56 protein-coding genes (2 of these 56 cut by a window edge) are annotated in these 56,995 nt (G+C 62.4%); 12 read left to right on the top strand and 44 right to left on the bottom strand.

What is annotated here, in order from left to right; translation table 11 throughout:
• Together cobT and cobS are read left to right on the top strand one after the other, a co-directional pair.
• Positions 1–400, top strand: the 3' portion of a protein-coding gene (cobT, locus tag J2D73_RS01270) for a nicotinate-nucleotide--dimethylbenzimidazole phosphoribosyltransferase (RefSeq protein ID WP_207878596.1). The gene continues 635 nt to the left of window position 1, outside the view; the window shows 400 of its 1,035 coding nt (coding positions 636–1,035); its start codon lies beyond the left edge, outside the window; its stop codon occupies positions 398–400.
• Entirely contained in the window at positions 397–1,146 is a 750-nt protein-coding gene (cobS, locus tag J2D73_RS01265; protein WP_207878594.1) for an adenosylcobinamide-GDP ribazoletransferase, read from the top strand. The genes cobT and cobS overlap by 4 nt, the downstream gene beginning before the upstream one ends.
• A 156-nt stretch (positions 1,147–1,302) precedes the next feature.
• Here cobS and J2D73_RS01260 read toward each other — a convergent pair whose 3' ends face one another.
• The 6 genes from J2D73_RS01260 to J2D73_RS01235 form a co-directional block, all read right to left on the bottom strand.
• Positions 1,303–2,493 carry a serine hydrolase gene (locus J2D73_RS01260; protein ID WP_207878592.1) on the bottom strand — a complete coding sequence of 397 codons (1,191 nt, stop codon included), beginning with the start codon at positions 2,491–2,493 and terminating at the stop codon, positions 1,303–1,305.
• 250 nt (positions 2,494–2,743) lie between these two features.
• A complete protein-coding gene (locus tag J2D73_RS01255) occupies positions 2,744–3,193 on the bottom strand; it encodes a RidA family protein (protein WP_051291880.1) in 450 nt (149 codons plus the stop codon).
• Between the two features lie 151 nt (positions 3,194–3,344).
• Complete coding sequence (locus J2D73_RS01250) at positions 3,345–3,956, bottom strand: HAD family hydrolase (RefSeq protein ID WP_207878590.1); 612 nt, start codon at positions 3,954–3,956, stop codon at positions 3,345–3,347.
• Positions 3,953–4,423, bottom strand: a complete 471-nt coding sequence (locus tag J2D73_RS01245) for a hypothetical protein (protein WP_086643450.1) — start codon at positions 4,421–4,423, stop codon at positions 3,953–3,955. The genes J2D73_RS01250 and J2D73_RS01245 overlap by 4 nt, the downstream gene beginning before the upstream one ends.
• A gap of 18 nt (positions 4,424–4,441) precedes the next feature.
• The gene (locus J2D73_RS01240; protein ID WP_207878588.1) at positions 4,442–5,581 is read right to left on the bottom strand and encodes a DegT/DnrJ/EryC1/StrS family aminotransferase; all 1,140 of its coding nucleotides are present in this window, start codon (positions 5,579–5,581) and stop codon (positions 4,442–4,444) included.
• Positions 5,578–7,590, bottom strand: a complete 2,013-nt coding sequence (locus tag J2D73_RS01235) for a polysaccharide biosynthesis protein (RefSeq protein WP_207878586.1) — start codon at positions 7,588–7,590, stop codon at positions 5,578–5,580. Before J2D73_RS01235 ends, J2D73_RS01240 begins: the two co-directional genes overlap by 4 nt.
• Before the next feature lie 185 nt (positions 7,591–7,775).
• Here J2D73_RS01235 and J2D73_RS01230 point away from each other — a divergent pair, with 185 nt between their 5' ends.
• Complete coding sequence (locus J2D73_RS01230; RefSeq protein WP_207878584.1) at positions 7,776–8,858, top strand: glycosyltransferase family 4 protein; 1,083 nt, start codon at positions 7,776–7,778, stop codon at positions 8,856–8,858.
• Positions 8,859–8,909: 51 nt separating this feature from the next.
• On the opposite strand, the gene J2D73_RS01225 is transcribed toward J2D73_RS01230, so the two are convergent.
• The 3 genes from J2D73_RS01225 to J2D73_RS01215 form a co-directional block, all read right to left on the bottom strand.
• Positions 8,910–9,356, bottom strand: coding sequence for a hypothetical protein (locus J2D73_RS01225; RefSeq protein WP_086643454.1), 447 nt, complete (start codon positions 9,354–9,356; stop codon positions 8,910–8,912).
• A 753-nt stretch (positions 9,357–10,109) separates the two neighbouring features.
• Positions 10,110–10,532, bottom strand: coding sequence for a MarR family transcriptional regulator (locus tag J2D73_RS01220; protein ID WP_086643455.1), 423 nt, complete (start codon positions 10,530–10,532; stop codon positions 10,110–10,112).
• A gap of 150 nt (positions 10,533–10,682) precedes the next feature.
• Positions 10,683–12,095, bottom strand: coding sequence for a leucyl aminopeptidase family protein (locus J2D73_RS01215; protein WP_207878582.1), 1,413 nt, complete (start codon positions 12,093–12,095; stop codon positions 10,683–10,685).
• Positions 12,096–12,249: 154 nt separating this feature from the next.
• Between J2D73_RS01215 and J2D73_RS01210 the strand changes: the two genes are divergently transcribed.
• Both J2D73_RS01210 and fdxA read left to right on the top strand, forming a co-directional pair.
• Entirely contained in the window at positions 12,250–14,901 is a 2,652-nt protein-coding gene (locus tag J2D73_RS01210; RefSeq protein WP_243429517.1) for a helicase-related protein, read from the top strand.
• 212 nt (positions 14,902–15,113) lie between these two features.
• Positions 15,114–15,446 (top strand): ferredoxin FdxA, encoded by a 333-nt coding sequence (gene fdxA / locus J2D73_RS01205; protein WP_026396821.1) that lies wholly within the window; start codon positions 15,114–15,116, stop codon positions 15,444–15,446.
• A 525-nt stretch (positions 15,447–15,971) separates the two neighbouring features.
• Here fdxA and cyoD read toward each other — a convergent pair.
• The 5 genes from cyoD to J2D73_RS01180 all read right to left on the bottom strand — a co-directional run bounded on the left by cyoD (position 15,972) and on the right by J2D73_RS01180 (position 21,092).
• Positions 15,972–16,304, bottom strand: coding sequence for a cytochrome o ubiquinol oxidase subunit IV (cyoD, locus tag J2D73_RS01200; protein ID WP_026396822.1), 333 nt, complete (start codon positions 16,302–16,304; stop codon positions 15,972–15,974).
• A complete protein-coding gene (gene cyoC / locus J2D73_RS01195) occupies positions 16,304–16,909 on the bottom strand; it encodes a cytochrome o ubiquinol oxidase subunit III (RefSeq protein WP_207878580.1) in 606 nt (201 codons plus the stop codon). The genes cyoD and cyoC overlap by 1 nt, the downstream gene beginning before the upstream one ends.
• Entirely contained in the window at positions 16,909–18,900 is a 1,992-nt protein-coding gene (gene cyoB, locus J2D73_RS01190) for a cytochrome o ubiquinol oxidase subunit I (protein ID WP_207878578.1), read from the bottom strand. Before cyoB ends, cyoC begins: the two co-directional genes overlap by 1 nt.
• 5 nt (positions 18,901–18,905) lie before the next feature.
• On the bottom strand, positions 18,906–19,829 hold the full coding sequence (cyoA, locus tag J2D73_RS01185; protein ID WP_026396825.1) for a ubiquinol oxidase subunit II: 924 nt from the start codon (positions 19,827–19,829) through the stop codon (positions 18,906–18,908).
• Positions 19,830–20,327: 498 nt separating this feature from the next.
• Complete coding sequence (locus J2D73_RS01180) at positions 20,328–21,092, bottom strand: Bax inhibitor-1/YccA family protein (protein WP_207878576.1); 765 nt, start codon at positions 21,090–21,092, stop codon at positions 20,328–20,330.
• Positions 21,093–21,787: 695 nt separating this feature from the next.
• Between J2D73_RS01180 and J2D73_RS01175 the strand changes: the two genes are divergently transcribed.
• Positions 21,788–24,019: a PQQ-dependent dehydrogenase, methanol/ethanol family gene (locus J2D73_RS01175; protein WP_026396827.1), complete on the top strand. Its 2,232-nt coding sequence runs from the start codon at positions 21,788–21,790 to the stop codon at positions 24,017–24,019.
• Positions 24,020–24,077: 58 nt separating this feature from the next.
• Positions 24,078–25,505, top strand: coding sequence for a c-type cytochrome (locus tag J2D73_RS01170; protein WP_207878574.1), 1,428 nt, complete (start codon positions 24,078–24,080; stop codon positions 25,503–25,505).
• Between the two features lie 1,055 nt (positions 25,506–26,560).
• Here the strand turns inward: J2D73_RS01170 and J2D73_RS01165 are convergent.
• Positions 26,561–26,725, bottom strand: coding sequence for a hypothetical protein (locus J2D73_RS01165; protein WP_207878572.1), 165 nt, complete (start codon positions 26,723–26,725; stop codon positions 26,561–26,563).
• A gap of 227 nt (positions 26,726–26,952) precedes the next feature.
• Here J2D73_RS01165 and J2D73_RS01160 point away from each other — a divergent pair, with 227 nt between their 5' ends.
• Positions 26,953–27,183, top strand: a complete 231-nt coding sequence (locus J2D73_RS01160; protein ID WP_207878570.1) for a hypothetical protein — start codon at positions 26,953–26,955, stop codon at positions 27,181–27,183.
• A 496-nt stretch (positions 27,184–27,679) separates the two neighbouring features.
• Here the strand turns inward: J2D73_RS01160 and argB are convergent, their stop codons facing one another.
• From argB to rpmH, 6 genes are all read right to left on the bottom strand, one after another.
• A complete protein-coding gene (gene argB / locus J2D73_RS01155; RefSeq protein WP_086644845.1) occupies positions 27,680–28,603 on the bottom strand; it encodes an acetylglutamate kinase in 924 nt (307 codons plus the stop codon).
• 155 nt (positions 28,604–28,758) lie between these two features.
• Positions 28,759–29,427, bottom strand: a complete 669-nt coding sequence (gene yihA, locus J2D73_RS01150) for a ribosome biogenesis GTP-binding protein YihA/YsxC (RefSeq protein ID WP_207878568.1) — start codon at positions 29,425–29,427, stop codon at positions 28,759–28,761.
• The gene (gene yidC, locus J2D73_RS01145; protein WP_207878566.1) at positions 29,427–31,166 is read right to left on the bottom strand and encodes a membrane protein insertase YidC; all 1,740 of its coding nucleotides are present in this window, start codon (positions 31,164–31,166) and stop codon (positions 29,427–29,429) included. Before yidC ends, yihA begins: the two co-directional genes overlap by 1 nt.
• Positions 31,167–31,289: 123 nt before the next feature.
• Positions 31,290–31,577, bottom strand: coding sequence for a membrane protein insertion efficiency factor YidD (gene yidD / locus J2D73_RS01140; RefSeq protein ID WP_207878795.1), 288 nt, complete (start codon positions 31,575–31,577; stop codon positions 31,290–31,292).
• A 20-nt stretch (positions 31,578–31,597) separates the two neighbouring features.
• Positions 31,598–31,984, bottom strand: coding sequence for a ribonuclease P protein component (gene rnpA, locus J2D73_RS01135; RefSeq protein WP_207878564.1), 387 nt, complete (start codon positions 31,982–31,984; stop codon positions 31,598–31,600).
• Between the two features lie 7 nt (positions 31,985–31,991).
• Positions 31,992–32,126, bottom strand: a complete 135-nt coding sequence (gene rpmH / locus J2D73_RS01130) for a 50S ribosomal protein L34 (protein WP_086644849.1) — start codon at positions 32,124–32,126, stop codon at positions 31,992–31,994.
• 189 nt (positions 32,127–32,315) lie between these two features.
• Between rpmH and J2D73_RS01125 the strand changes: the two genes are divergently transcribed.
• Positions 32,316–32,732: a hypothetical protein gene (locus tag J2D73_RS01125; protein ID WP_207878817.1), complete on the top strand. Its 417-nt coding sequence runs from the start codon at positions 32,316–32,318 to the stop codon at positions 32,730–32,732.
• Positions 32,733–33,182: 450 nt separating this feature from the next.
• Here J2D73_RS01125 and gloA read toward each other — a convergent pair whose 3' ends face one another.
• The 20 genes from gloA to folK form a co-directional block, all read right to left on the bottom strand.
• Positions 33,183–33,572 (bottom strand): lactoylglutathione lyase, encoded by a 390-nt coding sequence (gloA, locus tag J2D73_RS01120; protein WP_026396834.1) that lies wholly within the window; start codon positions 33,570–33,572, stop codon positions 33,183–33,185.
• Positions 33,573–33,614: 42 nt separating this feature from the next.
• Positions 33,615–34,493: an LpxI family protein gene (locus tag J2D73_RS01115; RefSeq protein ID WP_243429516.1), complete on the bottom strand. Its 879-nt coding sequence runs from the start codon at positions 34,491–34,493 to the stop codon at positions 33,615–33,617.
• Positions 34,494–34,531: 38 nt separating this feature from the next.
• Positions 34,532–35,431: an acyl-ACP--UDP-N-acetylglucosamine O-acyltransferase gene (gene lpxA / locus J2D73_RS01110; protein WP_207878562.1), complete on the bottom strand. Its 900-nt coding sequence runs from the start codon at positions 35,429–35,431 to the stop codon at positions 34,532–34,534.
• A gap of 147 nt (positions 35,432–35,578) precedes the next feature.
• Positions 35,579–36,061 carry a 3-hydroxyacyl-ACP dehydratase FabZ gene (gene fabZ, locus J2D73_RS01105; protein WP_341534995.1) on the bottom strand — a complete coding sequence of 161 codons (483 nt, stop codon included), beginning with the start codon at positions 36,059–36,061 and terminating at the stop codon, positions 35,579–35,581.
• A gap of 35 nt (positions 36,062–36,096) precedes the next feature.
• Complete coding sequence (gene lpxD / locus J2D73_RS01100; protein ID WP_207878560.1) at positions 36,097–37,203, bottom strand: UDP-3-O-(3-hydroxymyristoyl)glucosamine N-acyltransferase; 1,107 nt, start codon at positions 37,201–37,203, stop codon at positions 36,097–36,099.
• Between the two features lie 45 nt (positions 37,204–37,248).
• Positions 37,249–38,115 carry an OmpH family outer membrane protein gene (locus tag J2D73_RS01095; RefSeq protein ID WP_198945884.1) on the bottom strand — a complete coding sequence of 289 codons (867 nt, stop codon included), beginning with the start codon at positions 38,113–38,115 and terminating at the stop codon, positions 37,249–37,251.
• A gap of 7 nt (positions 38,116–38,122) precedes the next feature.
• On the bottom strand, positions 38,123–40,519 hold the full coding sequence (gene bamA / locus J2D73_RS01090) for an outer membrane protein assembly factor BamA (RefSeq protein ID WP_086644877.1): 2,397 nt from the start codon (positions 40,517–40,519) through the stop codon (positions 38,123–38,125).
• Between the two features lie 319 nt (positions 40,520–40,838).
• Complete coding sequence (rseP, locus tag J2D73_RS01085) at positions 40,839–41,945, bottom strand: RIP metalloprotease RseP (protein ID WP_207878558.1); 1,107 nt, start codon at positions 41,943–41,945, stop codon at positions 40,839–40,841.
• A 36-nt stretch (positions 41,946–41,981) separates the two neighbouring features.
• Entirely contained in the window at positions 41,982–43,139 is a 1,158-nt protein-coding gene (gene dxr, locus J2D73_RS01080; RefSeq protein WP_207878556.1) for a 1-deoxy-D-xylulose-5-phosphate reductoisomerase, read from the bottom strand.
• Between the two features lie 64 nt (positions 43,140–43,203).
• Complete coding sequence (locus J2D73_RS01075) at positions 43,204–44,034, bottom strand: phosphatidate cytidylyltransferase (RefSeq protein WP_207878791.1); 831 nt, start codon at positions 44,032–44,034, stop codon at positions 43,204–43,206.
• A gap of 29 nt (positions 44,035–44,063) precedes the next feature.
• Positions 44,064–44,828, bottom strand: coding sequence for a polyprenyl diphosphate synthase (gene uppS / locus J2D73_RS01070; protein ID WP_207878554.1), 765 nt, complete (start codon positions 44,826–44,828; stop codon positions 44,064–44,066).
• Between the two features lie 8 nt (positions 44,829–44,836).
• A complete protein-coding gene (frr, locus tag J2D73_RS01065) occupies positions 44,837–45,358 on the bottom strand; it encodes a ribosome recycling factor (protein WP_051291928.1) in 522 nt (173 codons plus the stop codon).
• Positions 45,359–45,535: 177 nt separating this feature from the next.
• A complete protein-coding gene (pyrH, locus tag J2D73_RS01060; RefSeq protein WP_086644856.1) occupies positions 45,536–46,273 on the bottom strand; it encodes a UMP kinase in 738 nt (245 codons plus the stop codon).
• A 193-nt stretch (positions 46,274–46,466) separates the two neighbouring features.
• Positions 46,467–47,366, bottom strand: coding sequence for a GTPase Era (gene era, locus J2D73_RS01055; protein ID WP_026396845.1), 900 nt, complete (start codon positions 47,364–47,366; stop codon positions 46,467–46,469).
• 34 nt (positions 47,367–47,400) lie between these two features.
• A complete protein-coding gene (gene rnc / locus J2D73_RS01050; RefSeq protein ID WP_207878552.1) occupies positions 47,401–48,123 on the bottom strand; it encodes a ribonuclease III in 723 nt (240 codons plus the stop codon).
• A 3-nt stretch (positions 48,124–48,126) separates the two neighbouring features.
• A complete protein-coding gene (lepB, locus tag J2D73_RS01045; protein ID WP_026396847.1) occupies positions 48,127–48,921 on the bottom strand; it encodes a signal peptidase I in 795 nt (264 codons plus the stop codon).
• A gap of 247 nt (positions 48,922–49,168) precedes the next feature.
• Positions 49,169–49,573: a holo-ACP synthase gene (gene acpS, locus J2D73_RS01040; RefSeq protein WP_207878550.1), complete on the bottom strand. Its 405-nt coding sequence runs from the start codon at positions 49,571–49,573 to the stop codon at positions 49,169–49,171.
• Between the two features lie 28 nt (positions 49,574–49,601).
• Entirely contained in the window at positions 49,602–51,890 is a 2,289-nt protein-coding gene (locus J2D73_RS01035) for a RelA/SpoT family protein (RefSeq protein ID WP_207878548.1), read from the bottom strand.
• 70 nt (positions 51,891–51,960) lie between these two features.
• Entirely contained in the window at positions 51,961–52,347 is a 387-nt protein-coding gene (rpoZ, locus tag J2D73_RS01030) for a DNA-directed RNA polymerase subunit omega (RefSeq protein ID WP_026396850.1), read from the bottom strand.
• A gap of 54 nt (positions 52,348–52,401) precedes the next feature.
• Positions 52,402–52,932 (bottom strand): 2-amino-4-hydroxy-6-hydroxymethyldihydropteridine diphosphokinase, encoded by a 531-nt coding sequence (folK, locus tag J2D73_RS01025; protein WP_207878546.1) that lies wholly within the window; start codon positions 52,930–52,932, stop codon positions 52,402–52,404.
• A 123-nt stretch (positions 52,933–53,055) separates the two neighbouring features.
• Here folK and J2D73_RS01020 point away from each other — a divergent pair, with 123 nt between their 5' ends.
• Positions 53,056–53,664 (top strand): LabA-like NYN domain-containing protein, encoded by a 609-nt coding sequence (locus tag J2D73_RS01020; RefSeq protein WP_086644862.1) that lies wholly within the window; start codon positions 53,056–53,058, stop codon positions 53,662–53,664.
• Positions 53,665–53,746: 82 nt separating this feature from the next.
• Positions 53,747–54,421, top strand: a complete 675-nt coding sequence (locus J2D73_RS01015; protein WP_207878543.1) for a uracil-DNA glycosylase family protein — start codon at positions 53,747–53,749, stop codon at positions 54,419–54,421.
• Positions 54,422–54,609: 188 nt separating this feature from the next.
• Here the strand turns inward: J2D73_RS01015 and J2D73_RS01010 are convergent, their stop codons facing one another.
• The 3 genes from J2D73_RS01010 to J2D73_RS01000 form a co-directional block, all read right to left on the bottom strand.
• Complete coding sequence (locus J2D73_RS01010; RefSeq protein WP_207878540.1) at positions 54,610–55,368, bottom strand: DUF2076 domain-containing protein; 759 nt, start codon at positions 55,366–55,368, stop codon at positions 54,610–54,612.
• Between the two features lie 146 nt (positions 55,369–55,514).
• Entirely contained in the window at positions 55,515–55,997 is a 483-nt protein-coding gene (locus J2D73_RS01005; protein WP_207878537.1) for a kinase inhibitor, read from the bottom strand.
• Between the two features lie 69 nt (positions 55,998–56,066).
• Positions 56,067–56,288 carry a hypothetical protein gene (locus tag J2D73_RS01000; RefSeq protein WP_026396855.1) on the bottom strand — a complete coding sequence of 74 codons (222 nt, stop codon included), beginning with the start codon at positions 56,286–56,288 and terminating at the stop codon, positions 56,067–56,069.
• Between the two features lie 355 nt (positions 56,289–56,643).
• On the opposite strand from J2D73_RS01000, the gene queA reads away from it, so the two are divergent.
• A protein-coding gene (gene queA / locus J2D73_RS00995) for a tRNA preQ1(34) S-adenosylmethionine ribosyltransferase-isomerase QueA (protein ID WP_207878534.1) crosses the window boundary here: on the top strand, positions 56,644–56,995 show its 5' end (the start). Its footprint extends 704 nt past the window's final position; the window shows 352 of its 1,056 coding nt (coding positions 1–352); its start codon is at positions 56,644–56,646; its stop codon lies off the right edge, out of view.

Raw genomic sequence — 56,995 nt, 5'->3', positions numbered from 1 at the left:
GCACGGCGACTTCACGTCCGATCCTCTGGAAGCCGCACGCCGTCTGGGCGGTTACGAACTCGCCGCAATCATGGGCGCGACGCTCGCCGCCCGACGCCACGGCGTACCCGTTCTGCTGGACGGGTTCGTCTGCACGGCCGCCGCCGCCCCTCTGGCCCGCCTGAACTCCGATGGCCTCGACCACGCATTGGTGTCCCACCGTTCGGCGGAGGCCGGACATGCGCGGCTCGCCGCCGCTCTTGGAGTGGAGCCTCTGCTCGATCTTGGCCTGCGCCTCGGCGAAGCGTCAGGGGCCGCGCTCGCGGCGCCGCTCGTACGGGCGGCGATCGCCTGCCACACCGGGATGGCGACTTTCGATTCCGCGGGCGTCGCCACAAACAGCGACGCCCGCGCGTCGTGACGCAAGCCCTCCGCGCCGACCTCGCCTGCGGGCTGGGGCTTCTGACCCGCCTGCCAACGGGATGGCTAGGAGCGAACGGCGCAGCCATGTCGATGGCGCGCTCCTCCTGGACATGGCCACTCATCGGCGGGCTGATCGGGCTAATCGGTGGCGGCGCAATGGAGGCGCTGCGCGCTCTTGGGATACCAGCGCCGGTTGCCGCCCTGTGCGCGCTGTCTGTTCAGACGTTGCTGACTGGCGGACTGCATGAGGACGGGCTGGCCGATGTCGCGGACGGGTTCGGCGGCGGGCGTGATCGGGAACGGAAGCTCGCCATCATGCGCGACAGCCGCATCGGCAGTTACGGCGCTCTTGCGCTGGTCCTGACAACAATGCTCCGCGCCAGCGCGATAGCTGCGATTCCTGCCGACAGGGCGCTGGCGGCGCTTGTTCTCGCATCGGCGGCTTCACGCGGGGCGCTGCCGCTCGTCATGACGCTGTTGCCGCCCGCGCGCGAGGACGGCCTGGGACGGTCTGTTGGCAAACCTCCGGCGTTCGCCGTGGTTTTTGGGTTGGTTGCGCCGCTTGGCTTTTTACTGATCACGTCGCAGCGGCCAGCGGAATGGACTGCGACAATGATCGGGGCAGCCTTCATCGCGATAATGGCGTGGCGTCAAATCAATGGATATACTGGCGATGTTTTAGGAGCAACCGTGGTCGTCGCTGAATGTGGCGCGATGATAGCTGCGAGCGCGGGAGGCGCTTGACCGCCGTTCGCCCAGAAAGGACGTTCACACATTTATTACCAAAACTGCTTATATAGAAATATAATTTCTTATGAAGACCACCAAACGCTACTATCCACAATGCGTACGGTCACCGGTCGCGATTGATAGCTTTGGCCCTGCCTGACGCCTTCAAAATCATCCCGCCAGAGCATCCACGACTGCATGCGCAAACGCGTTCGAATCTACAGGATCTTCCATGATCGGCTTGGACCGCGCCCGCAACTCCACGATCATCGTCTTACGCGCAGGATTCAGATAGATGCGCTGCCCGAAAATTCCCCGTGCAGAAAAAGCGCAGTCCGAAAACCCGCCATCTCGGTCCGGCGTCGGCCACCACATGTAGCCGTAGTCCAGCCGATCGCCGCCCGAAAGCGTCCTCGGACGCCCCGCCTCCTCAAACCAACCCTCTGGAAGAAGGGATTTTCCGTCGATGCGCCCGCCATTCAGGGCGAACAACCCGAAACGCGCGAAGTCACGAAGAGTCGCGTTCAGGCCCATGCCCGCCGTCTCAGTACCATCCGCCGCGTCCAGCCACCAGCGCGCGTCATGCTCCATCCCAAGTGGCTTCCATAGTTTTTCTGAAAGATATTCCGACAGTGATCGCCCCAGTGCCGCACGCAACAGATATCCCATGACGCAGGTCTCGCCTGTGCTGTAATTCCAGACCGCACCGGGCTCCGCCACGCGCGGCAGATTCGTCATCAAATCCAGGATCGCGCCGGGACGACCGGCGGATTGTAGCGCCAGCATCCGGCGACGATCCGATGACGGATCAGTATAGGTCTCGTTCCACCCGACGCCTGATGTCATTTGCAGGAGATTGCGGACCGACACGCCCTGATAAGCGCCACCCTTCAACTCTGGCAGGTATCGCTCAAGCATGTCGTCCAGACCGCCGATCAGGCCATCCCTGATCGCCATGCCGACCAGAGTGGTGCTGACCGACTTGGCGACGGACATGGACGGCCAGAGCGTATCCGGCCCAGCCCCGAGGTCGTAATGCTCCAGAACGACCCGACCTTCATGCGCGATCAGCACTCCCGCAACCCGGTTTAGGGAGAGGTAGTCAGAAAAATCGTTTACCTTTCCTCCAGTCTCCACTTTGAGACCGAGCAGGTTCTGTAACGCGCCGTCATCGTAAACCAGCGGCCGCGCCTCGCCTCGCCGGACAACGCGGCATGGCAGAATGTCGCGCAATGCCGAGAACACCTCGACCTGCCGGGCAGGGGGCAGCGCGCCGTCATAAACGCGCGCCAAAAGCTCCGCCTTTCCAGCGTCGCGTTGCTCGATAACGTTCGCCCACGCTGAAGGAACTGTTGTCGTCACAGCCGTATCGTCCACAGTTTATTTTGTTACGGTATCGGTTTTGTTTTGTGGACGCCACCCCGACGACGACGCGAAACGTCACATGGCGCAACTAGCCTCCATCACGCAGACAATGCGTGCAAACCACGAACTTGCAGATGACGACAAAGACTCATGAGCGCTTTGCAAAGCCGGGAAAGCGCAAAAGAAAAAGAGGCGGACCGCAACAGCGTTCCGCCTCCTCTTTTGAAACGACCTGAATTCGTGACGCTTACTTCGGTTTGACGGCGATGCCCATGACCTCATAGTGAGCGCCGCCCAGCAGGCTTCCGGCCCCGATGAATGCGCGCGCAGGCATCGGCCCCTTGAAGTAGGTCCGGTAAACGGCGTTGAACGCCGCAAAATTCTTGAGGTCCGAAGCAAAAATCTGCACCCAGACGAGATCGTCCATCGTCAGACCAGCCTTCTCGACCGTCTTTTTGATGTTATCCAGCACGATTTTGGCGCCAGCGGTCGCATCGAGGGCCGGCTTGCCCGTGGCCGGGTCATGATCGGTGGTGCCGGAGATGTAGAGTGTGTCGCCCGCCATGACGGCGCTGCTGAACGGCGGAGCGGTCGTGACGCTCGCAGGCACTCCCTCAGGAGCGAAATGCTCGACGGTGGCGGCGTGCGAAGCCGTGGAAACCAGCATTGCAAGGGCGACGGGAGCGACGTAGCGCATGATGACCTCGTTTGAGAGAAGCTTCTTTCGTTGGAGCAACGTCTGGGAAATTATTGCGATTCCATTGTGAAAACAACTCACGCACAGCCCCGGCGCGCCTGAGAGACCGCAACTCTCCGACAATCATGCAACGAGCACTCCTGCGGGCACCTTAAACGGCAGCCTGACCGCCCGCCCTGTCATCAGCCCAGCCCCGGACATCGAACGCCCACATCCCGGCCGCACGCGCCGCTTTCAGTCCTTCGTCGCTATCCTCCAACACCACGCACCGTCCGGGGTCCACACCCAGTCCCTGCGCAGCAAGAAGGTAAATTTCGGGATCTGGCTTCGGGTTTGCGACATCCTCGATCGTCACGATCTTCGCGAACGCGTCCCGCAGCCCGATGGCCGTCAAAGACGCCTCGACAACCTCACGCGAGCCGCTCGAAGCCACGGCCAGCGGCAGGCGGCCGCCCCATTCCCGCGCCAGCGCGACTACCGGCGCGTTCTCACGCACAGCGTGCAGACGATCGATCACGCCATGCCGGGCGGCGGCAATGATCGCGTCGTGATCGAGAGAAACGTTGAACGCCTTGTCGACCGCCGCCAACAGCATGCGCTCGGCGTAGCCGCCTTTTCCCCTGAACCATTCCGGTGGCAGGTCGATCCCGCCAACCTCAAGCACAGCGGCGCGCCACGCCGCCAGATAGAGCGGCAAGGTGTCGACCAGCGTTCCGTCGCAATCAAAAATCAGCGCGGCGACGTCGTCGGAAATCTCGATCATGGGAAAGCGGACTTCTGATACGCGCCGCCGTCGACCAGCTTGCCCAACGGCGCAAACTCCGCATCGCTGAATGTTTCCGTGCGCACTTTCTTTCCGTCCGGCGCCTCGACGAACACCGTGTCGTTCCAGTCCGCTGCACTGATCCCGGTCCACAGCGTCAGCGCGATCGGGTCTGACTTGCCGTCCCGCTGAGCCTGAAGCTCCAGCCGCGCATCGCCGCTTGAAGGCGGTGTCTGGCTGAGCGGCCCCCACCCGTGCGTGTGGTGTTGAAGCCAGTCGTTCACCGTCGCGATCTCAGACGCGTTCAACTGCCGGACGCGTCGCATCGGTCCCACGAAAATTTTCCCGGCCGTGACTTGCGGAAACGTCACCGGCTTGAAATTCGGCAACGCCGCCAGCCAGATGACGCTGGCTGTGCCTATGGTGAACACCAGAAAAGCGATGATGAAGACGACCTCTTTCCTCATGACCCTGACTCCGTCCGATCAGCCGTGCACGGCGGCGATCACACGGGCGACCTCCGCGTCCGTCAGTTCAGGCTGAATCGGCAGCGCAAGAATGCGTTCGGCCAAAGACTCTGAAACAGGAAGCGTCGCCCCGTCATGGTGATCGCGATACGCTGGCTGCCGATGCAGCGGCAGCGGATAATAGATCGCAGACGGAACGCCCGCCGCTTTCAATCGCTCCTGCAACGCCGTCCGCGCCGCCGTGTCCGACAGCAGGATCGCATAGATCGCCCAGGCGCTCGCCCCGCCCGGCACACGCGCAGGCACGGTCACGACGCCTCGCAACCCGGCGTCATAAGCGCAGGCGATCTCCTCGCGGCGCGCAAGCTCCGCCTCGAAGAAGTCCAGCTTCGCCAGCAGTACCGCCGCCTGCAACGTGTCGAGCCGCCCGTTCATGCCAGTGCGCAGAACCTCGTACCGCGTGCCGCCTTCGCCATGCGTGCGCAGTGAGCGATAAAGCGCCGCGCGCTCGGCATCATCAGTCAGAATCGCCCCGCCGTCTCCGTAACCGCCCAGCGGCTTGGACGGGAAGAAAGACAGCGTCGTAGCCGTCGCCTCCCGCCCCAGTTTGCGCCCGCCATAAGAGCCGCCGAAAGACTGCGCGCAGTCGTCGAGCAGGAAAAGATCGTTCTCTGTCGCGATGTCCCGCAACTCCGCCCACGGGGCGGGCTGACCAAACAGATCGACGCCGACGATAGCGCGCGGCTTCAGCTTGCCCGCCTTGCGCACGTCGGCGATACGCGCGCGCAGGCTGGCGGGATCGATCTGGAATGTTGCCGGATCGACGTCCACAAAGACGGGCGTGGCGCCGAGCACCAGCGGAACCTCGGCCGTCGCCGTGTAGGTGAACGCAGGAAGAAACACCGCGTCGCCGCGTCCGATCCCTTCCGCCATCATGACGATCTGCAACGCGTCGGTGCCAGAGGACACGCCGACGCAATGCCCGGCGCCAGCGTAGGCCGCCAGCTTTTCTTCCAGCTCAACAACTTCCGGTCCCATCACGAAGCGGCAATGCGCCAGCACCGCGTCGATCCGCGCGCGCAGCGCCTCGCCCATCCTGCGCTGCTGCGCCGCGAGGTCGAGAAACGCGATTGGGGCCAACTCTGACGACGTGCTCATGAAACCAGTCTCTCCCTGCCCAAGGCGGTTCCGGGCGCGGCGTCGGAAGCGGCTTCTCCCGCATCCGTCGGCGTCGCGCCCGTGCTGTTGTGAACGAATTCGGGCACAAGGGCGGTAAGCACGGCAATCGCCTCAGCCGCATTGCCGTCATGCGCGCAGGCCGCGATTCTGTCCACGGCCGCCGACACCTGTCGCAAATCCACGACGCGCGGCGTGGCGATCAGCAAGCCTGGCGCATCTGTCGGCGCCGGGGCCTCACGCCCGTGGAACAACTCTTCGAAAAGCTTCTCGCCCGGACGCAGGCCGGTGAAGCGGATAGCCACGTCCTCGTCAGGCCGAAGCCCCGCCAGACGGATGATGCGCCGCGCAAGATCGACGATTTTCACGGGTTGTCCCATGTCGAGCACGAAGATGCCGCCATCGCGCAGCATGGCGTCCGTGCCGCTTTCCTCATGGTCCAGTCCGACGATGGCGCCCCGCACGCTGGCCTGCAACACAAGTCCGACAGCCTCCGGCACCGTCATGAAGTAGCGACGCATGTCCGGATGCGTGACGGTCAGCGGCCCGCCGCGCTCAAGCTGCCTGCGGAAGAGCGGCACAACCGATCCGGTCGAACCAAGTACATTGCCAAAGCGCACGGTTACGCAACGCATGGCGTCCCGGCGTCCAGATGTCCGCGCGGCGATGTCGAGAGCCTGACAATACATCTCGGCGGCGCGTTTGCTCGCGCCCATCAGGCTGGACGGATTCACCGCCTTGTCGGTCGAGATCACCACCATCGCCTGTGCGCCGTGCCGAGCGGCTGCGTCGGCGACGATGCGCGTGCCGAGCACGTTGGTCAGCAATCCCTCACACGGGTTGCTCTCGACGATCGGCACATGCTTCAGCGCCGCAGCGTGGAACACCAGCGCCGGGCGATAGGTTGCAAACACGCGCTCGATCCGTCCGGCGTCACGCACGTCCGCGACGACAATGTCGCGCGCTGCGGGATGCGCCTGCTCGCCCAACTCGACGTCGATCCGCCACAGCGCGTATTCGCCGTTATCGACCAGAACGAGGCGACTCGGCCCGAAGGAAGCGATCTGGCGCGCCAGTTCGGAACCGATCGAGCCGCCTGCGCCCGTCACCATCACCACGCGGTCGCGGATCATGCGATCCATGCCTTCGCGATCCAGCGGCACCTGCGGACGATTCAGCAGATCTTCCAGAGCCACCGGCCGCAGTTCAACCCGGTCAGCGGGCGTAAGCGCCGTCAGCACCGGCGCGCGCATGACCTCGACGCCATGCGCCTCGGCCGCGTCCAGCACTCGGCTCAACCCTTCGCCACGGAAATTCGGGTCGGTCACCACCAGACTGTCCGGCAACGCCTTGCGCTGCGCCATACCGTCAAGCAACGCCGCTATTTCGGTGACGTGCCCCAGAATTGGAACATTATGAATGCGCCGCCCTGCCTGATTCGTCCCCTGCCCGATCAGCCCGGTGACGCGCACGTCCGAGCCCGGGTTGCGGGCAATCGCACGCAGGAACAGGTCGGCGACCTGATCCGCGCCAACCAGCACCACCCGCTGCTGTGCCGCACCGCGCCGGCCCAGAACGTTGAATATGCGGTAGGCCGCGCGCAATCCGCCGAGCATGACAATCAGGGTCAGCGCATAGATGATCGGGAAGGCAGGGCTCGGCAGCGGATAACCCGTGGCGGCCAGACCGGCGGTGAACAGCGCGGCGCTGGCGATCGACGCCCCGGCAATCCCCAGAAGGTCGGAGATGCCGGAAAACCGCCAGTACTGCTGCGGCATCCGAAACGGCAGACCACTGACCAACAATGTGATCGCGCCCCCAGCCAGCAGCCAGAGCGGATGCAGCAGCCCCTCTTGCGGCGCGGCAAGCCAACGCGCGACCGGCGCAGCGAGCGCGGCCACCGTCCCGTCGAGCAGGACGTTGACAAGAATGCGGTTGAACGGCCGCAGCCGGGTGCTTATCGGCGCGACTTCCGGACGTTGCGGTGCCATCACCATAGCCCTATAGCCCACCCTCGCGCTGGCTAGAAGGAACCAACGCAGCTTTCCTCTGCGTCGGCCGTTCGGCGCAGGCCAACCCGACACGAAGGGCCAGCCCGGCGACTCCTCGGACATAGTCCGAAGAGCGCGGACGACCGCCCTTCGCGCCGCCCGCTGCCCCCGGTTGAAGGCGACCGATGCCCATAACGCTTCCCTCCATCGCCCTGCTTTTCCTTGCTGCTATCCTCTCCGCGCTGCTGATCCGCCGCATGATCGCCGTGGCCGTCCTCGACACGCCGGTCCATCGCAGCGCGCATACGCAGCCGACGCCCAAGGGCGGCGGCGTCGGCGTAATCGGCGCGTTCCTTCTCGTGCTTCCGCCACTGCGCGCGACGCTCGGACTGCCCGCGTTTACAACGCCCGTCGGCGTCCTGTGGGTCGCTGTCGCAGCGCTGGCGATCGTGTCGTGGATTGACGACGTGAAACAGTGGTCGCCATGGGTGAAGCTCGGGGCGCAGATTGGCGCAGCAATGCTGGTCGCAGCCTGGGCTCCACCTTTTCCCGGACCTCTTGGCCTGTGGATCGGCGGCGCCATCGCCCTGTCTTGGCTGCTGTTCGTGACCAACGCCGTGAATTTCATGGATGGGCTGAACGGGCTGGTCTCAGGCGTTCTGTGCCTGTCCTTCGCCTGTCTCGCATTGCTTCCGTCACCCACCGCAGCTTCCGACCTGCGCGCGGAGTCGGCGTTACTCGCCTGCACGCTGCTGGCCTTCATGCCATTTAACTTTCCCCGCGCGCGCATTTTCATGGGCGACGTGGGTAGCCAGAGCTGCGGGCTGCTGGTCGGCGCAGCCGCGCTCTCAGGCGTTCGTCCCGACGCAAGCGGCCTCTTCGATCCCTCGACGGCGATCGAGGTTCTCTGCCTTACCGCCGGGCTGCTTTACGATGTGGGTATCACGCTCTGTCGCCGTGCTCGCGCCGGAGAGCGCCTGCTTGAGGCTCACCGTGGCCACCTGTATCAAGTGGCCTATCGCGTCGGCATGCCGCGCACGACGGTGGCGCTGATCCATTGGGGCTTTGTGTTGTGGGGCGCGACATGGTTTACGCTGCTGCGCCCATCGCTGATTACGACGTGCGTCACTACAGGCAGCACAACCGTAGAGGAAGGCGGCCACCTCAGCGCCCTGCTGTTGCTTCTGGCGCTGATCGCCCTGCCGCAACTCATCTGGACGGGCGTGGTCGTATCTCTGGAACGCCGTCGGCCGGTCGGCCGCTGGTGACGCCGCAAGCGGCGCCACGGGGCGGAAAAGCTCCGCCCGGACAGCGTCGTCTTACTGCTTGAGAGTGAAGGTGATGCCGCTGGCGGCGGCGGCCAGACGGGCGCCTTTGGAAGCCATCTCGATCTTGATGCGCACGCCGTTCTTGTTTTCAAGAACCTTGCCGCCGATGCCCTCGCCCAGCGTCGCTTCACCAGCCGCAGCGGCGTATGTTCCCGCGAAATCTTCGGCGCGGTGCAGGTTGTAAACCGTACCCTTGCCGGTCGCCTCGGAATAACCAACGGCCGCAATCGTGCCGCCCGTCACCGAGAAATGATATTTTTTGTGGTTATAGGTCAGAGTCGCGTCGCCCCAAGTGTAACCAACGCCAATATCCGCCGACTTGGCTGTAAGAACCACCGTGGCGGTCGGCGACCCCAGAGCATCGCCCGCCGCTACTGACGGCGTGGCGATGGTCGCGAGAGAAAGAGCCGCCACAGCGGCGATCGGTGCAAAACGCATGATGGTCTTCCTTTTTAAATCTTGCCGACGCTGTTCCCGTCTGTGCGAAAACACATCGAAGCACGGCTGAGAGCGCACCCGCGCCCAGCTTCAGCGCACATCATATTTCAACGTTCTCACCGGCCCATGGTTTGCGGCGACGAAGCGTTTCACAACAGAGCGCTGGTTTGAAAAAACGCTTTCTCTGCCTGCAGGCACGCAACGAACCCGCCCCGAAGCATATTCTGACGCTCCTCATGAGAGGTTTGCAGAAAATGTGACGATGCGCCTCCGCCAATGCGTGTCCGCATACCGTTCTGTGCGCCCGCAAGACGTCAAAAGAAAGGCGCCCATGCGTTTTGCGAACCATGCTCCGTTGTACGAAGCTGACAGCCCCGGGACGAAAGTCCTGCATTCCCCTGATGACCGATACGCGAAACCGGTTCACGGACGCTGCTGTTCCGTGGTCCGCAAGAGTTTGGTTTATTTCCCGGATTTCAGCGGAATGAATAGCGCGCCTGCCTCAGTATTCTCTGATCGGTAAAATCAAAAAGACCGCTCCCGCGTGATGGCGCAAGAAAGTTTGGATTACCCCCCCTTCGAACACACACCTCTCTTCAGGCAATCGATTGGCGCGCATCGACGCCAAAAGAAAAGCCGCGTCCCTGAGGGACGCGGCTTTTGAATATTCGCTCGAACAACGCTGCTCAAAACTGCAGGACCGCCACTCCGTCGGAAAAATCTCCAAACGGGAAGGACGCGTCCCGAGCGCGATCAGGCTGCGCGGGCGCGGACCGTCTTCTCTTCGACAGCCTTCTTCGGCGTGGCGGACTCGCCCATGATCGAACGAATTTCGCGCAGGTAAGCGGCGCCCTTCAGCGTGCGCTGCACCAGCACAGAGCGGCGGTCGAGCGGATCAACCTTGCGGCGGGCCAGATCCAGCTCGCCGAGACGATCGAGCGCGCGAGTGATCGCAGGCTTCGAAACATTCAGCTCTGCGGCGAGACCGCGCACCGTGTGTCCTTCTTCCTGCAGGTAGCAGGTAAGGAACACGGCGAGCTGACGCGCCGAAAGATCGGGGCCGTCACGACGAACGAGGGATACGATCGTCTCGCGCAGCGTGGTGACGAGGGCGTCGGCGGCGGCGTTGTTCTGAGCCTTGGCGCCCTTGATGGAGGCGGTTTTGGTCTGAGCCATGATAGTAAACTCCTTAACTCTTTCGGGCCGGGAGTCGTTATCCCGGTCAGGCCGGTCGGGACCGGCGCTTCACATGCGACGTCATATAGAACGTCTCTGGCGAAAATAAACCGCACCTGAATAAATAGTTCTTCATGGGAATCATTATTCTCACGAATGTAATATATCGTTCAGGTTCAGCAACGTCGGCAACGCGGCGAAAATCGCACGTAACCCCATGATTTCGCCGCCTTCCGGACGCCCGGGGCGCGAACTGTCGTTCCATGCGTAGCTATCAATATGTGCCCAACACACAGCTGGGTCGACAAAACGTTCAAGAAACAAAGCCGCGGTTATTGCCCCCGCGAAAGGCTTGGATGAGACATTGTTAATATTTGCGACCGGGCTGCGCAGCCAATCACGGTATCCATCCCATAGCGGGAGGCGCCACAACGGGTCGTATACCGCACGACCGGCTTTCAGAAGCGCCTCAGCCGCTCCGTCGTCGTTGCTCAGCAATGCTGGCAGATCGGGTCCCAAAGCGACCCGCGCCGCTCCCGTCAACGTGGCCACGTCCAGCAGCAAGGCGGGCTTCGCCTCGCAGGCTTCGCTCAGCAGGTCGGCCATGACCAGACGCCCCTCTGCGTCGGTGTTCCCGATCTCGACCGTCAGCCCGTTACGCGCCTCTACGACATCCAGCGGGCGCATGGCTGAACCGGACACCGAATTCTCGACGCACGCGAACCGAGCCTCCAGCCGGATCGGCAGATCGCGCGCCATGATAAGGCGGGCCAGCGCCAGCACCGTCGCAGCGCCGCCCATGTCCTTCTTCATTCGCAACATGCCCGCCGACGGCTTGATATCGTTGCCGCCGGTGTCGAAACACACGCCCTTGCCGACAAGCGACAGCAGCGGCGCGTCAGCCGCCGCGCCAGACCCGCTCCATGACGCAACGACCACCCGCGGTTTGCGTGCGGATCCGGCTCCAACATGCGCGACCAGCGGATATTCCTTCGCCAGCGCCTCACCCTTCACGACCTTCGTCTTCGCGCCGAATGGCGAGAGCGCACCGACGACAGCCTTCGCCAGTTCGGCCGGCCCCAGAAGATTCGCCGGCAGGTTGATCAGGTCCCGCCCCAGCCAGATCGATCTGGCCGTCTCCAGCGCCTCGGCGTCAGGACTCTCCTCCACCAGGGTCGCCACCGTCGGCTTGCTTCCGTCCCTCAGCGAGAACCGGTAGGCGCCGAGCGCGAAACCCAGCGTCACCGTCGAGCGGTCGATGTCGGACGGGAGGTCGAGTCGCCACGCGCCTTTCGGCAGCGCGCCAGACAATGCGCCAAAAACCATCGGGTCCGACACGCCCTCGGGCAGCAACCCCAGCAACGCCGAAACCCCGCCTCTCCCGTCCGGCACGATCACAAGTTCGCCGGGACGCGCGGTGAACCCCACAGCGGTCGCGAATCCGGCGCCCGCTTCTCCAACGACACGCGTCAGCGTCTTCACGTCGCTCCTGCGGAGTCCGTGAACGACGCGCGACGCCTTCCGCCGCGCCGTCGTGACGCATTCAATCTCCCTTACGGTCATAGCCTTCCCGCGCTCCAAATATCCGGTCTGTATCCGGCACGCTGCCTCGGTCGGGCTGTCCACGCAATGCGTCGGCGCGCCTACGGACGACCGGCGATGTGCGAGAAGCAGAAAGGACGCTTGCAATTCGTGAAAACCAGTCCACCATGGCGATATGACAGGGTCGCATGGCGGACGGGTTCCGGGCCTGACGGCGCGGATCTCAGAAAACGGTTCCCCCCCGGCGCGTAACGGCGCCGCATCCCCTGCCTTCGCCGCACGCATGGCGTCGCGACAGTCCGACTACGCTGGTCCACCTCCTCCTCACGCAATCCTCGGGCCAACGAACACCGGCAAGACGCATTACGCCATCGAACGCATGCTGGCTCATCCGTCCGGCGTCATCGGCTTCCCACTGCGTCTTCTCGCTCGCGAAAACTACGACCGCATGGTCGCCGCCAAAGGGGCCGCGCGCGTGGGCCTCATCACCGGCGAGGAGAAAATCGTCCCTCCCGGAGCGCGCTGGTTCTCCTGCACGGTCGAGGCGATGCCAACGGACCGCAGCGTCTCCTTTCTGGCTGTGGACGAAATCCAGCTCTGCGGAGACCCCGAGCGCGGGCACGTCTTCACCTCGCGCTTGCTGCATGCGCGCGGGCGGGACGAGACGCTCTTCCTCGGCTCAGAAACCATCGCGCCTCTGCTGCGCCAGCTTGTGCCGGACGCAACCATAGAAACGCGCCCCCGCCTGTCGGCGCTGACCGCGACGGGCGCGACGCGACTGGAAAAGCTGCCGCCTCGCACCGCGATCGTCGCATTCTCCGCCGCCGAGATTTACGCCATCGCCGAACTGATCCGCAGCAGACGGGGAGGATGCGCCGTCGTCATGGGGCAGATGTCACCCCGCACGCGCAACGCGCAGGTGGCGCTGTATCAGGACCGGGAGGTCGATTACCTCGTCGCCACGGACGCGATCGGCATGGGGCTGAACATGGATATCGGCCATGTCGCTTTTGCCGGATTGTCCAAGTTCGACGGCCTGCGTCGACGCAATCTCCTCGCGCCGGAAGTCGCACAGATCGCCGGACGCGCCGGACGTGGCGCGCGCGACGGCACGTTCGGGACCACCGGACAATGCCCCGCCATTCCCGACGCAATCATCGAAAGCGTCGAGACGCACCGCTTCGATCCGCTGCAACGCCTCTACTGGCGCAACATCGATCTGGATTTCGGTTCGCCTGGCGCCCTGCTGCGCAGCCTGTCCCGCCCGTCGCCCGCACGAGGCCTGCAAGCGAGTCCGCAGACCAGCGACGCCCTGACGCTGGCGGCGCTGGCGGCGGACCCCGAGATCGCAGCGTCGGCAGCGACGGGCGGCAGAACGCGACTGCTGTGGGACGTGTGCCAGATCCCCGACTTTCGCAAACTCGGCGAGCAGAATCACACGCAGCTCTGCGCCCGGATCTACGATCGTCTGGCGTCCGGCAAGCGGCTGCCGGGCAGCCTTCTTGAAGAACAACTCGCACGGCTGAACAACATCGAGGGCGACGTCGACACGCTGATGCAGCGCCTGGCGGGCATCCGCATCTGGTCGTATGTCGCAACCCGCGAGACATGGGTCTCCCACGCCCCGCTCTGGCAGGAGCGAACGCGCGCCGTCGAGGACGCCGTATCGGACGCACTGCACGAGCGGCTGACCGCCCGCTTCGTCGATCGGCGCGCGGCGCATCTGATACGCCTGCTGGACGGCGATGACCGGACGCCCCTGTTGTCCGCCGTTCGTAAAGACGGAGAGGTGGTCGTCGAAGGCCACGCCGTGGGACGCATCCACGGCTTCGAACTTCACCTCGACAAGAACTTGCCGGAGACCGACCGCGCCACGCTGGGCCGAGCTGCGCGTCGGGCGATGCGAACCGAACTGCCAGCCCGGGTCGCCGCCTGCTGCAACGCCCCCGATTCCTCTTTTTCGTTGGACGAACAGCGCGGCGAGATTCTGTGGGACGGAGCGGTCATCGTTCGCCTGCGCTCCGGTCGCGACCCATTGCATCCCGCGCTAGAGACGCGTGGAGACGGGCTGCTCGACAGCCAGCAAAAAGACCGGATCAAAACGCGCGCCGGGGCTTTCCTTCACGCGCACATCGAGCGGGACCTCGCTCCGCTGTTCCGCGCGACCGACGCTGCAGCGTCCGATCCGACCATGAGGGGCGTCGTCCATCAGTTGACCGAAGGTCTCGGACAGGCTCGACCGACGCAACCGCTGCGCCAACGCGGCCGCTTGTCCCGCCTGGGGATAGCGGCGCTGGAAGGAGCGGGCTCGCTCGATGCGCTCTATCTCCCGCAATTGCTCAAGCCACGCCGCATGCGGTTGCGCGCCCTTTTGCTGGCGATCCACGACAATGCGCCGCCGCCGGAACTCCCCCCCGACAGCGCCGTAGTCGTCCCGGCCAACCAGTTTCCGCACCGGCTGCTGACGAAACTTGGGTGGCCCGAATTGGGACCGGTGCGCATGCGGCTGGACGCAGCGCAGCGTCTTGCAAATCGTCTTGCAGCGCTGACCCAGGACGGCCCAGTCGCAGCCCCCGCCAATATCCTTCAGGTTTCAGGACTCAGGCGTGAATGTCTGGGAGATGCGTTGCTGGCCATCGGTTTCAAAATCGCGCCGCCGCCGCCATTGCCTGCAGGGATGTTCGGGCCCTCTCCGGCGCTGATTCTCTCTCGCCGAAAGCAGCCCCGCCGGGTGGAGCCGAAGCGCGCGTCCGCCCGGCCGAACGCAGTGAAAGACGGTCCATTCGCCGCGCTTTCGAGTCTGCTTGGGGCAGGAAGCGGCCTTTAACGCAGCGCTCATTTGCGTCGTAATCCGTTCGGAATGCGTCCGCCCGGGCCGGCCCTTGCGCCGGTTGGTCCGGAGGCGCCCAAAACGCGGGCTTGCCTCGCAGCCAAAACCCTCGCATATCAACCCGTCCTGAGAAATGGGAGCCGTCCACGCGACCGCCCCGCGACACCAAAGTCGGCGATGCGCCGACCTTCTGACGATCGGAGAGAGCGATGACCTACGTGGTCACTGAAAACTGCATTCGCTGCAAGTTCATGGATTGCGTGGAAGTCTGCCCGGTGGACTGCTTCTACGCCGGTGAGAATTTCCTGGTCATCAACCCGGACGAATGCATCGATTGCGGCGTGTGCGAACCGGAATGCCCGGCTGAAGCCATCTTCCCGGACAGCGATGACCGCGCCGCCGCCTGGGCCGAGATCAACGCCAGCTACTCGACGCAATGGCCAAACATCACCCGCAAGGGCGCCCAGCCCGCCGACGCGGAGGAGTGGAAAGACAAGCCGAACAAGAAAGAGCTTTTGTCATCTGCGCCCCACAAAGACTGACGCCACTATAGGCCAGCATATGTCCCCTCATGGACACACGCTGGCCTCTTTATCTTTGATCAACGCTCCCCGGTTTGTCGCTGCGTCTGGCGTCAGACGCGCAGAACTTAACCCGGACCTCCAATCGAGCGGCATTTAAAAAGCAGGCTCATTATAGTTTGCAGGCGTCTGGCGGAGACATTCACCGCCATGTTGCGCGTCAGGCAGCATCACGATCCGCAGGCAAATGGGCCGTGACACTTTACAGCGAACGGCCTTAAGTCAGTCGCACCCAAATTCCCAAAGCGATAACCCATTATTCTGAGTATGCGACCTAAGTCGCGTGCATCAGTATCCCGTCTTCGTAAGCCGCCCCCACTCGTACGCGGGAACGCATCCTTGGGCGCTAGATAGCCCTCACAGGATGATTGTCGCCCCGGCCTACGCTGCTGCTTCCATCAACAAAAAAGGCCTCGCACGTGAACCGCGCGAGGCCTTTTTTCAAACCGGAAGCCGGCGACCAAAGGCCGCCGACGGAGGCCGGAATTACCGCGACATCATATGAGCCGAGGTATTGGTCATGATGAAGGCCGTACCCACGATGAAAATCGCGACGACCATCACCGTGAAGAGGAACACGTTGTTGTTCCACCGGTTCTCGGCCGTCGTGTTCATGTGCAGGAAGTAGATCAGGTGGACGACCACCTGAACCGCCGCCAGAACCGAGATCGCCGTCAGAGCGCCAGTCGGAGACAGGGCGCCGCTGGTGGCCACCATGAAGGCCGCGACCGTAAGAACGACCGCGAGAACGAACCCGATAACATATGAGCGCACGCTGCCGTGGCTCGCGTCGTCATGACCGCTGTGATGCGTGCTCATCAGATCATGCTCCCCAGATAGACGAACGAGAACACGCAGATCCAGACGATGTCGAGGAAGTGCCAGAACAGGCTCAGCATGGTGAGCTTGTTCATCATCCGCTCCGAAATCTCCGTCACGCGCGAAAGCTGAACAACCAAGGTCAGGATCCAGATCAGACCGCAGCTCACGTGCAGACCATGGGTCGAGACCAGCGTGAAGAAAGCGGACAGGAACGCGCTGCGATCCGGGCCCGCGCCCTCACCGATCAGATGTGCGAACTCGTTGATTTCAAGACCGACGAAGCCCAGGCCAAGCAGGAACGTGATGGCCAGCCACAGCTGAACGGATCTGATCGCGCCCTTGTGGGCGGCGATCATTCCGAAGCCGTAGGTGATGCTCGATACGAGCAGCAGCGCCGTCTCCATCGCGAGGCCGGAGATCTCGAAGAGCTCCTTCCCCGTCGGGCCGCCAGCGTACTGGTTGCGGAAAGTCGCAAACACAGCAAACAGCGTACCGAAGATGATGCAGTCGGTCATCAGATACACCCAGAACCCGAACACCGTCGGCGGAGCGTGGTGTTCGTGATCCGAATGCGCGTCGTGAAAAGTAGTATCGTGCGCCATTACTCAGCCGCCTGTACCATGAGTTTGCGGGAGTGCTCGTTCTCGATCCGGGCGACTTCTTCAGCGGGGATGTAGTAGTCCACGTCCTGATTTGCGCTGCGGATGATCACTGTCGCGAAAACCCCGATCAGCCCGATCGCAGCCAGCCACCAGATGTACCAGATAGCTGCGAAACCAAGCACCAGACTGAACGCGCCGACCATGAAGCCTGCAGCCGTGTTCTTGGGCATGTGGATCGGAGCATACGGGCCGCCTGCGCCGCGCGTGTCGATGCCGTTCTCTTTGTCGTGCATGAACGCGTCCAGATCATGGACATGCGGCGTGATCGCAAAGTTGTAGATCGGCGGAGGCGAAGACGTCGACCACTCGAGCGAGCGAGCGTTCCACGGATCGCCCGTGACGTCGACGTTCTGCGGCAGGTTGCGGTCGCGGATGGAGACGTAGAGCTGGATGACCTGACAGGCGATGCCGCAGAACACCAGAACCGCGCCAACTTCGGCGATCAGCAGCCAAGGGTGCCAGGCCGGGTTGTCGTAGTGGTTCAGACGACGGGTCATGCCGTCGAAGCCCAGCACGTAGAGCGGCATGAACGCCACGTAGAAACCGACGAACCAGAACCAGAACGCGGCCTTGCCCCAGGCTTCGTTGAGCTTGAAGCCCAGCGCTTTCGGGAACCAGTAGTTCATGCCGCAGACATACCCGAAATACACGCCGCCGATGATGACGTTGTGGAAGTGGGCGATCAGGAACAGGGAGTTGTGGAGAACGAAGTCGGCGGCGGGGATCGCCATCATCACGCCGGTCATGCCGCCGATGGTGAAGGTGATCATGAAGCCGACTGCCCAGTACATGGTGGCGTGGAACTCCACGCGGCCCTTGTACATCGTGAACAGCCAGTTGAAGAGCTTAACGCCAGTCGGGATCGAGATGATCATCGTGGCGATGCCGAAAAACGCATTGACGTCGGCGCCGGCGCCCATGGTGAAGAAGTGATGCAGCCAGACCAGGAACGACAGCACCATGATGGCGCAGGTCGCGTAGACCATGGTCGCGTAACCGAACAGCGGCTTGCGGGAGAACGTGGGCACGACTTCCGAGAACACGCCGAAGGCGGGCAGGATCAGGATGTAAACTTCAGGATGGCCCCAGGTCCAGATAAGGCTGAGGTAGAGCATCTGATTTCCGCCACCGTCGTTGGTGAAGAAATGCATGCCCAGATAACGATCAAGACCAAGCATACCCAGAACAACTGTCAGAACCGGGAACGCGACCATGATGAGAACGCACGCGCAGAATGCGGTCCAGGTGAACACCGGAACCTTCATCCAGGTCATGCCCGGAGCGCGCATCTTGACGATGGTGACGAAGAAGTTGACGCCCGTCAACAGAGTGCCGACGCCCGAAAGCTGAACCGCCCAGATATAGTAATCAACGCCGACGCCGGGGCTGAACTGCGTCTCCGACAGAGGCGGATACGCCAGCCAGCCGCACTGCGAGAATTCGCCAATGAACAGCGAGACGTTGATCAGGATAAAGGCGATCGCCGTCATCCAGAAGCTCAGGTTGTTCAGGAACGGGAAGGCCACGTCGCGCGCGCCGATCTGAAGCGGCACCACGAGGTTGAACAGGCCCGTCATGAACGCCATGGCCAGGAAGAAGATCATGATCGTTCCGTGAGCGGAGAAGATCTGATCGTAATGGTGCGGCGGCAGGTAACCCGGATTTCCAGCATACGCGAGAGCGAGCTGGGTACGCATCATGATGGCGTCGGCGAAACCACGTGCGAGCGCGACAAGCGCGAGCACGATGTACATGACCGCAAGGCGTTTATGATCGACAGAGGTGAACCACTCTTTCCAGAGATAGCCCCACTTGCCGTAATAGGTGATGAGCGCGAGCACGGCGATGCCGATGACCGCAACGCCCGCAAACGTGCCTACAAGAATCGGCACATCCACGGGGATGTCCGCGAACGATAATCTCCCTAGCATGAATCCTACTCCTTCATATTCATGTCGGACATCGCGGACTGCACGCGGATCATCTTGCCCGTGTTCTTGTCCATGACCATGCCGTTATTATATTTCGCGACGATGCCGTCGAAGAGGCTCGGCGCTACATGCGAATAGTATTTCACCGGATCGGCTTCGCTCGGGGCGGCCAGCTTTCCGTAGGTCTCGTTATCGAGCTGATCGGAAGAGGAACGCACCTTCTCAACCCATGAAGCGTACTGATCAGCCGGCATGGCGAGCGTACGGAACTTCATGTCGGAGAACCCGCGACCGCTGTAGTTCGCGGACTCGCCAGCGTAATCGCCAGGCTCGGACGCCAGCAGATGCAGTTGCGTCTGCATGCCCGCCATCGCGTAGATCATCGAACCAAGGCGCGGAATGAAGAACGAATTCATCACGGAATCAGAGGTGATGACGAAGTCCACCGGCGTGCCGACCGGGATCGCCAGCTGGTTGACCGTCGCGATTCCCTCGTCGGGGTAGATGAACAGCCATTTCCAGTCGAGCGCGACAACTTCGACGTGCAGCGGCTTGGCGTTCGCTTCGTTGTCCAGCGGACGATACGGGTCCAGCGAGTGGCAGGTCTGGTAGGTGATCACCGCCAGAAAAAGAATGATGATGCTGGGCACGCCCCAGATCACCACTTCGATCTTGTTCGAATGGGACCACTTCGGGAGGTACTCGGCGCTCGTATTCGACGCCCTGTATTTCCATGCGAAGTAGCACGCCAAAATGATTGTCGGGACAACCACAAGCAGCATGGCGACCGTTGATTCAACGATCAGAAACTTCAGCTGCTCTCCTACCGGGCCCTTGGGATCCAACACATCCAGGTTGCATCCCGCCAGCAGCAGCACTGAAGCCAGACCGCCCAGCCGGGCTGGCCCCTTCAGGTACCTATTTATCATCGTACGCCCCTCGGTTCTGACATACCTACAAGCCTTCAAAAAACAGACGCCGGGCCGCGACGCCGCAGTCCATCGTCTCGGACACTAGAGTCCGCCCCAACAGGCGGATCGCATTGCCTTACGGCGAATCAATAATCCCTCAAGCTTGGCATCACAATCCGTCCAGCACGCGAGGAATTTCCACGCCTCCCCTTATCCGACCGAGAAGGTTTACGGGACAAGTGTTCACGGATTATTTCAATATATTTCAATTTCAGCGAATATTCGGCTAGCGCAGCCAAAATCTAGGCTTTTTCTGGGCTAAAGCTTTCACATGTTTGCCAGCACCGAGCCGCCTCGCCGCGAATAAGAGATATTTTAATACCACCCAGACGCTTTACGCGACGCAGACACGCTAATTCGGCAGGCGTTTCGTCATTCGCGAGCCAAAATCCGGACACAAAAAAACCCGGCCGCCGAGGCGACCGGGTCAGGCGGTTCGGGACTCGCAACGCGACTCTAGTTGTCGCTGGTGCTCCGGACCCCCATGAACTGAAGCAGAAACTGAAACAGGTTGATGAAGTTCAGGTAGAGGTTCAACGCGTCGTAAACGCTGCGCTTCGCCGCCTGATCCGGACCTTCGTAATAGGCGAATTGCGGATAGGTCACCTTGATGCGTTGCGTGTCGAACGCAGTCAGGCCGGTGAAGAGCAGCACGCCCACCACACTATATACAAAGTACACCGCAGGGCTGTGCAGGAACATGTTGACGAGACCCGCGATCACCAGACCGAACAGCCCCATCATGAAGAACGATTGAAACCGCATCAGATTGGCGTTCGTCGAATACGCCCAGAGCGACGTCGCGCCGAACGTGATCGCCGTCACCAGAAACACGCGGGTTACGGACACGCCGGTGTAAACGAGGAAGATGTTCGAGAGGCTCGCGCCCATCACGGCGCAGAACAGCCAGAACAGCGTCTGCACGGCCTGCCTTGAGAGGCGGTTGACCCCGAAAGACATGACCAGCACGAAACCGAGCGGAGCGATCATCGCCAGCAAGCCAAGGCCGGTCGGATGAATCGAGAAATCCTCGGAGCGGCGGAAGAAAAGGGCCTGTGCGCTCGTATTGGCGATTCCGTAAGCGACCAGCGCCGTCAAAAGAAGCCCGGACGCCATCCAGTTGTAAACGCGAAGCATATAGGCGCGCAGACCGGCATCGACGACGGCGGACTGCACCCCAGATGCAGATGGCGACGAACGAAAGTCGCGAGTGAACGACATAATTACCTCTCTCCCTTCCGGCCAGGCCGGACGACAACTGAATATATTTGGCGACAGGTCGCCAATTCAAGTCCTGCCTAATTAGCAGACACTCGCAGACGAACCATAATTAAAGGTGAGTCATCCCCTCTCCCCCAAATTCCGGCGCCATTCGGCAGGAATCGCCGTAACGCATGCACGACAGAGTCCCACTCGCGATGAGGCCTCCTCTCCGGACATCCCGACGCCCCTGCCGCGTGTGTCGCACGCCGCCGGAAGCATAACAGAATGGTCACCTTTCCGTGAGCACCCCTCCCATGACCGCGACGACAAAGAGATGCAGGCCGAACAACCAACCGCATGCCAGCACCCCCAAATTGATGTTCCATGGCGGCAGATACCGCCCGGAACAGCGATGGCGCGACGCGTCTATTTTCCTACACCACGCGAAATAACGCCACATATGACGCAGTTCGCCGGAAGGGACGCGTCCATTCACTCAGGATCCGATGTTGTGAAAAAACGATCACTAGGGTGGCGTCCGCGCCTGTTAGCCTGACCAAACGTCCTGCGATGCTCACTCTTTACGCATAAGCGTACCCAAAGATGACACGATTGACATGATCACGTCATCTAGGCTGACTGCCGCGAACACCAAATTCGCACTGCTTTCGCGGCTTTGGCCCAAATCGATGATCTGTCGAGGACGATACAATATGATTCGCCCTTTCTCCTCCCGGAGGAGCCCGCTGCTCGGCGTGCTCGCCGCAGGCACCTTTCTCGCCGCGGCTTTCTGCAACCCCGTAGCGTCGGCCCGCGCCGATGATGGACAAGGCGCCACTGGCGAAGCCATCATCCACGCTGACGACCACCCGGAAAACTGGCTGACCTACGGTCGCACCTATTCCGAGCAGCGCTACAGCCCGCTGGATCAGATCAACCGCTCCAACGTCGGCGATCTGAAGCTGGCGTGGTTCTACGATCTCGACACCAACCGCGGCCAGGAGGGCACCCCCCTCGTCGTTGACGGCGTTCTGTACGCGACGACCAACTGGTCCAAGATCAAGGCCCTGAAGGCCGATACCGGACAGCTTCTGTGGGATTACGACCCGAAGGTTCCGGGTAACGTCGCCGACCGCGGCTGCTGCGACACCGTCAACCGCGGCCTCGCCTACTGGAACGGCAAGGTTTATTTCGGCACGTTCGACGGACGCCTGATCGCGCTCGACGCGAAGACCGGCAAGCTGGTCTGGAGCACGTACACGATCCCCAAGGACGCCTCCCTCGGGCAGCAGCGCTCCTACACCGTTGACGGCGCTCCGCGCATCGCCAAGGGCCGCGTCCTGATCGGCAACGGCGGCGCGGAATTCGGCGCCCGCGGCTTCATCTCGGCCTTCGACGCCGAGACCGGCAAGCTCGACTGGCGCTTCTACACCGTGCCGAACAACAAGAACGAACCGGACCACGCTGCGTCCGACAGCGTTCTGATGAACAAGGCCTACAAGACCTGGAGCCCGACGGGCGCCTGGACGAAGCAGGGCGGCGGCGGCACCGTATGGGATTCGCTCGTTTATGACCCCGTGACCGATCTGGTCTACATCGCGGTCGGCAACGGCTCTCCCTGGAACTACAAGTACCGCACCGACGGCAAGGGCAACAACCTGTTCCTCGGCAGCATTGTCGCGGTCAAGCCTGAGACCGGCGAGTACGTCTGGCACTTCCAGGAAACCCCGATGGACCAGTGGGATTACACCTCGGTCCAGCAGATCATGACCCTCGATCTGCCGATCAACGGCGAAACCCGTCACGTGATCGTCCATGCCCCGAAGAACGGCTTCTTCTACGTCATCGACGCGAAGACCGGTCAGTTCATCTCGGGCAACAACTACGTCTACCAGAACTGGGCGCTCGGCCTGGATCCGAAGACCGGTCGTCCGATCTACAACCCGGACGCCCTGTGGACGCTGAACGGCAAGGAATGGTACGCCATCCCGGGCGATCTTGGCGGCCACAACTTCGCAGCCATGGCCTACAGCCCGAAGACCAACCTGGTCTACATCCCGGCGCAGCAGGTTCCGTTCCTCTACAAGAGCCAGGTTGGCGGCTTCAAGGCGCACCCGGACTCCTGGAACCTCGGCATCGACATGGGCAAGGCCGGCCTGCCGGACACCCCCGAAGCCAAAGCGGCGTTCATCAAGGACCTGAAGGGCTGGATCGTGGCCTGGGATCCGGTGAAGCAGCAGGCGGCTTGGAAGATCGACCACAAGGGCCCGTGGAACGGCGGCATCGTGGCCACCGGCGGCGACCTGCTCTTCCAGGGCCTCGCGAACGGCGAGTTCCACGCCTACGACGCGACCAACGGTCAGGATCTGTTCCACTTCGACGCACAGAGCGGCATCATCGCGCCGCCGGTGACCTACCTCGCCAACGGCAAGCAGTATGTCGCGGTTGAAGTGGGCTGGGGCGGCATCTATCCGTTCTTCCTCGGCGGCGTGGCCCGCACCTCGGGCTGGACGGTCAACCACTCCCGCGTGGTCGCATTCTCGCTCGACGGCAAGGCGAAGCTGCCTCCGCAGAACGACATGGGCTTCCTGCCCGTGAAGCCGCCTGAGAAGTATGACGAGAAGGTCACGGACAAGGGCTACTTCGAGTACCAGACCTATTGCGCCGCCTGCCATGGCGACAACGCAGAAGGCGCTGGCGTTCTACCGGATCTGCGCTGGTCGGGCGCAATCCGTCATAAGGACGGCTTCTACAACGTCGTCGGCCGCGGCGCGCTGACCGCCTACGGTATGGACCGCTTCGACGCTTCGATGTCCCCGGATCAGATCGAGAGCATCCGTCAGTTCATCATCAAGCGCGGCAACGACACGTATCAGCGCGAAGTCGACGCCCGTAAAAACGACAAGACGATCCCCGATGCCGCGTCACTGGGCATAACCCAGTGACCTGCCACTTCCCGATGGTGACCTCATTCGACAAAACAGCGACGCGGTGGTGATAGCGATGATTAAGGGATTTAAGGCCGCGCTCGGCGCGGCGGTGGTCGGACTTCTGGCAGGGACGGCGCTCGACGCCGCCCCGGCCGTAGCGCAAACCACCGACAGCGATCTGGTCGCCAAGGGCGCCTATGTCGCCCGTCTGGGCGACTGCGTGGCCTGTCATACGGGCCTGCACGGCAGCGTTTACGCTGGCGGACTTGAGATCAAGACGCCGATTGGCGCGATCTATTCGACCAATATTACGCCGGATCCGACGGTCGGCATCGGCACTTACACGCTGCAGGACTTCGACAACGCTGTCCGTCGCGGCGTGCGCAAGGACGGATCGCCGCTGTATCCGGCCATGCCGTATCCTTCATTCGCCAGAATGACGGATGACGACATCAAGGCGCTGTACGCCTACTTCATGCACGGCGTGAAGCCGGTCGCGCAGCAGAACCGTCCGGTCGACATCACCTGGCCGCTGTCGATGCGCTGGCCGCTCGGCATCTGGGCGAAGCTCTTCGCTCCGGCGCCGAAGGCGTTCACGCCTGCTCCGGGCACCGACCCGGTCATCGCGCGCGGCGAATACATCGTAACCGGCCCCGGCCATTGCGGCGCGTGCCATACGCCCCGTGGTTTCTCCATGCAGGAGAAGGCTTACGACGCAACTGGCGGCGCGGACTTCCTCGCCGGCGGCGCGCCGATCGACAACTGGATCGCCCCAAGCCTGCGTAACGACCCGGTTCTGGGTCTCGGCCGCTGGTCTGAAGACGATCTGGTGCAGTTCCTGCGTTCGGGCCGCATCGACCACTCCGCCGTCTTTGGCGGCATGGCTGACGTCGTCGCCTGGAGTTCGCAGTATTTCACCGACGACGATCTGAAGGCGATCGCGAAGTATCTGAAGAGCCTGCCGCCGGTTCCGCCTGCGCGTGGCGACTACACCTACGACGCGTCCACCGCTCAGATGCTCGATTCCGGCAAGACTGCTGGCGTCCCTGGCGCAGATATCTATCTGAACCAGTGCGCGATCTGTCACCGGAATGATGGCGGCGGCGTCGCCCGCATGTTCCCGCCGCTGGCCGGAAACCCGGTCGTCGTGACCGACAACCCGACCTCGCTGGCTCATGTCGTTGTGTCTGGCGGCGTGCTGCCTCCGACCAACTGGGCGCCGTCGGCGGTCGCGATGCCTGGCTACCAGAAGATCCTCAACGATCAGCAGATTGCTGACGTTGTGAACTTCATCCGTGGCGCATGGGGCAACAAGGCTCCGGCCAACGTCACCGCTGCGGACATCCAGAAGCTTCGCACCAAGGGCACCCCGATCAGCGCTCGCGCCTGGGACGCAGGAACGTCAACGAACTCGACCTGGGGCTTCTTCGCGCCGCAGCCTTATGGCGCAGGGTGGACTTTCTCTCCGTCGACCCACACCGGTGTCGACGCCGCCCAGTAAGTCTGGACGGAGCTGTTCCCGCTTCGGCGGGAACGATCAAAGGCCACGGAGCGATCCGTGGCCTTTTTTGTCGATAAACACTACTCGCTGACGGCCAGTATCACCTTGGCCAACTCGTCGTTCGCCATTGCGATCTCCTGCTTGCGCTTCCTGGCGAACTCGCCCGCCTCAACGTTTCTACGGCGCTGCAGTACCTAACTACCTAGGGCAACAAGCCACACATTTGTGCCCGGCTCGCCAGAGCAACTGCAAATACGGCCTCTCAACGTGGCACATTCGTAAAGCAGAGAAATAAACGTAAGCTTCCCCCATACGCATTACCCCAGCGGCTTTTGGAAAGTTAGCAAAGTTTGACACCCGGCAAGATAAGTATGAAAAAGTTTAGCTTGAAACCAAATAGAAACCCGTAAAAGCCATTTACGATAGAAAATGCTCCATCGGAGGGAATTAGAGAATTCATGGTTTTCTTTGATTTCTTAAGAAAAATAGACAGAGAAAATTTATTTTTTTGATACTAAGGGATTTATATTTGATTTTATCTGTAATTTTGTCTATTTATACGAATTTTCTACTTATTGGATTCTTTCTTGATATTGTATGCTTTGTATCAGCATTTATTATAGCAGTCAGGCGCGGAAATTTTTTCGAAAATTGGTGAAACTCCCTCATTCTCGTTTTATGCGGCGCCACATGCATTTACGGGATATACGTTTTCATTGAGATTCAGCGCCTGAAACTGCGTTCATAATACACTAAATTGGCAGATGACCTGATTATAGATTACGAAAATCCATTGCTTAAAGCCGATAGAAGCCAACCACTGCATTCCGTCTAAACCTGTCACCGGAACGACGGCAGAGGCATGTTCCCACCGTTGGCCGGAAACTCGGTCGTCGCCACCGACAATCCCGCGGTCGTCGGCTCATGCCGTGATGCCTGCCGTGGTGTTCCTCTGACCAATTGGGCGCCATCGGCGCTCACCTCTGGGGCGCAGGAGCGCCAACGAACTCGATCTCGGGCTTCTTCGCCCCGCGGCCATACGGCGCAGGATGGATCTATCCGCAGCCCCCACCGGTGTAGACGCCGCCCAGCAAGTCGGGACGGATATGTCCCTGTTTCTTCAGCGGGAAACGGCCAAAGACCATGGAGCGATCCATGGCCTTTTTCTCAAGAAGCACCACGCTGGCGGCCTGTGTCAGGTTGGCCGCTCTGCGGTTCATTCTGCTTGCGCGATGTTGTCCACGTTCATCAGGACGCTTTTAAGAACCTGACACCTTCTCTTATCCCAATGTAATCATTGAGGAAAATATTTATTTCGCTGAGACAGAGACGAGTCAGTTGATTGATATTTTTTGATACGTTGTCTTTTTATTGAAACTTTATGGTGTTTGTGCCGTGATGACCGTGGGCGAATTAACGCCCTTCCAGGATTCGAAAAGGAATCGTCATGCGTGAACTTACAACAATAGAATTAGATGCAGTGTCCGGTGGTTTCGGACTTCTTGGCGGCGTCGCTTACGCCGTTAATGGAGTCCTCGCTGGCGTCGGCCTTGTCGTCAGTGGAATCCTCGGCGGTGTCGGCACCGCCGTCAGTGGCATTCTTGGCGGTGTCAGTTCAATCCTGACCGGCGGTTCCCCTTACCAGTCATTCACCTACGGTTATCCCTCACGCCACTAATTGAAACCGAAATTACTCTAACCGATCGTAGAAAATCGGAACGAAGGGCGCTCCAATATACTTTGGGGCGCTTTTCTTTAAAGGAAAGCTTCTCAACGCCTCGACTATCTTCAGTAAGACGGCCTACGAAATGATCGTCACGGCAACCACTGCCTTTAAAATCTTATGACACAAAAAGTATTGTCCGCACATATTCTTTGGAATGTGTTTACTGTGTAGAAATTCTATCGGAAATTACTGCACGCAGCATTTCATGGCGCCTCCAAGGGCTTACCACCAAAAGGAACCGGCCGTCCTCCGGCAACGGCTCTGTCGCCCTGAACTCTGCCCGTCAAGCGAAGTACGCTCCTACCCCGTCAGGCAATATTCGCGTTCGCCCAGCCGTGACCGCGTCATGAACACACTACCTCTGCAGAACGCCCCGCCTGCAGAAGTCGGGAAAGCAGTTGAGGGTGTAAATCGGCCCGGCCAACCACCCGCAACCGCCTTTTACAGTTCAACCGGCGCTGGCCGTTCCATCCGCCCTGATAAGCGTGCCGGACCCGGATTTGGTGAACAGTTCAAGCAGACACGCATGAGGCACGCGTCCATCAAGAATAACTGCGGCCTTGGCGCCTGCCTGCACCGCCTGAAGACAAGTCTCGACTTTGGGGATCATGCCGCCAGAGATCATACCCGAAGCGATGCCCCGTCTGGCCTCTTCAGCAGTCAGTTCGGGAATGAGCTTGCCGTCGCCATCCAGGACGCCCGGAACATCCGTCAGCATCAGCATACGCGTCGCATGCACTGCGCCCGCGATGGCGCCTGCGGCAGTATCAGCGTTGATGTTGTAGGTCTCTCCGTTCTCCCCTGCGGCGATCGGCGCCACGACCGGGATAAGTCCCGAACCTGACAACGCATAAAGCACCTGTGGGTCCACCCGATGTGGCTCTCCCACGAAGCCGAGATCGAGAACCTGCTCGATGCCGCTGACCGGATCGCGAACCGCACGCAGAAGCTTGCGCGCCTTGATAAGACCGCCATCCTTTCCCGATATGCCTACGGCCAATGCGCCGGCGCGATTTATCAGGTTGGCGACTTCCTTGTTGACCGAACCGCACAGAACCATCTCGATCACGTCGATCATGGAACTGTCCGTCACCCGAAGCCCGTCCACAAAGGACGACTTGAGTTGCAGCCGCTCCAGCATGCGGTTGATCTGGGGGCCACCGCCATGCACGACAATCGGATTGATGCCGACCAATTTCAGCAGGGCGATGTCGCTGCCGAAATCCTTCGACAGAGTGGCGTCCCCCATAGCGTGACCGCCGTATTTCACAACAATGGTGTCTCCGGCGTAACGACGGAGGAAAGGCAGCGCGCTGGCGAGGGTGGCGGCCTGCTGTAACGCGTCGACCACGCCGGGCGTATCGTCAGTCATCAAAAGTCCATCCAGGCTAGACCCGCGTCCGATCGGGCGCGATCGGCAGCTCGGGTGGAGAATTCCGCTACGATAGCGGGGAGAAGCGTCATCAGTGAAGCCGCCCCCGCGCGATGGGTTCTGCGCGACGAGCGCGGGACAGAGCCGAGAGCCGTTCAGCCGATTGCAGGGAGCGCGAACGCGGTCAGTTCGGCGCGAAGCTCTGGCATACCAAGCCCTGTCTCGCTGCTGCTGGCGATCACTTCGGGATGCGCGGCCGGGTGTTTGGCCGCAAGAGCCCGTACGCTCTCCAGCTTCCGCGTCAGCGGGCCGGGCTTCAGTCCATCGCATTTGGTGAGAACGATCTGGAAGTTGATCGCCGCCTTGTCGAACAGGTCCATGACCTCGATGTCGGACGCCTTGGTCTCGATGCGGGAGTCGAGCAGCAGGATCACACGCTGCAGGGTTGGACGTCCGCGCAGATAGGCGAACATCATCTCCTGCCAGTCCTCCTTCACAGATTTCGCGGCCTTCGCGAAACCGTAACCCGGCATGTCCACCAGCACGAGACGCCCGGCCAGATCGAAAAAGTTAAGCTGCTTGGTTCGCCCCGGCTCGGACGACGCCCGCGCGAGCGCCTTCCGCCCTGTCAACGCATTGACAAGACTCGACTTGCCCACGTTCGAACGACCGGCGAAAGCGATCTCCGGCTTGTCAGGATCGGGCAGTTGCCCGAGTTGCTGCGCGCCGAAAAAGAACTCGCATTCCCCGGCGAACAACAGCCTTCCGGCTTCCAGCTCGTCCGCCGTCCGTTCGACCGGCGTGGAGAAATCGGGAGCGGCCATCAGCCTTTCCGGGCTTTCTTCGCAGGCGGGATGATGGTCGTCTTCGAGCGATCCCGGTGCACGCGCTGAATGACCATCTGCTGCGCCACCGTCAGCAGGTTGTTCCAGCAGTAATAGATGACCAGACCGACCGGCTGCCGCGCCATGAAGAACGTGAAGATGAACGGCATCGCCATGAAGATCTGCTTCTGGGCAGGGTCCACGGTCGCAGGGTTCATCTTCTGCATCAGGAACATGGTCGCGCCGTAGAGGATCGGCCACACGCCGAGCAGCAGCATGCCGGACAAAGTCGTCGGATCCCACGGAATCAGGCCGAACAGATTGAACAGGTTGGTCGGATCGGGCGCGGACAGATCATGAATCCAGCCGAAGAACGGCGCGTGCCGCATTTCGATCGTGACGTACAGATCCTTATACAGACACCAGAACACCGGAGCCTGAATCAGAAGTGGCAGGCACCCGCTGGCGGGGTTCACCCCCTCCTCGCGGTAAAGCTGCATGATCTTCTGGTTCATCTGGACCGGATCAGACTTGTAGCGCTCGCGGATCGCCTGCATCTTCGGCTGCACTGAGCGCATCGCCGCCGCAGAACGAAAGCCCTTCGCCGCCAGCGGGAAGAACAGCGTCTTGACGATCAGCGTAAACGTCAGAAGCGCCAGACCGAAATTGCCGAAAAGCTGATACAACCAGTCAAGAACGAAGAACACCGGGCGCGTCAGGAACGCGAACCAGCCGAAGTCGACGGCCTTCCAGAAATCGGGAATGTGCAGCTCGTTCTCATAACGCTCCAGAAGGCGAACCTCCTTGGCGCCCGCGAACACATGCGCCGTCGACTCGCCAACTCCGTTGGCCGCGACCGTCACAGGCGCGCGGCCAGTGAAGCCTACTTCGTATGCACCGGCAGGCGTGTCGAAACCGTAGGTTCCGTTGACGTCCGATTTCTGGTCGGGAACGACGGCCGCGAGCCAGTATTTGTCGGTGATTCCTGCCCAGCCGCCGGTTCCGGAAGCGCTCCACGAGACGAAATTCGGCGCGGTCGAATTGGTGCGCAGCGACTTGTAGGAGCCTTCCTCCATACGGCCGTTGATCACCGAAATCGGTCCCTCGTGCACCAGCATGCCGCCGGTTTCCTCAGGCGTGTAAGCACGCACGACACGAGAATAGGGGACGAGCGCCACCTGATCGCCGGTGGCGTTGCGGACACGCTGGGTGACCGTGAACATGTAGTCCCGATCAATCGCCAGCACGATCTCGAACGTCAGGCCAGCGTCGTTGCTCCAGCTCAGCGTGACAGGGGAGTTTGAACCGAGTTTCTGCGCGTCGGTTTTCCAGACGCTGTGCGCATCAGGAAGGCGGACGGTCTGCCCTGGCTGCCCATACCATCCGAACTCGACATAGGTCGGGTGCGGCTGGCCCTGCGCCTCGAGCACCCGTACCAGCGGGCTGCCGGGCTTCACCGTCTCGTGGTAGCCACGCAGAACGAGATCATCCAGACGAGCGCCGCGCAGATTGACGGAGCCGCTGACATCAACCGCATCGATCGGCAACCGTGCAGGAACCCCATCGTCGGCGGCTGCGGACCCGGGCGCTGCCGCAGAAGGCGGACGGCTCGCCTGCGTGTCCGCATGCTCCTGCGTCGCGACGGCGGGTTGCGGCTTGGGCTGCGGCATGAAGTAGTCGAAACCGAGCAGGACCAGCGCCGAAAGCAACGTCGCCAATATTACACGCCTGATGTCCATATCGACCGGCCGACCTTTCTACTTCACGGGACCACGCCGCAACCGCGGCGGCCCGACCGCACATTTGCGTCCCTCATACCGAACTTGTCAGGGAACGCCAGATGGGTTGGGCTCATAGACGCCCTATTGCATGGACGCTTCTTGAGCAGAACCGATGTCGGCCACCGCACCGGCGATCGCCCTGGGCAGAGGCACTGGGTCGTATCCGCCCGGATTCCACGGATTGCAGCGCAAGATGCGACTGGCGGCGAGCCAGCTTCCACGCAGCGCGCCATGCGTCTGAACGGCTTCTACGCCATACTCGCTGCATGAAGGATGGAAGCGGCAGTTTGGTCCGGCAACGGGACGTCCGACGATTTGCCAGAGGCGCATGCCGCCGACCAGCGCGCCACATGCGCAACGCCCAAGCATGCTGCGACCGGAGTCGACGCTCACGACAATGCCCCGGTCTTTTTCAGCGCGCGCCGCAGATCCGCGATCAACTCGGAAAAAGGACGGTCGCCCGTTCCGATTCGGCCGATCACCACCAGATCCAGACCATTCAGGGAAACGTCGCTTTCGACGGACCTTACGGCCTCCCGGAGACGACGTTTCGCGCGGTTGCGAACAACCGCGTTTCCGACTTTCTTTGTGACGGTGAAGCCGACCCGCCCCGGTTCTCCGTCATTGCGACTGACAACTTGCAGGACGAGCCCGGGTGTCGGCGCTTTCCGCGCCTTAGCGGCCACAGCCAGAAATTGCGCGCGCTTCTTGAGGCGCGAAGAGCGCTGATCCTGCACGAAGCGCTCCTTTCCGGGGAGCGTTTCCCCGGACGTCATCGCCTGATCAGGCGGAGAGGCGCTTGCGCCCCTTCGAACGACGGTTGGCGATAACCTTGCGGCCGCCGACGGTAGCGATGCGAGCGCGGAAACCATGGCGGCGCTTGCGGACCAGCTTGGACGGTTGATACGTGCGCTTCACGGTGGCACTCCTCAGTCAACTACACAAAAAATGTCAGGACGCTTCACGGCGAAAAACGCCAGCGTCTGGAAGGCGGGCTTATAGTGAGAGGACCGCCCTGCGTCAACGGCGGGATGCGTGGATACGGAGTCGGCGCGTCACCCGTTTTTCAATGCGCCCGGACACGGCGCGCCGCGAAGGAGCCAATGCTTGCGCCGCCCTTACCTCACGGTCCCGGTCTTCCTTGTCGCGTTCGCCACCGCGATCGCCACGCGATACGTCCCCCTGCCCCAAGGCGGCGCGATTTTTGTAGCGCTGTTGGGCGCTGCGATCGCCGCTACGCTCACCTTGCGAATCGACTCCGCACGCAACTCGCCAGCGCCGGGCGGTCGAGTGGCGGAACCGCCACTCGATAATCGCGCCCCAGCGGCTCCCCCCGGAACAACGGGGGACAATATCGCGACGATATCACCAAAGCTGCGCCACGATCTGCGAGGCCTGATCTCGCCCGCCGTTCTGTCCGCCGATCAGCTTTCGTCGCACGAGGACCCGGAGGTCCGTCGACGCGCGGAACAGGTGCTGGACGCGCTGGACCGGACGACGGCCCTTATCAAGGCCGCCAGCTAGAACATCATCCGATCAGACGGAATCGGCTGATCGGATAAAGAAGCCCGCCAAGCCAACAAACCAGAACCTTATCCGTGAACTCTTATGAACGGATAAGGCTCCAAATTAGCCGACTGTCGCTCAACCCTCGGGCCGTACGACTTAAGAGAAACCTCGCCCATGCCGGATCTCCCTCCACTCAGGAGCGCTCGCGAGGTGTCTTGACAGCCCATCGAGCAGGAGGCCCGGAACAGATAATCGGACGCCGCAACTGGGAAGACGGGCGAACGCTCAAGGCTTCAGGCGGCTGCGTTGCGAAGCCGCTCCTCCACTCGGACGCTTCCGCCTGCACGGCGCCAGAACCAGAGAGCAACGCATTTACTGCAAGGCAGACGAAGTCTGGTTACGCAGTTCACGCCACGCGTGCGAGAACGCGTGGCGTGAACCTTGTGAAAACAACTGCTTTCAGCGTCAGCGCCGTTCGATAAGCTCGATCTTGTAACCGTCAGGATCTTCGACGAAAGCGATCACGGTCGTTCCGAACTTGACCGGACCCGCCTCCCGCGTGACCTTCCCGCCGCCCGCGCGCACCGCCTCGACCATCGCTGCGACATCAGGCACACCGACAGCAAAATGACCGAAGCCCGTCCCGACCTCGTAGCCATCGTCCTTGCCCCAGTTATAGGTCAGCTCGATTTCAGCTTGCCCTTCGGCATTACTTGCGTAGCCAATGAAAACAAGCGTGTATTTCCCGTCGGGAACTTCCCGTCTACGCAGTTCGTGCATACCCAGCAGGCGGTAGAACGCCAGACTGGCGTCCAGATTTTTGACGCGCACCATCGTGTGCAGATAACTGGCCATAATTGACGCCTTTCTTAAATAAAAACAGCACTTTGTCCGCGGCTACGCCCCGGACTGTTCAGCATGTCCGACACCATACAGGAAAAGGCCCAGACGGTCGGCCTCCGCGATGCAGGCCGTCGGGTCGGTAAGAAGCGTGCCTCCGGCTTCAAACGCCACACCCGCCAAACCCGAACGTGCCGCTCGGTTGATCGTTTGCGGCCCGATGGTCGGCATATCCGCCCGCTTCTCCTGTCCGGGCTTGAGCAACTTGACCAGAACGCCTCCCTCCCCCGGCTGTCGGCACGCGCCGGCGCGGTCCAGCATGGCGTCGGTGCCCTCCATGGCCTCGACCGTCAGAACGACGCCATCCTGCACTACGCACCCCTGACCGATATCGAGACGCCCGAGAGTGCGCACGACCTCCATTCCCCGTCGGATATCGGAGAGAGAACGTTCATCCGGCTGAATTCGCCCCAGAGCGCCCAATCGCCCGAGCGAAGCCGTCAGAAACTCGTGTGCGCCGCGAACAGTGAAGCCTTCCTCGCCAAGAATACGCACCAGCGCGCCCAGCAATCCGTCGTCCCCGGCGAACAATGCTCGCCCAAGACGGGCGAGGATGCGCGCACCCTCAGCGTCAGGTCGGATATCGCGCAGTGAAGGTCGCTTCACCGGACCGATCAGGACAATGTCACGGCATCCGTGCTCGCGCAGCTCGGACAGTATTCTGCCTGCAGCAGCTAGGCGCACATAGACATGCGGCCAAGCTCCGACCACAGCCGGCTCCGCGAAGTCCTGAAACGCTATGATGAACGGAGAGCGGCCTGAAGCCGCCACGGCTGCTGCCACCTGCCCCGGAAGCGGCCCGCCGCCAGCCAGAATGCCTACGCCACCGGCGTCTCGCGCCAAAGGGTCGGGCAGGAGAGGATCGTTCTCGGACAATGGCGTCAATCCCCCGTCATCGTCCGGGCGACAGGACGTCAGCCCGCCTCAGTCTCACTGCTGGAATATTCCTCGCGCGCCACGCGGACCAAACCCCTGCGACTCGGCGCTTCAATAAAGCGGAGGATCTCTTCGATCTTCTCGTCGCTTCCATAGTGCTCCCGCACCACGCCAATACGCTGGGCGAACACATCGTCTCCACCGCCGCGCGGATAGAGCGTCTGAAACGCCTTGCGCATCCGGTGGATCTGAGCCGAGTCGACGCCGTTGCGCCGCAGCCAGATCCAGTGCAACCCGACCAGCCGCGCCCGGTTTCCAAGCACGCTGCCATACGGAATGACGTCGGCTTCGACGCCGGCCACGCCGCCGACAAGGGCCGCGCGTCCGATCCTGACGAACTGGTGTATCGCCGCCGACCCCATCACACGGGCGTCGTCGTCGATGGAGACGTGACCGCCCATGACGACGTTGTTGACGATGATCACGCGGTCCCCAAGCGTGCAGTCATGGGCGACATGCGCGTTGGCCATGATCAGGCAATCGGCACCGACATGCGTAAGGCCCGAGCCGGTCACCGTGCCACGGTGAATGGTTACATGCTCGCGCACCACTGTGCGCGCGCCAATCTCGCAGCGCGTGGGCTCGCCCTTGTATTTGAGATCCTGAGGAGCAAGGCCGACCGTCGTAAACGGAAAATAGCGCGATTCGGCGCCAAGCGTGGTGCAGCCGTCGACGACGACATTTGCCACCATCTCCACGCCGTCGCCTACGACGACGTCCGGCCCGATCGAGCACCATGGGCCGATCTTCACGCCCTCGCCCAGACGCGCGCCGGGAGCGATCAGCGCAGTGGGATGAATCCCCGGCGCCGTTGACTCCAGACCGGCACGGCTCTCTGAGCGCGCCGCATTCACCGTTTCAACCAGAACTACCTCCATCGACGCCTCAGCTAACCATCGGTGAGCAATAAGGCAATTCGCGGGTCGATAAAAAGATTCCACACGCCCCGGAGGCGGTAAGTAAACGTATCAGCGCGATACAAAACCCGCCCGGCACGGAGCGGTTTCGTAGCGCGCTACGATATGTCAGTCCATGATCATGGCGCTGAACGTCGCCTCGGCGACCGAGACGCCTTCGACACGCGCCACGCCACGGAACTTCCATACATTAGCGCGCTGCCGCTCTTTTTCGACATGGATGCGAACCTGATCGCCGGGGCCTACCGGGCGGCGGAACTTCGCGCCTTCGATCGTCATGAAATAAACGAGTTTGCCTTCAAAAGCCGAACCCAGCGTCAACACGACGAGGGTCGCCGCCGTCTGCGCCATGGCTTCGATCAGCAATACGCCGGGCATCACCGGGCGCGCGGGGAAATGTCCCTGGAAAAACGGCTCGTTCACAGAGACGTTCTTGACCCCGACCGCAGACTGCCCGAGTTCGACATCCACCATGCGATCAATCAGCAGGAATGGGTAGCGATGGGGAATCGCTTCCATGATCCGCATGATGTCGACCGTCTCGATGCGCGTCGTCGCGCCAGCGTCCTGCGTTTCGCGTTCCTGATCCACGTCTGTCAAACCGCTCCGTTATCGCGCCGCGCCCGTCACGCGCCGCCTTTTCCTTCCGACTGGCTGTCGTCAGCGCCCTCTTCAACACCAGGGCGGCGAGAAAGTCGACGCAGTGTTGCAACATTACGAAAAAATTCTCGGAACGGCATCGCCGGGCTTCCGATGACATCGGCTCCGGCCTCGACGTCCGACATCACGCCGCACTGTGCGCCGACACGGGCTTTCGTCCCAATTTTGATGTGGCCGATCAGCCCCGCCTGCGCCGCTATGGTGACGTAATCACCAAGCTCGGTCGAACCGGAAATCCCGGCCTGAGAGACAACGATACAGCCTTTGCCAAGGCGAGCGTTATGACCGATCTGCACCAGATTATCGAGTCGCGATCCCGCGCCGATCACCGTATCCTGTACCGACCCACGGTCGATCGTGGAGTTGGCGCCGATTTCCACGCCGTCCTCAAGGATTACGACGCCAAGTTGCGGCACGGTTTCGAAACCCTGCGGTCCCACGGCGAAACCAAATCCGTCCTGTCCAACGCGTGCGCCGGGAAAAAGTATAACCCGGTCGCCAAGCACTGCATGGGAAAGCACGACCTGCGCGCTGATCCGGCAATCTGCGCCGATGCGGACTCCATCGCCGATCACGGCGTGCGGGCCGATAATCGTCCCGGCGCCAATCTCGACGCCTTCTCCGATCACCGCGAAGGGCCCGACCTCACAAGAAGCGTTGACCTGCGCGGACGCGGCGACCACCGCTGTCGCGTGGACCCCGGCGCGCGCTTTTGGCGCAGGATGAAACATGCGGGCGACACGCGACCACGCGAGATAAGGCTGCGCCACCACGATAGCGCCACAGCCGGGAGGAACTCGCGACGCAAAGGCTTTGGCGACAATCACCAGACCAGCCTGCGTATCGTCCAATGCGGCTACATAACGACGGTTGTCGAGGAAGCTGAGCTCCGTCGGCCCCGCCGCCTGAAGCGGCCCTATGCCGGTGAAGCCTCCCTCAGGAAAGCCTCCCTCGCGCGGAGGAAGCAGGTCACCACCTGCAGCCTCAGCCAACGCCTCGGCCGTGAACGGTCCGGCGCGCTCGAAAAAGCGTCGGTCAGCCGTCGCATGCCTGCGCTCCACCACATCGCTCATCGCGCCGCTCTCGATTCAGATCGCGCGAGGTTCACCGTGTCACGCTCATTTCGGCGCTGCGGCCGGAGCCGGAGCAGCAGCCTGCGCGGACGCCGTGGTCGGCATCTTGCCGGACTTTGCGAGCACTTCAGGATCCTCGTTCGGCGCCGGGATGTAGACTTTCGGCAGAACGACGTTCAGCTGCGTCGCGACCTCGTTCGTGATGTCCTGCCCGTCGACGTGCAACGCAACCTGCTCGCTATGCATGATCAGGTTCATGCCATGGCTTGAGGCGACGTGCTGAATGACCTGCACCAGTTCGCGTTCAATCTGCCCGAGCGAGACCTGCGCCGCTTCCTGGATGATCCGGTTGCGCTCACGGAAGTCGCGCTGAGCCTTCATGACGCGCGATTGCAGGGCGCGTTCCTGGCCCTGAATCTGGTCTGCGGACATCGTCTTGGCGGCGGCCTGCAGTTTCTGCTGCTCATCGCGCCAGCCAGCCTGCGCCTTCTGCGCGTCCTGCGCCAACGCGTCGCGACGACCGCCAAGCTCGCGCTCGACCTGCTGGCCTGCCATCGACTGGCGCATCACGTCGGCGACGCTGATGATGCCGATCACGGCCGCCGGAGGCGGAGCCGCCTTCGGCAATTCGGGCGCAGTCGGAATATTGGGCTGGGGCAACACTGGCGGCGGACGGGAGTTGTCAGCCTCCTCACCATCCTGACCATCGGCCTCCTGCGCCTGCACGGGAGCCGGGCGCGACATATGCGCAGGAGCCGGGGCCGCAGTGGGGTGCGCCGTCTTCGGCACGAACCAGCCAGCGCCGCCGCTGGAGTTGGAGGCCGCCTGCGCATGAGCGGACTCGATGAAGGAATGACCGGGAACGACAAGAACGGCGGCGGCGAGAAGCGCCGCTGCGGACAAGCGAGACATTGTCACCTCAGAATTGCTGACCGAAGCCGAAGCGCAGCAGCTGCGTGCGGTCATTTCGTTTACGCAGGACAGGAATACCCGCATCGATGTTAATGAGACCGAAAGGACTCTTCCACGAGAAGCCCAGACCGGTGCTGATACGCGGCGTCAGGGTGTCGCCCGAAACGCGCTCGTATTTGTACGGGTAATAGTTGAGCTGGTTCGGATTGGTGTAATTGTTTCTCACACGCAGGCCCGCCAGAGCGCCGGTGTCGACAAAGTAACGGCCACGGATACCCATATCCGCCGCGAACGGCATCGGGAAGTTGACCGTCATTGACCCCGTATAGATGAAGCGGCCGCCCAGAAGGTCTTCCTGCGAGTGGATGGCGCCGTCCGCCGGAGACACCGTGGTCTGCCCGACTGCTCGGGGACCCACGCCGCCGTCGAGGAAGCCGCGCAGATTCTGACCGCCGAGATAGAAATTGTCGATCACGTCGTGACGGCCATTGCCCCAGTCCGCCAGATAGCCGGCGCCTGCGGTAAAGGCGACTGTCCAGTCGTGGTTGCCCATCATATCGTCGAGCGGCAGGTAATATCCGACGTCGACCTTGCCACGGACGTATTTTTCATCACCGCCAGCGCCAGCGAAATCGCCGCCTACGCGGGCCACAAAACCCTTGTGCGGCTGCAGGCGGCTATCGCGCGTGTCGTAGGTAAGCGTCGTGCCGATCTGTGACAGCAGCGAACTGCCGGCCTGATCGAGAATGTAGAAGGACGTCTCGCTCCAGGACCCGCCGATAGTACGATGGATGAGCGAGTAGTTCCACGATTGCGACAGATGGTTCGTATAGGCGTAACCCAGACGGAATGTGACGCCGTACCGCCCTTCCGAATAGTTCTGGTACGTCTGATACTTGTTCTCGATGTAGAACAGATCGACGCCGGCGACGAGGTTTCGGTTCAGGAAGTACGGATCCGTGACGGAGAGATCCACCTGCCGCTGGTAATACGCCATGGTCCCGGAAATACCGGCGTCTACGCCGCTGCCGAGCAGGTTATGCTGCTTGAGGCCCAGGTTGCCGATGATGCCAACGTCCGTCGAATACCCGCCGCCGAGCGAGAACTCGCCGGTCGGTTTTTCCACAACGTTCGCCGCCACGTTCACGCGGTCCGGCGCGGATCCCTGACTCTGGTCGATCGAGACGGAGCTGAAATAACCCAGATCCTGCAACGCCTGCTTGGAATACTTCTTGTACATCGCAGTGAACGGATCACCCTCCGCCATCGGCAACTGCCTGCGGATGACGCTGTCCTGTGTGATCGTATTGCCGTTGATGTCGAGGCGCTCGACATACATGCGCGGCCCCTCGCTGACGTCGAAGAGCAGGTTGACGATGCGCTTTTCCGGATTGCGAGCGATCTCAGGACGGACCACCGCGAAGGGGTTGCCCTTCGACTGGATGATCTCCTCCATGTTCGTCGCGTTGTGCTGAACCGCGTTGCCGTCGTACCACTGGTTCGGAAACAGCTCGATATATTTACGCAGCGACGCCGCCGGAACGTGACGAAGACTGGAGCGGATGTCCATCTTGCCGAGCCGGTAACGCGGGCCTTCATTCAGCGTAAACGTGACGTAGAAGGATTTCCGGTCGGGCGACAATTCGCCCGTCGCGTTGATCATCTGGAAATCGACGAAGCCGTTAGCCAGATAGAAACGGCGCAGCAATTCGGCGTCGTAACGCAGACGCTCCGGGTTGTATTCGTCCGATGACGAGAAGAACCGGTACCACTGGGTCTCTTTCGAGGAAACCACTCCGGCGAGACGCGCTTCGCTGAAGTTCTTGTTTCCGACGAAGGAAATCTTACGAATCAGCGTCTGAGGCCCTTCATTGACCTGAAACACCACGTCGACGCGATTATGCGCAAGGCGAACGATTTGCGGCGTCACATCGGCGCCGTACCGCGCCTTCTGCGCGTAGACCTCAAGAATCTTCTGACGATCGGCCGCGGTCGTCTGCTGGGAGAACACTGCGCGCGAGCGCAGGGCGATCACCTTGCGCAGATCCTCATCCTTCGCGGCGTGGTTACCCTCGAAGACGATGCGGTTGACGATAGGGTTCTCGACGACCTGCACCTGCAGGACGTCGCCGGAGCGGTGCAGCGTGACGTCCTTGAACAGGCCGGTGGCGTAAAGAGTCTTCAGGGAACGATCGAGGTTGTCCTGGTTGAAAGTGTCGCCCGTGCGCACCACCATATAGGACAGGACCGTGCTGGCCTCGATCCGGTCGTTGCCATGAACCTCGATATTCTCGATGACCTGGCCGGACGAGTGGCGCTCGCGCTCGGCGGCCCCATTGTGTTCGACGGCTGTATGACGCCTGGCCGGGGCGAACTGCGCTGACGCTTTCGACCCCATGAGCATTGGCAGCAAGCAAACCGAAGCGAGCAAAGCCTTACGTTTACTCTTCAAGACCAGCACCTCTCCGACGGGGAGCAAGGCTCCCGCTGCCACGACCAAACTCACTCGCAAATAGGTTCGTCAACCCGACCCGCATTTCAAGCATAGCGGAAATGCGGGCGCGAACCCAAATGCCGCCGCGCCTGCGAAACCTGAACAGACGCCCGATCGGGACAAATGCTCCCGAATACACTCGCGGAACTATCCGAAATGTCGCCGGGGGCGCAAGCGCCCGGAACATTACGAAACACGCCCAAGCATTTCTCTGAAGCTTTTCGTGCCTTCACCCCGCCAGCGACGCGACCCATTTGAACAGGCCAAAGCTGGAAAGATCGTTGAATGTGGAGAAAAGAAACAGGCAGGCGATCAACGCGAAGCCAGCCTGAAACCCGAGTTCCTGCACCTTGCGCGGAACTGGGCGCCCACGGATCGCCTCGATCGCGTAGAACACCAGACGTCCACCGTCGAGAATCGGCACGGGGAAGAGATTGATCAACCCGAGATTGACCGACAGAAGCGCCATGAACGACACCAGACTGGCGACGCCATACTGCGCCACCTGACCCGACATCTGCGCGATCCGCAACGGTCCGCCAAGATCTCGCGCCGTATGTCGACCCGTGACCATCTGCCAAAGACCATCCAGCGTCTGCACTGTCACCGACCACGTCTCACGCGCTCCCGCAACCACAGCCGCTCCCGGAGACAGAGGCGCACTTGTGACCGTGGCGAAAGTAACGCCAAGCTGGCCGACAGGGCTCGTCTTGCCAGCGGTGGAAACACTACCGATCGTTACAGGCAGGGAAACGTCCTCGCCGTGACGGCGCACATGCAGCGTCGTCGCCTTGCCTGGCGCTGCCGCCACCACACTCTGCACTGTCGTCACCTCGGGCGTCGACGTGTCGCCAACCGCGAGAATCGCGTCGCCCGGAGTGACACCGGCCGCCGCAGCAGCGCTGCCCGGCGACACGGCGTTCACTTCATTACGCGCTTCCGGGCGGCCGCAGAACGCGAACAACGCGGAGAACAGCAGGAACGCGAGAAGAAAATTGAAAACCGGCCCCGCAAGAATGACGATGGCGCGCGAACCCACCGGCTTGTCGTGGAAGGTGCGTCCAGGCTCCCAGGCCGCTTTCTGCTCGTCAGTGGCTTCCTCCGGCCCTTCGAAGCCATGCGGCTTCACGAAACCGCCCAGCGGGATCGGCCCGACGCGCCACTCCGTCCCGGCCTTGTCGGTCCAACGCCAGAGCGGCGGACCGAAACCGATTGAGAACGTCTCGACCTTTACGCCCCGCCATCGGGCCGCGAGGTAGTGGCCCAGTTCGTGGATGAACACGAGCACGCCGAGCACGACGACGAACGACAGGATTGTGCGGATCGCTTCATGCATCAGCGTGGCTCCTTGGGAATCGGCGGACTGACGATGTCACGCGGCGCGCTGGATCGTATGCGTCGAAGCCGCCCGACGCGCTTCCGCGTCCCAGTGAAGAACGGCGTTCAGATCGTCGATCGGCGGAGCGCCAAGCGCATCCATCACTTTCTCCACCACACGGGCAATATCAAGAAAACCGATCTGACCGGCAAGAAACGCCTCGACCGCGACCTCATTGGCGGCAGAGAGGATCGCAGAAGACGCCCCCCCCTCCCGCAACGCCCGACGGGCGAGGCGCAGAGCCGGAAAACGAATCTCGTCCGGCGCCTCGAACGTCAGGGAGCCATACTCCGCGAGATCCAGACGGGGCGAGTTCGTGGCCATCCGGCGCGGCCAGGCGAGGCAGTGCGCGATGGGAATTCGCATATCCGCTGACCCGAGCTGCGCGATCAGGCTCCCGTCGGTGTATTGCACCAGGCTGTGGACGACCGACTGAGGGTGAACCACCACGTCAATCCGGTCTTCGGTCAGATCGAATATCCGCGCAGCCTCGATGACCTCCAGCCCCTTGTTGAACATGGTCGCGGAATCGATGCTGATCTTCGCGCCCATGGTCCAGGTCGGATGCTTCAGCGCCTGGGCGGCCGTCGCTGCTTCCATCGTCTCCAGCGTAGCGCTGCGGAACGGACCACCCGACGCCGTAAGGATGATTTTCTCCACCTGATCGGTCTGACGGTCCGCCATCGCCTGAAAGACGGCGTTATGTTCCGAGTCGACAGGAAGCAGCGTCGCATCGGCGTCCCTGATGGCGCGGAGCATCACGTCGCCCGCACAGACAAGTGCCTCCTTGTTGGCCAGCGCCACAGTCTTGCCGTTGCGGATCGCAGCCAGCGTGGGTTCCAGACCGGCCGCTCCGGTAATAGCGGCCATCGTCCAGTCGACCTCTCGCCCTGAAGCCTCGATTACGGCGGCGCGGCCGCCGGCAGCTTCGACGCCAGATCCGGCGAGACGCTCGCGAAGCTCGGGGAGAGCTCCTTCGTCGGCGATGACCGCTATTTCCGCGCGCAACGAGAGGGCCTGCTCGGCCAGAGCGGCGACGTTGCGCCCCCCCACCAACACTCGGACGGAGACGTCGGCGCCAGCCTGCCTGACCAGATCGACAGTGGAGCAACCGATGCTGCCGGTGCATCCCAGAATGTTAACCGTTTTCATAACCATCCCACATTACCCGCATTCGCCGCCGGCGGCGAGCCTGCCCCTTGCGCCAGACCGCGCTTCATCCACCGAGGAAACGCCCCAGCCCCCGCGCCAGATCGTCAAAGCCGACAGACCAGAACGGAAGCCCCGGTTTCGCCAGCAACGACAACAGGGCCGCCAGAGGCGCGGCGGCGAGCAACGCGTCGAAACGGTCCAGCAGGCCGCCATGTCCCGGCAGCAGACGTCCGGAGTCCTTGACGCCTCTCGCGCGCTTGACTGCGCTTTCCGCGAGATCTCCCGCCTGCGCCGCTATCCCCAGAAGCAACGCCCACCCGGCGCCGCGGGCTGCAAACCCTGCGCCCGAAATTGTCGCGACCACGAGCCCCGCTACAACAGCGCCCAGCAATCCGCCGACTGCGCCCGACCGTGTCTTACCGGGAGAGATGCGCGGCGCGAGCTTCGGGCCGCCAATCATCCGTCCGGTGGCATAGGCGGCGCTGTCGCTCGACACGACCACGGCGATCACGAACACGACGGCCCAGACGCCGCAATCCGCGCCCAGCCGGAGCCACATGAGAGAAAGACCACCAGCGACGATCACGGCGTTCATCAGCCACAGCGGCGGCCCGAAGACGAAAGCCGTCATCGCGAAGGCTGGCGTGGCTTCCCACCGCCCGCAGAACGCCGAAAGACCTGCACAGAAAGACCATGCGACGAAAAGCGCGCCCCGCCACGAACGGGGAGAAAGCGAGAACAGGGCGCAGCCTTCGGCGGCCATGCCCGCCATCGTCGCGACGATGAGGAGTCCATATGCGTAACCGCCGAGACTGATCGCAAGAACAGCGACGACGATGAGCGCCAGAGCGGAGAGAAGGCGGGGGCGCAGATCGCGCCAGTCTCGACCGGGCATGGCGCTGGACGGTTGCGTAGGCGCCAAGGTCACGCCGGGCGGGCGCCGAAGCGCCGTTCGCGTCGCGCGTAAATGTCGAGCACCCGCGTAAAGGACGCCTCGTCGAAATCCGGCCAAAGCGTATCGAGGAACACCAGTTCCGCGTAAGCGCTTTGCCAGAGCAGGAAGTTGGACAGGCGATGCTCGCCGCTGGTGCGCACGATGACGTCCGGATCTGGCACGCCCGCCGTCAACAGGCGGGCCGACAGCGCCGTTTCGTCGATCGCCGACAGCGCGATGTCCCCCCGCTGCACAGCCTCTGCCAGCGCGCGCGCGGCGTGCACGATATCGCCACGTCCGCCATAGGAGAGAGCCAGCAGAAGGGTCAACTGGGCGTTGCCAGCCGTGAGGGCTTCCGCGCGCTCCAGCTCGGCAACCAGATCGGGACCGAAACGACCCAGATCGCCGACGAAGCGGATTCGCACGCCTTCCTTGTGCAGTTCGGCAACCTTGTGGCGCAGGTAATACTTCAGCAGGCTGGTCAGGTCCGCGACTTCGGTCGGTTCGCGGCGCCAGTTCTCCGAAGAAAACGCATAAAGCGTCAGATACTCGACGCCCTTGGCCTTGGCGGCCCGCAGGCAGCGAGACACGGCCTCGGCGCCGGCGCGATGACCGGCGACCCGCGGCAGTCCCCGCGCAGCCGCCCAGCGCCCGTTGCCGTCCATAATAATGGCGACATGGACCGGAAGATGCGCGTTCGAGGCAGTGGAGGCGGGCGACGCGCTCGATACGGCCGCGCCCGTCGTGGATGACATGACGTGTTTCAGACCTGCTTGATCTCGCGTTCCTTGTCCGCGAGCATTTCGTCGATCTTTTTTACATACTGATCCGTGAGTTTCTGGATCGAGTCCGACCACGCCTTGACGTCGTCCTGACTGATGTCGCCCTTCTTCTCGAACCCCTTCGTCTGGTCCATGCCGTCGCGACGCACGCCGCGCACGGCGACCTTGGCGCCTTCGGAGTAGCGACCAGCGGCCTTGGCCAACTCGTTACGACGCTCTTCGGTCAACTGGGGAATCGGCACACGGATGGTCTGCCCTTCGCCCGCCGGATTCAGACCCAGCCCCGCGTCGCGAATCGCCTTCTCCACAACGCCCGCCAGAGCCCGATCCCAGACCTGAACCGTCAACATTCTTGCTTCCGGAACGGCGATGGTGCTGACCTGAGACAGAGGAACCTCGCCGCCATAGGCTTCGACCCGGACAGGCTCCAGCAGGGCCGCGTTCGCGCGCCCGGACCGCAGACCGGCGAAATCCCGGCGCAGGCTTTCGAGCGCGCCTTCCATCCGGCGTGTCAGGTCTTCCGTAAGCGTGTTCAGATCAGCCACAACGGCTCTCCCACAAACTGATTGGGACGGCACATGGGCCGTCGCCTCTAAACCCCGACCCCGCAAGGTCGGGAAGCGTCAAACTCAGCCTCGTCAAAGGCGGACGTTACAGTCCCGACAGCGCCTGACTTTCGATCAGGACACTTCCTCGATTCGCGTAAACTTGCCTTCGCCCTTCATGACGCGCTCGAACGCGCCCGCCTCGTGAATGTTGAACACGATGATCGGCAGGCGATTTTCTCGTGCAAGGCTGATCGCAGCTGCGTCCATAACGTTCAGGTCTCGGGCCAGAACTTCGAGATAAGTGAGCTGCTCGTAACGCTCTGCGTCGGGGTTCTTGCGAGGGTCGGCGCTGTAGACGCCATCCACCTGCGTGCCCTTCAAAAGGCAATCGCAGTCCATTTCCGCAGCCCTAAGCGCCGCAGCGGTATCGGTGGTGAAGAAGGGATTGCCGGTCCCGGCGGCGAAGATCACGACGCGACCCTTCTCCATATGACGAACGGCGCGACGCCGGATATACGGCTCGGCGATGGACGACATATGAATGGCCGACATGACGCGCGTGGGAACGCCCTCTCGCTCAAGAGCGTTCTGCACCATCAGCGCGTTGATGACCGTCGCCAGCATCCCGGCGTAGTCGCCCTGCGCCCGGTCCATGCCGCGCGCCGCAGCAGTCAGCCCGCGGAAGATGTTGCCGCCGCCGACGACAAGGCAAACCTCGACGCCGCTGCTGGAGACCGCCGCGACGTCTGCGGCGATACGGTCGACGGTGTTGGCGTCGACGCCATACTGACCGGCGCCCATAAGCGCCTCCCCGGATATCTTCAGGAGAACTCGCCGGGCGGCGGGAGCGGCGTCGGTGCTTTCGGTCATTGGGCCTCGATGCGCAGACTGTCAGGGATGATCCGCGCAGCCGAAATATGTAAACCCCGGCGCGCGTTTCCGTCGCCCGTCATATCGCTCAGGCGCGGTCGCCACAAGCGCCGGAGGCGCCTTTCTCGTTAACGAGACCGCTGGACGCCGACCATTAACAGTTTTCAAACGGAAGATCCCGAAGGCTGGCGCCTCAGGCGTTGTCGTCCAGCCCGATGGCGCGCAGGCGTGCTCGCTCTTCATCCCACCCGGCCCGCTCTTTTACGTTCAGGAACAGATGGCACGTCCGCTCGAGCAGCGAACCCAGCTGCTTACGCGCCCGTTCGCCGATCTCGCGGATGCGCTTCCCTTTCTCGCCGATCAGGATCGCCTTGTGGCTGGCGCGGCCAACATAGATCGTGACGTCGATCCGCACTGAACCATCCGGGCGTTCGGTAAAGCTCTCGGTCTCCACAGTCGCGCCGTACGGCACCTCCTCGTGCGTCTGCAGAAACACCTGCTCGCGGACCAGTTCCGCCGCCAGAAGACGGTCGGGGAGATCGGTCAGATCGTCTTCTGGATAGAGATACGGTCCGGGCGGAAGCGCTCCGGCCAGCGCGTCGAGAAGGTCGTCGACGCCGCCGCCCGTGCGCGCGCTGATCATGAACACATGCTCGACGTCGATCATGCCCGAAATTTCCGCCGTAAGCGGCAGCAGCGCCGGAGCGGGCACCAGATCAGTCTTGTTGAGCACGAGCCACACGCGGCGCTTCGCCTTCGCGAGATGCTCAACCACCGCGCGCGCCGCCTCGTCGAGGCCGGAGCGCGCGTCAATCAGCAGCAGCGTGACGTCGGCGTCCTCCGCCCCCGCCCATGCCGCCGCGACCATGGCGCGATCCAGCTTGCGGCGCGGCTTGAAGATGCCCGGCGTGTCCACCAGCAATATCTGCGTACTCTCGCGCATCAGAATGCCGAGCACGCGAAAGCGGGTCGTCTGCGCCTTCGGGCTGACGATCGACAGCTTGGCGCCAGCCATCTTGTTGAGAAGCGTCGACTTGCCCGCGTTGGGCGCGCCCACCAGAGCCGCGAATCCGCAGCGGGTTTCCTGTGTCATCGCCTTTGGCGCCCTTTCGGCTTATACAGCCCGTTCACGAGGAGGCGCCGAAACGCGTCAGCAGATCGGCGGCGGCGGCGCTTTCCGCCGCCCTCTTGTTTCCTGCCTCTCCCTGACCGGAAAAACCGGCCACATGCGCCTGCACGACAAAACGCGGCGCGTGGGAGGGGCCGTCGGCGCTTAGCATTTCGTAAGCGGGCAGCGCCAGCCCCCGCGCCAGCGCCCATTCCTGCAGCGCAGTCTTCGGGTCCTTCGGCGGGCGCCCCTGCGCCACGATTGCGTCGGTCCAGAAACGCCGCACCAGCACTCGGGCGGGAGCGAGGCCGTCATCGAGATAAAGCGCGCCAAGCAGCGCCTCGACCGCATCCGCTAGCACGTTCGCGGTGTTGCGGATTCCGATCCGCTCTTCGTGCGCCGCCACATCGAGGGCGGCAGGAATATCCAGCGCCAGCGCCACTTCGGCGAGAGTGGTCCGCGAAACCAGCTGAGCGTGACGTGAGCCGAGCGCCCCCTCCTGCTCCGCCGGGTACCGCTCCAGCAGCCATTCCGCCATCAGCAGGCCGAGCACGCGGTCGCCAATAAACTCGAGACGTTCATTGGACCCGGCGCCACGCGTCGCGCGCTTACCGCGCCCGGTGGCGCGTTGATGCGCCGCTGATCGATGCGTCAACGCCTCCCGCAGAAGATTCGGGGCGCGAAACTGATGCCCTATCGCCTGCTGCAGCCGCTCAAGCTCGGCCGGGTTCGAGCCGCTCATGACTCAGTGAACGCCTTTCAGCAACCGGCTCCAGCGGATCTCGGACGGCCACGCCCAGATCTGCCACCAGGGGTGAGTCATATCGACGGAGAAGAACACCAACTGCGCCCGTCCAACGAGATTCTCTATGGGCACGAACCCCAGATCCTCCGGGTCGTCGCCCATGAAACGGCTGTCGGCGCTGTCGTCGCGATTGTCGCCCATGGCGAAGAAGTGACCGGGCGGCACGACGTAGTCCGGCGTGTCGTTCTGCATGCCCTCGTCCGTGAGTTTCAGGATCTCGTGCCCCTGAGGCGGCTGGGTCCGGCCGCCGGGCAGGGTCTCCAGGCACAGTTGCCCTTCCATGTGGGTATGGTGTTCGTCGATGGCGGTATAGTCACCCGCCGGAGGACAGGAAACCTGCTGCCCGTTGAGGAAAAGCAGCCCGCCGCGCACCTGCACATGATCGCCAGGCAACCCGACGATGCGCTTCACGTAATCGATCGAGTTGTCCTTGGTGAACCGGAACACTGCCACGTCGCCACGATGCGGTTCATGGTAGAAAATGCGACCGCTGAAGATGTCCGGCGAAAAAGGGAACGAGAACCGGGAATAGCCGTAGCTGTATTTCGAAACCCAGAGATAGTCGCCGACCTGAAGGGTCGGAATCATGGAGCCGGACGGGATATTGAACGGCTCGAAGAAAAACGTCCGGGCGACAACGACGACCAGAACGATCGTAACGAACGAGCGCGCGGTTTCGATCAAATTCTGAATGAACGAGGGCGAAGTCTGCGCCGTGTCCTGCGTGGAAGCCATGTCGTCACTGTACTCCATCGAGAAGGTCTTCCACGTCGCCCGTCGCCACACCATCGCTCGCGACGGTTTGCAGCGATCGTTCACGACCGACGCGAACCCCCGATCGTGACACATCGTCAATGGCGACGAGGTCAACCGGCGGATGAAGCCGCCCGCCCCCCTCCCTGTCAAGCGACTCTGCGCCGGGGACCCGCTCCGGCGCACTCCTGCCCCCCTTGCGCCCGAGGCTCCGGGCCGAAGTCGTCTGTCAGGCTGGCAAGGCTTCGATGATGACCTGAGCCAGCGCGTAAGGCGTATCGTCGGTCATCGTGAGAAAAAGACGCGCCACCATGCCGGGCGGCGTGAGCGCCGCAAGTCGCACGGCAGCGCCGCCCGTCAACGCGAGCGTTGGCTGGCCGGAGGGCAGATTGCGCACGCCCATCGTGCTGTGGAACACGCCATTCGAAAATCCGGTCCCGAGCGCCTTGGAGCACGCTTCCTTGGCCGCCCATCGCTTCGCATAGGCGCCGATGCGCGCCTGTCCGCTTCGACGTTCGGCGCGCGCGCGTTCCTGCTCAGTGAACACGCGCTCAAGAAAGCGATCACCGAAACGCTCGATGGAGCGCTCGATGCGCCGCATGTCGCACAGGTCCATTCCCAACCCGAGGATCATGATTTTGCCCTTCGGCTAAGGAGGACCGTCAGGACCGCGCGCGCTCGACCTGGGAGATGCCCGTCGCGGAGCGCAGGCCGCCGATGAGGCCGGAAAGATGCTTCAGATCCCGCACCTCCACGTCCACGAGGATCTCCATGAAATCGAGCTGGCGATTGACGATCTTGAGGTTGACGATCGCGCCGTCCTGCTTGGACACCGCATTGGTGACGGTGGCGAGCACCTGCGGCTCGTTGGCGGCGATCACCGTGACGCGACCGACGAACGGCTCAGCGCCCTGCCCGCCATGGCCGATGGCCTGATAATCCCAGTCGACGTCGAGGAACCGCTCCGGCGTCGCCGCGAAGGCCTCCAGCGTCTGGCAGTTGACGTTGTGCACAGTCACGCCTTTGCCGTTGGCGACCACCCCGACGATGCGATCACCCGGCAGCGGGTGACAGCACCCGGCGAAATGCACGGCGATGCCTGCACCGAGGCCAACCAGCGGCGATCCCGTCGTGCGCGGCTTGGTCGGGGCCGTCCGCGCCATGAAACCCGGCACCATGCGCGGGCCTCGCGGCGCGCGGCGCAACTCCGGATAGGCCGCGTGCACAACGTCTTTTGGACCAAGATGGCCGCCGCCGATGGCCACATACAGGTCTTCGATGGAGGCCTGCTTCAGCTCCTTGAGAACGCTGTCGATGATTTTTTCCGAACCATCCACGCCTTCCTGACGGAACGCCTTGGCCAACGCGGCCTTGCCCGAGTCGATTGACGCCTGCCGCTGCTGGGCCGTGACGTAACGGCGGATGCGCGCCCGCGCCTTGCCGGTGACGACAAAGCGTTCCCAGGACGGTGACGGGGCGCCGCCGCGGGCGGTCATGATCTCGACCTGATCGCCGTTCTGCAGTTCGTAGCGCAGGGGAACGAGGCGGCTGTTGACCTTCGCGCCGACGCAGGTGTCGCCGACCTGGCTATGCACCGCGTAGGCGAAGTCGATCGGCGTCGCGCCGCGCGGCAACGGAATCAGCTGTCCCTTCGGCGTGAAGCAGAAGACCTGATCCTGATAAAGTTCGAGCTTGGTGTTTTCGAGGAATTCGTCCGGCGCAGCAGAATCTTCCAGAATTTCAAGAAGATCCTGAACCCAGCGCGGACGCTTCATCGCGCGCGGGCTCTGCGCTTCAGCGTCAGGCGTGACGCCTTCGGGAAGCTGCTTGTACGCCCAATGGGCGGCCACGCCGTTCTCCGCGATGTCGTGCATGTCCGCCGTGCGGATCTGCACCTCGATCTTCTGGTTGCGCGGATGCCGCAGCGTGACGCCGGTGTGAAGGCTCTGGTAGCCGTTGGCCTTGGGCGTGGAGATGTAGTCCTTGAAGCGCCCCGCGATCATCGGCAGTGCCGCGTGGATGGCGCCGAGCGCGACGTAGCAGTCCTCGCGGGAATCGACGATGACACGGAACGCCATGATGTCCGAGAGCTGCTCGAACGCCACATTGCGTTTCTGCATCTTCTCCCAGATCGAGAACGGCGATTTCTCGCGCCCCGTCACCTCGACGCGCTCGACCCCGGCTTCCTGACACATACGGGTCAGTTCGCCGCGAACCTCCTCGATCACGTCCGCGCCCTGCCCGCGCAGATAGTTCAGACGCGCGCGGATCGTCGCGTCCGCCTCCGGCTCAAGCTGCGCGAAAGACAGGTTCTGCAACTCTGTCTTGACGCGATCCATACCGATGCGCCCGGCGAGCGGCGCATAGATGTCCATGGTTTCGCGTGCAATGCGCTTGCGACGGTCGTCGCGCTGCACGAAATGCAACGTGCGCATGTTGTGCAGACGATCGGCCAGCTTGACGATCAGCACGCGAATGTCGCGCGACATCGCCAGCACGAGCTTGCGGAAATTCTCCGCCTGCTTCGTACGGTCGGACTGCAGTTCGAGACGGGTCAACTTGGTGACGCCGTCCACCAGCTCCGCGATCGTCGACCCGAACTGCTCGCGCAGAGATTCAACCGTGAGGCCGGTGTCTTCGATCGTGTCGTGAAGCAGGGCGGTCGCTATCGACGCGACGTCGAGATGAAATCCCGCGAGAATCAGCGCAACGTCGAGAGGATGCGTGATGTACGGATCGCCGTTGTCGCGAAGCTGCGTCGCATGAGCCGCAGCAGCGACCTCGAAAGCCCGCTCGACAAGCCCCAGGTCGGCGTCTGGATTATACTGACGAATGCGCCTGAGAAGCTTCTCAGGCGATATGACCTGACCGTGCGACACGGCCAGAACGGCTCCGGCGGGCGAGCCTGCCGAAATGGCGACGTCGGCCGCGCCCTGAGCTTCAGCCGTCATGTTGCGCAACGCCAAGCAGAACGCGCCGCGTCAGGCGCGAGATATAAAAATGGTTGCCTATAAGGCGCGCTCAGCGCCGTCCCCGACCGCCGAGCTCGGCTTCGATGGCGGCTTTGTATTCTTCCGGAGAAAGATCTGTGATCTCTTCTTCGGCGGCGCTCTCCTGCAGACCGAAAATATTCTGGTCTGTCGGGATGAGATCGAGCACCTCCTCGTCGGCGGGCTCCGGCTCCGGCGCACGAGCCAGCGAACGCACCAGATCGCTGCGCAGCCCCTCAAGCGGCACCGTCTCCTCGGCGATCTCGCGCAAGGCCACGACAGGATTCTTGTCGTTGTCGCGGTCCAGCGTCAGCTCTTCGCCGCGGGACAGGTTACGCGCGCGTTGCGCAGCAAGCAGAACGAGGTCGAAGCGGTTCGGCACCTTCTCGACGCAATCCTCAACAGTGACGCGCGCCATTGGCAGCCTCCGCGAAATTCGTTGGAAAAGACCCTACTACCATCCAGCAGGCCATTAGGGAAGAGCGACGGCGTCAGCAGGCAGGCGCCGAATGGACTGCGGCTCAAGCCTGTCGATCAGCTCCTGCACGGTCACTCCCAAAGTCGGATGCTTCCAGTCGGGCTCCACGTCGCGCAACGGAAGCAGGACGAATGCACGCTCATGCGCACGCGGATGTGGCAGGACCGGAGAGCCGTCGCGCCGAACCTCCCCGTCTGCGTCGATCAGATCCAGATCGAGCGTGCGCGCAGCGTTGAGTTCGCCCCGGACGCGCCCGTAATCTGCCTCTATGGCGTGAAGGCGCTCAAGAAGCGTTTCGGGCGAAAGAAAAGACCTACCAAACGCCACCCCGTTCACGTATGGTGGCTGGCTCGAAGCCGGGATCGCTTCGCTTTCGTACCATGCGGAAACCCGCTCGACCGACAGGCCCGGGATTTCCCGAAGCGCCTGCACGGCGGCCTCGCAGGTCGCCAGAGGCGAAGCTCCCATGACATCCGTCCCCAGCGAACGTGGAAGATTGGCGCCTATAGCGATCAGGACCTGCATAACACCCTACGCGTGAACCGCGCTTCGTCCCCACTCCCCACGACCACGCTTCCCCCAAACACAAGATAACGATAGCTTAACTAGTTTATCGGTAAGATCCGACGCATTCAAGGAAGAGACTGAATGATTATCCGCAGCACAGAACGAACGGCATTATTTATCGACGGCTCCAGTCTTTATTCGGCTTCACGGGGGCTGGGCTTTGATGTTGATTATCGCAAAATGCTCGAATTTTTTACATCGCGATGCAATCTTTTGCGCGCTTATTACTATGCAGCTATTCTAGACACTGAAGAATATTCGCCCATCAAGCCGCTGACCGACTGGTTATCGTACAATGGTTACTTTCTTGTTACAAAGACTGCGCGCGAATTCACCGATCACAATGGTCGGCGGCGCATCAAGGGCAACATGGACATCGAAATCGCGGTGGACATGATGGAGGCCGCGCCTCGGCTCGATCACGCGATCCTCTTCACCGGTGATTCCGATTTCCGCCGCGCCGTGGAGGCCGTGCAGCGAATGGGCGTGCGCGTGTCGGTCGTTTCGTCGATGCGTTCCTCTCCTCCGCTGATCGGGGACGACCTGCGCCGACAGGCCGACCGGTTCGTCGATCTGGCGGACATCGCGGACGAGTTCACACGCCGACCAGCCGAGCCGCGGACCCGTCAGGCCCCGATCCGACACCCGGCCGACCAGCTCAGCGAACCCGACGATCTCGACAACGAATGATCCGTCGCAAGAACGCGCCAGTATGCCGATCGGAGGAATTTGCGCCGTCCGCCGATCGGTCGCACGGGGGATTTAGGTCCCGGTGAGCCAGACGCTGCTCACTACTCAGGAGGTCACTGACGCTCCCGACGACGATTGTCAGCTATGTCCCCGGCTGGCGCAGTTGCGCAGCGCAAATCGACGAAACCACCCTGGAGTTGACCACGCGCCTATCCGCGCATGGGGGGCACGAGACGCCAGCGTCCTCATCGTGGGACCAGCGCCCGAAGCCAGAAAAGGCGCACATCAGGGGCCGTTCTTCGGCGACAGAAATGTCAGCGCCATTTTCTGCGAAACGCTGATTGAGCATGGGCTTGCGACCGGACATTACGCGTCGGACAACGCTACGGGCCTACGTTCCAATCATTGCCGGGTGGTCGGCGCCGTCCGATGCGCGCCACCCGCAGCCCTGCCGCAACCTGCGGAAGTTCACGCCTGCAACGCCTTCCTCAAGGCTGAACTGCAGGCGATGCCCAATCTTCGGCTCGTGCTGGCTATCGGCGCTCTGGCGCACAACGCCACCATCGCGGCGTGCGGCATGCCAATGGCGCGCCTCGGCTTTCAGCATGGGCGCGTAGCCACACTGCCGGACGGGCTTATTATCGTCGATTGCAGTCCGCTGTCGGCACACAGCCCGAGAGACGCACTGATCTGTCGTGAAATGTTCAGCGCCATCGTTACGACCGTGGTCGAGGCGCTCGGACGGCAGGGCCGATAGAGGACCCGCCCCCTCAACAAAAAGCCGACACCCGGATATTGCGGGCGGATACGGGCGAAATTCGCGAGCCAGCCTGACATAAACGTCGTGAAAGGCGCGCGTTTCGCTGCTCGCGCGCACTGACGGCACGAGCAACCTTGCCCGCCAGCACCCCCCTTCAGAATCCGGGAGCCGCTGACGGGAGACGATTAAAACGACAGGTCGTCGCCGCCACCGCCCCAATCGCCGCCGCCACCCCAATCACCGCCGCCAGCGTCGAAGCCTTGATCGACCGACGTCCCTGCGCCCGAGAACGGGTCGCCTCCGACGTCAGAGCCGTAATTGTTGTTGATGACTGTCTCTCCAGGAGCCCCCCAGCCACCACCCAAGTCTCCGCCGCCGTGATGCCCGCTGAACAGACCCTCAAGCGCGTTCGCCGCCATCATGCCGCCAGCGACGCCCGCCGCCGTCGTGAGGGCCGAGCCCAGAAAGCCTGAGCCACGCTGCTGAAACATGCCGGGCTGAAAGCCGGGGGGCATCGGCTGCATCTGCGGTTGCGGCGCGCCGTATCCATAACCGGGCGCAGCCTGACCGCCCCAACCCGGAGGCGGCGCCGCCTGAGCGCGCTGCTGACCGCCGCCGAAAAGGCCGCCGAATATACCGCCAGATGGTTTCGTCTGGCTCTGGGCCTGTTGCAGCGCCTGTTGGGCCTGCTGCAGTTGGAACTGCAACTCCCTAATACGATTTTGCGCCTCGACGAGTGCTGCTTCCTGCACCACCGCCATCTGTGTGATCCGGTAGCGGGCCTCTGGATACTGCTCAAGATTCTGAGCAATAAAGCGGTCCGCCTCCGGGTCGATCGGCGGCAGGTTGGGTCGCGTGGCGGGCACGCTGCCGAAACCGGACTGCGGCGCGCCGCCAACGCGGGCGATGAATTTCGAAATCAGGTCGCGTTCTTCGGTGTTCATGCTTCGTGCCCTTTCAGACTACTCGTGCGCGGTTATTTTGAGCGCCGGGGAAACCACACGCAAGCGCATGCCGTATCGCTCAAAATTTTAATTTCGTCATAAAACGGCCATGCACGCGTTCGACGTCAGACCGACGGTCAGCGACCTTATCCGTAAAGGACGGTCAGCGACGCGGAAGCGAGCCGATGTGCGTTCATGACGAAACCGACATACGCGGGAGAGGCGTCGGCGGGGACGTCCAGAGTCGGCGCGTCCAGCGCGGTTACGGTGAAGACGTAACGGTGCACGCTCCCAGGCGGCGGCGCGGCCCCGCCGTAACCCGGCGCACCGAAGTCGGTGCGGATCTGCCGCGCGCTCTCGGGCAGGCCCCCTTTACCGGAGCCTGCGCCCTCGGGAAGCGCCGTCACTGTCGCCGGGAGGTCGATGACCACCCAGTGCCACCAACCTGAGCCAGTCGGCGCATCCGGATCATACGCCGTGATGACGAAGCTTTTGGTTCCTTCCGGCGCCCCGCTCCACGCCAGGGGCGGAGACAGATTGTCGCCCGTCCGCCCCATACCCGAATAAACCTGCGCCTGCGGCATCACCGCGCCGTTGATCAAGGTCGCGCTGGTCAGTGTGAAGGTCATTGGATTATCCCCCTGTCACGATAGATGGACTTTCCCGAGAAAGCGCCTGCGTCGAAACGGCCACTCGCTTCACCAGTTGAGGCTGATGAGCCAGAACTCCTCCGAAGTGAGAGTGACTCCCTGCCCACAGGCGGTGGAATCGGCTGCGGCGCTGGCCAGAGCCGCGATGCGCTCCACCATGATGATTTTGCGCTGATGCGCCTCCGACGCCTCCGTTGAAGTCTTCAGCACGTCGAGCGAAACTTTGGCGGCCTTCGCGACCCGCACGGCATCGAGCAAAGCATAGGACATGGGCAGGTTCCTTAAAGCCATGGCGCGACCATCAGGATCGCGCGCGATGGGCAGAAAATGGCGTTCCTGACCGGTAGCATCAACCCCGCCATCACAGGGATACGCGCGAAACCGTAATCCAGGCAGGAATGCGTCCGCCCGCGCGCACCCCGTAAAGGCTATCCAAAGCCGCAAGCATCAGCGGGAACGTATAACGGCGTGACTGCATGAAACGCGGTTGACATCCCTCACCCAGGACTGCGCCTTGCGACGCATCGCCCTCCCCGGCAATCGCAGCCAACCGCATTCAGCGGGAGGCGCACAAGCCAACGCAACGCTGGCGCCGGAGGTCGATTCCCCTTAAACGCTGCGGCCCATGACCGACCGCACAGCAGATTACGATTTCGACCTGCCTCAGGAGTCGATCGCGCAAAGCCCGGCGCGACCGAGGGACAGCGCGCGGCTGCTGGAAGTGGCGGAAGCGGGCCTCATCGACCGTACGATGCGCGAGTTTCCAGATCTGCTGCGGCCGGGCGATCTGCTCGTGGCCAACGACACGGCCGTTATCCGCGCCCAGCTTCACGCATTGCGCGGCGAGGCGAAGATCGGCGTGACGCTCGATCGCATCCTGCCCGACGGAAGTTGGCATGCGCTGATCCGCAACGCGCGCCGCTTGCGCGTGAGCGATACGCTGACGTTCCCCGGCGCGCAGGACGGAGATGTGGCGG

It is taken from the genome of Acetobacter sacchari (genome assembly GCF_017377715.1).
GTDB lineage: Bacteria > Pseudomonadota > Alphaproteobacteria > Acetobacterales > Acetobacteraceae > Acetobacter > Acetobacter sacchari.
Note: the sequence above shows the minus strand (reverse complement) of the source record. Positions and strands in the feature narration are given on the sequence as shown.

Coding starts and splice junctions, on each gene's coding strand:
- J2D73_RS01255 (WP_051291880.1), bottom strand. CDS start 3,193: ATGCGCTACGTCGCTCCCGTCGCCCTTGCAATGCTGGTTTCCACGGCT.
- J2D73_RS01250 (WP_207878590.1), bottom strand. CDS start 3,956: ATGATCGAGATTTCCGACGACGTCGCCGCGCTGATTTTTGATTGCGAC.
- J2D73_RS01245 (WP_086643450.1), bottom strand. CDS start 4,423: ATGAGGAAAGAGGTCGTCTTCATCATCGCTTTTCTGGTGTTCACCATA.
- J2D73_RS01240 (WP_207878588.1), bottom strand. CDS start 5,581: ATGAGCACGTCGTCAGAGTTGGCCCCAATCGCGTTTCTCGACCTCGCG.
- J2D73_RS01235 (WP_207878586.1), bottom strand. CDS start 7,590: ATGGCACCGCAACGTCCGGAAGTCGCGCCGATAAGCACCCGGCTGCGG.
- J2D73_RS01230 (WP_207878584.1), top strand. CDS start 7,776: ATGCCCATAACGCTTCCCTCCATCGCCCTGCTTTTCCTTGCTGCTATC.
- J2D73_RS01225 (WP_086643454.1), bottom strand. CDS start 9,356: ATGCGTTTTGCACCGATCGCCGCTGTGGCGGCTCTTTCTCTCGCGACC.
- J2D73_RS01220 (WP_086643455.1), bottom strand. CDS start 10,532: ATGGCTCAGACCAAAACCGCCTCCATCAAGGGCGCCAAGGCTCAGAAC.
- J2D73_RS01215 (WP_207878582.1), bottom strand. CDS start 12,095: ATGACCGTAAGGGAGATTGAATGCGTCACGACGGCGCGGCGGAAGGCG.
- J2D73_RS01210 (WP_243429517.1), top strand. CDS start 12,250: ATGACAGGGTCGCATGGCGGACGGGTTCCGGGCCTGACGGCGCGGATC.
- fdxA (WP_026396821.1), top strand. CDS start 15,114: ATGACCTACGTGGTCACTGAAAACTGCATTCGCTGCAAGTTCATGGAT.
- cyoD (WP_026396822.1), bottom strand. CDS start 16,304: ATGAGCACGCATCACAGCGGTCATGACGACGCGAGCCACGGCAGCGTG.
- cyoC (WP_207878580.1), bottom strand. CDS start 16,909: ATGGCGCACGATACTACTTTTCACGACGCGCATTCGGATCACGAACAC.
- cyoB (WP_207878578.1), bottom strand. CDS start 18,900: ATGCTAGGGAGATTATCGTTCGCGGACATCCCCGTGGATGTGCCGATT.
- cyoA (WP_026396825.1), bottom strand. CDS start 19,829: ATGATAAATAGGTACCTGAAGGGGCCAGCCCGGCTGGGCGGTCTGGCT.
- J2D73_RS01180 (WP_207878576.1), bottom strand. CDS start 21,092: ATGTCGTTCACTCGCGACTTTCGTTCGTCGCCATCTGCATCTGGGGTG.
- J2D73_RS01175 (WP_026396827.1), top strand. CDS start 21,788: ATGATTCGCCCTTTCTCCTCCCGGAGGAGCCCGCTGCTCGGCGTGCTC.
- J2D73_RS01170 (WP_207878574.1), top strand. CDS start 24,078: ATGATTAAGGGATTTAAGGCCGCGCTCGGCGCGGCGGTGGTCGGACTT.
- J2D73_RS01165 (WP_207878572.1), bottom strand. CDS start 26,725: ATGAACCGCAGAGCGGCCAACCTGACACAGGCCGCCAGCGTGGTGCTT.
- J2D73_RS01160 (WP_207878570.1), top strand. CDS start 26,953: ATGCGTGAACTTACAACAATAGAATTAGATGCAGTGTCCGGTGGTTTC.
- argB (WP_086644845.1), bottom strand. CDS start 28,603: ATGACTGACGATACGCCCGGCGTGGTCGACGCGTTACAGCAGGCCGCC.
- yihA (WP_207878568.1), bottom strand. CDS start 29,427: ATGGCCGCTCCCGATTTCTCCACGCCGGTCGAACGGACGGCGGACGAG.
- yidC (WP_207878566.1), bottom strand. CDS start 31,166: ATGGACATCAGGCGTGTAATATTGGCGACGTTGCTTTCGGCGCTGGTC.
- yidD (WP_207878795.1), bottom strand. CDS start 31,577: ATGCTTGGGCGTTGCGCATGTGGCGCGCTGGTCGGCGGCATGCGCCTC.
- rnpA (WP_207878564.1), bottom strand. CDS start 31,984: ATGACGTCCGGGGAAACGCTCCCCGGAAAGGAGCGCTTCGTGCAGGAT.
- gloA (WP_026396834.1), bottom strand. CDS start 33,572: ATGGCCAGTTATCTGCACACGATGGTGCGCGTCAAAAATCTGGACGCC.
- lpxA (WP_207878562.1), bottom strand. CDS start 35,431: ATGGAGGTAGTTCTGGTTGAAACGGTGAATGCGGCGCGCTCAGAGAGC.
- lpxD (WP_207878560.1), bottom strand. CDS start 37,203: ATGAGCGATGTGGTGGAGCGCAGGCATGCGACGGCTGACCGACGCTTT.
- J2D73_RS01095 (WP_198945884.1), bottom strand. CDS start 38,115: ATGTCTCGCTTGTCCGCAGCGGCGCTTCTCGCCGCCGCCGTTCTTGTC.
- bamA (WP_086644877.1), bottom strand. CDS start 40,519: ATGCTCATGGGGTCGAAAGCGTCAGCGCAGTTCGCCCCGGCCAGGCGT.
- rseP (WP_207878558.1), bottom strand. CDS start 41,945: ATGCATGAAGCGATCCGCACAATCCTGTCGTTCGTCGTCGTGCTCGGC.
- dxr (WP_207878556.1), bottom strand. CDS start 43,139: ATGAAAACGGTTAACATTCTGGGATGCACCGGCAGCATCGGTTGCTCC.
- J2D73_RS01075 (WP_207878791.1), bottom strand. CDS start 44,034: ATGCCCGGTCGAGACTGGCGCGATCTGCGCCCCCGCCTTCTCTCCGCT.
- uppS (WP_207878554.1), bottom strand. CDS start 44,828: ATGTCATCCACGACGGGCGCGGCCGTATCGAGCGCGTCGCCCGCCTCC.
- frr (WP_051291928.1), bottom strand. CDS start 45,358: ATGGAAGGCGCGCTCGAAAGCCTGCGCCGGGATTTCGCCGGTCTGCGG.
- pyrH (WP_086644856.1), bottom strand. CDS start 46,273: ATGACCGAAAGCACCGACGCCGCTCCCGCCGCCCGGCGAGTTCTCCTG.
- era (WP_026396845.1), bottom strand. CDS start 47,366: ATGACACAGGAAACCCGCTGCGGATTCGCGGCTCTGGTGGGCGCGCCC.
- rnc (WP_207878552.1), bottom strand. CDS start 48,123: ATGAGCGGCTCGAACCCGGCCGAGCTTGAGCGGCTGCAGCAGGCGATA.
- lepB (WP_026396847.1), bottom strand. CDS start 48,921: ATGGCTTCCACGCAGGACACGGCGCAGACTTCGCCCTCGTTCATTCAG.
- acpS (WP_207878550.1), bottom strand. CDS start 49,573: ATGATCCTCGGGTTGGGAATGGACCTGTGCGACATGCGGCGCATCGAG.
- J2D73_RS01035 (WP_207878548.1), bottom strand. CDS start 51,890: ATGACGGCTGAAGCTCAGGGCGCGGCCGACGTCGCCATTTCGGCAGGC.
- rpoZ (WP_026396850.1), bottom strand. CDS start 52,347: ATGGCGCGCGTCACTGTTGAGGATTGCGTCGAGAAGGTGCCGAACCGC.
- folK (WP_207878546.1), bottom strand. CDS start 52,932: ATGCAGGTCCTGATCGCTATAGGCGCCAATCTTCCACGTTCGCTGGGG.
- J2D73_RS01020 (WP_086644862.1), top strand. CDS start 53,056: ATGATTATCCGCAGCACAGAACGAACGGCATTATTTATCGACGGCTCC.
- J2D73_RS01010 (WP_207878540.1), bottom strand. CDS start 55,368: ATGAACACCGAAGAACGCGACCTGATTTCGAAATTCATCGCCCGCGTT.
- J2D73_RS01005 (WP_207878537.1), bottom strand. CDS start 55,997: ATGACCTTCACACTGACCAGCGCGACCTTGATCAACGGCGCGGTGATG.
- J2D73_RS01000 (WP_026396855.1), bottom strand. CDS start 56,288: ATGTCCTATGCTTTGCTCGATGCCGTGCGGGTCGCGAAGGCCGCCAAA.